A 43,764-nucleotide genomic window follows, 5' to 3' on the forward strand; every position below is an offset into this window, starting at 1 on the left:
ATAAACGGACGTGGAGAGGGTGTAAGACCTCATTTGGAGGCAACCTTCAGCGAAGCGTCAACCCCAATCAGCGACCACCCCGGCTAAAGGTGGCGTGGTGAGGAATCCCCCGCGCTCTTTAGCCGGGGGAGGATGTCAATGCCAGAAAAGTCCAATTGTTGCAGCGAAGCACGGGGTTAATCGTCGTGCCTTCACCTGGATTGTCAAACCTTATCGCGCCCTTGCGACACGGTTTGACCTCTATTCCTCTCCGGGTTGCTTCGCGCTCACCCAGAGTCTCACGAGATAAGCGATGAAAATGGAGAGCATCACTAACGGCATAGATATCTTTATCGCCGATATTCATCGCCACAATCTCCGACGATTTGATACAAGTCTTGCGACTTGACCAATACTGCTTCAATCTTCTCCTTATCCTTGGCATTGAGGGTCATGTTAAATACTCTGGCGTTATCTTCTATGTGTTCAGATATGCCTAACCTCGCACCAATAATCACACCCGCTACGGTTGGCTGATCGAGAATATACCGAACAGCTACGTTCGAGATACTCACCTTATATTGAGTTGCTATGTCCTGGAGTACGGTGAGCAATTCTTGAAATAAATTCCAACCGCCCCACGCATCAATCATGTTTTTATATTTTCTCAAGCTAGCCGTAGACAGTTCTGTTCCACCTGGTTCAGGTTTTCCTAAATATTTTTCTGATAACAAGCCACCGCAGACTGTGCCATAAGTGAAAAGTTTAATGTCATGATCTTGACAGAACTGCTCCATCTTGACTTGAGGACGGCGGTCAACTAGGGAATACTGAACTTGATTGGAGAGGATTTTGATCCCGGCGTCGATGATAATTTTTAGGTGTTCGGTATCAAAATTGGTTAACGCCAGGTGCTTGATTTTGCCTTCCGCTTGCAGTTGTGCCATCTGCTTGAGGGCGTCCAGATAGTTGCGATCGCGGTAGTCCCACCAGTGAAATTGTATCAAGTCTAGGCTTTCAACTTCCATCCGTTGGCGAGAGCGATCAATATTTTTCTCAACCCATTGTCGAGTCATTGAACCTGGGCGTGGCACCCATTTGGTAAAAGCTTGTATGTTCCCTAACGCCTCCTCACCGCGAGTCGCCACCAGTTGACGCCTAAATTCGCCAATAAAATCTTCAGCCGGTCCGTAATGATCTGCCAGATCCCAGGTGGTAAAGCCAGCATCTAGATAATCAAACATACTGGGAATGGCTTTTTTGGGATCAATGCGTCCATGAGCGCCAGATACTTGCCATAAGCCATTTAGGATGCGACATATGTTCAAATCTGGGGTCAATTGCAATCGGCTTGATTCAGGTAAAGTCATGGGGAGGGGGTAAAGTAAAAGAGTAGAAGGCTTCCTGCCGAATAACTAAGGCTATATAAACGCACTATACAGCCGAACCTGATATTACGTGCTACCGTCGCTTATTTTCCCAAAAAAAGAGGTCGCTGATCAAGTTTGACTTGGATACATGACCGTTTAGTTGAGGGGTCTGACCCCTATTTACGTTGCCGAACTTACCTATTAATCTTGAATAAGAGAAAAAAAGAGCCTATAAGTGGCTCTCTCGATTATCAGGGTGCATCTACTTAACACAGTATAGCATTTTGGGGGTGAGGGGTGTCACCCCCAATTCAAATGATTTTTCACCACCACCGTGGTCAAGCTCAGATAAAAAAGGAGAGCCCTATAGAATAGGCGACTCTCCCGATCATCAGGGTGCATCTACATAACACAGTATAGCATCTTGGGGGTGGGGGGTGTCACCCCCTATTTTATTTTCTCGGTAAAATCATTAAGAAGCCCGTGAACTCCTGTCGGAAATTCCAACTTCTATCAGTTGGATGTTTGGGTTGAGTTCAAAATCCCTAAGCAATACAGGTACTGTCCTGTTCCTTTTAATGATATTTGAGCGCCTTTTTCACCAAGTCGGGAATTTGGGAAGGATACTCAGCGACAGATATATTTGCCTGTTTGAACGCCGCCACCTTATGTTGAGCCGTTGTCGTATTCGCGATCGGTCCGGATAGCTGAGCGGCGATAATGGCACTGGTATCCCCGACTTGTTTATCTTCAGGGGTATATTGTCCCGCAACATAGGCAATCACGGGTTTTTCTATGGCTTGAGCAATAAACTCTGCTGTTTGATCTTCACTATCGCCCCCCGTCTGATCCACTAATACAATGGCTTCTGTACGTTTATCCTGGGCGAGAATTTCCAGCCACTGGCGAAATGAGGAGGCAATAATGGCTTCACTACCGAGATTCACGGCAATAGATTGTCCAAGTTTAGCTTCAGTTAACGCCAAAGCCACTTCATAAGAGAGAGTACCGACCCGGCTAATCACACCAATTGTACCAGGCTGATAAAATTCACACTCCTGAGTCCCCAGTAAAAGTTTTCCTGGCACAATAATCCCCGAACTACTCGGTCCAACAATCAGGGTTTCCCTGGCTTTAGCTTTGGCTAACAAGTGAATCATATCCAGAGGTGGAATCCCGCCCGTCACTAGAATAATTGGCGACAATCCAGCGTCTATCGCTTCTAACGCTGCATCCAAGGCGCTGTAGGATTCGGCAAAAATGATCGTGGCGTCGCAATATCCAGCAACGGATAACGCCTCTTCTACGAGGTCAAAGACGGGAATACCATGCAATGTCTGACCCCCTTGACCTGCACTAACCCCAGCCACTAGATTTGTGCCATAAGCTTTCATTCGGGCAGCATAATAGGAACCAATAGGTTGGGTGATGCCCTGAACCAGGATTTTCATGTCTGGTGTGAATTTCATAAGCACTGGATACGGCAATGTAGTAGATGCGATTAACAAGGTCAAGGTTTAGCGCAAGCGATTAACTATAGGATACCGATAAGTACTGGTTATTTGTCATTCGTCACTGGTTATTTGTCATTCGTCATACTCGCTTCTCTCCCAGCAAGTTAAGTCTTATGTCGCACAATGATCACATTCAAAACTCTATCGGGGCGGGTTTAGTCACATCGGGGCGGAAAAAAACGATAATAGTGAAACCCGCCCCTACACACTCACAACTATTTCATGACTTCGGAGCAGGTTATCTGGAGCCAATCCGCGTCTTCACGAAGTAAGGCGCGGTTCATGAACGTGCCAGAGAAATCGCTTGTGCCACTGCCTGATCCAAGTTACCCATCCAGTGTACAGGGAGTGCCGCTAAACGGTCTTGGGTAATGTCTAGTTTGCCGTTGGCTAAGCGAATCACCAAGTGAGGTAACTCTGTCTTAGATACAGATTTCGGTGTGAGATGGCGGCGGCGATAATTGCGTGAGTCACGGGAGCGCGAATTTCCTGTTGTTGGTCTTTCGCCTCGGTCTACTTCACTGACGTTAGGAATATTACCACTTTTTGATAGTAGATAATTGGCGATTACCTCAGCCACGGCTTCACTCGCCGCCGCGTTGCTCAAAATATTTACTAAGACAACTTGGATGTTTTGAGTGTCCGTCAATTGCTGCAAGGCATTTTGTAACTGTTGTATAGGAGATGCGGCGGACGGTACATCCCAACTGGCATAACCGTCTACAATTAAACAACTGGCTGGTTTGCCCTTGGCTTTGTACACTAAATCCAATGTGGCTGCGGCTAGACAAGGACTGTTACACAGAATACCAATATTCCCTTCACTATCCGTCCATTGTAGATCCGTGGGTTGGTCGGCGGGTTGGGGGGTGTGGGTGAGGCTTGATGACAGGTTTGCCAACTCAGATTGGCGTCCTAAAGCGTGATCGTTGACAGCAATTTTACCATCTAGCGCCATGACTTCACCGCTAGCACTGACGCCGAGGGGATTAATTTCCACTAAATCTAGGTCTTTTTGGATCAGAAGTTGATACATTTTCTGGACAATATCGCTGACTGATTCAATCAGGTGACCTTGAAGTCCCATTTTGAAGGCTAGACGCCGTGCGTAAAAGGGAGAAAAGTCTTCCTCTACTACCACTCGTTGCATCTGTGCCATTACCCCTTCGACATGGATACCACCTTGGCATGAACCCAACAGAACTGGACGTTTTAAGGCGTAGTCGAGGATCACCGCCAGATAAAATTCTTTTTCAGCATCATAGTGGGCTTCCGCTAGCAGCACCTTGGGGTACTTACCGAGAATGGATAGATTAAAAATAGCTCGTGCAGTTGCGATCGCGTCAATTGTATTTTCCACTGTCCGGATACCACCGGCTCTACCCCGCCCGCCTTTGGGGACTTGGGATTTGAGCACCACGGGATAGGGAATATCTAATTGTTTGAGATCCCTGGGATGATCCATGCATTGAGAGGGTAAGACGGGAATGCCGATCTCACGGAATAAGGCTTTGGCTTGGTACTCTAGTAAGTCCATAAATTTAGATGTTCAGCTAAGGTGGTCTTCTTAAAGGGTAAGAACTCTTAGCCTTTTACGTTACAAAAAGCTGACTCCAACAGCCACTCATTCACCCTGATGCAATCTCAATCTGCCGAACATGATTGAGATTGCCAATTAATATGATAAAGTGTTCCTATCAGTTTTGCTCAACAAATCCCCCTGTAGGGTATCGTAAAAATGAGCAGTCTGGCATCCTCTACGAAAAGGCAATTGGTATAATTTTACTCAAATACTGTTTTTTACGATTTTATAATTCATACTGTGTTCCCTATTAGTGATGATAATCCGACGCGCATTACTCCTTATGTAACCTACGCGCTCATTGGTGTTAATATTGCGGTTTTTATCCATCAATTACTCTTAACACCGCCCCAGCTTAATACATTTTTCCAACTGTATGCTGTCGTTCCTAAAGAGTTAAGCGCTAGCTTTGAGGGGATTTCGGTCAATCAACCGGTGCCAGAATGGTTTACCTTGATCAGCTCTCAGTTCCTCCATGGGGGTTTCTTGCATATTGGCGGCAATATGTTGTTTTTATGGATATTTGGTAACAATATTGAAGACCGTCTGGGTCATATCAAATACTTCATTTTTTACATTGCTTGTGGTATATTAGCCGCCTTGTCCCAGTGGTTTTTCTCGATGGAATCAGGGATTCCGTCTCTAGGGGCGAGTGGTGCGATCGCGGGAGTGATGGGCGCTTATATTCTCAAGTTTCCTACGGCTAAAATCAATACCTTAATCTTTTTAGGGTATTTCGTGACAACCATTCGATTACCTGCTGTTTTATACTTAGGCTTATGGTTTGTGCAACAAGCGTTTAGTGGTGTGGCGAGTGTCAGCGTGCCAACGGATGTGGGGACGGAAACGGGCGGAATTGCTTACTGGGCACATGCTGGCGGTTTTGTCTTTGGAGCCATCCTGGGTCCTTTATTTGGATTGTTGTCTGAAGATTAAATAATTGTTAATTATTAATAAGGAAAGAGAATTGTGGTTCCATTACGGGATGAAAATCCAGTCAAAATTATACCATACGTTACCTATATTTTAATTGCGGCAAATGTATTGATTTTTATCTATGAGCTAACATTAAGTCCTCAAGAATTGGATGGATTTTTTCACCTCTTCGCCGTTGTCCCTAAAGAACTAACCGCGAGTTTTAACGGCATTACTGTGAATCAGCCAATACCAGAACCGCTGACGTTAATCACTGCACAGTTCCTCCATGCGGGGTTTACCCATGTGGGATTCAATATGTTGTTTCTCTGGATTTTTGGCAATAATATTGAAGAAGAACTGGGTCGGTTCAAGTTTTTGATATTTTATCTGATTTGTGGTGTATTAGCCAGCTTAGCCCAGTGGTTTTTCTCCGCCCAGTCTGGGATTCCGTCTCTGGGTGCCAGTGGTGCGATCGCGGGCGTGATGGGTGCTTATATTCTTAAGTTTCCCAATGCTAAAGTCGTCACATTAATTCCCCTCGGCTTCTTTTTTACTACGTTAAGATTACCAGCTGTATTTTTCCTGGGATTTTGGTTTTTGCAGCAAGCCTTTAATGGGTTAGCTATGTTAGAAGCCCCAGCGAATGTGGGGATGGAAAATGGTGGTATCGCTTACTGGGCGCACGCTGGTGGGTTTATCTTTGGCGCTATCCTCGGTCCTTTGTTAGGATTATTCTCTGAGGATACAAAGCCATCGTTTTGGGACTCTCAGAATCTTTCTTGAACCCGAAGGTAACTAAAATTAGATCGAGGGGAGAGAACAGGGAACAGGGAAAACTCAATAACCGTGTCCACTCAATTTAATCGGATCGCCCTTTACTCACCCCCCCCCTGTTGTAGAACGTGTTTATTAAGAGTTATGTGCTTTCCTTGACATGCTCCCCATGGTATGGAAATAAGCATATTTTAGTGACTTATACTCGATTAATTGTTAAATCTAGATAAAAATTTGCTGGATAATAAAGATTTAAAAATTATAAAATCAGTAGTTTAAGAGGCAATCCGGCAAAGAAACCTCCGATAGTATAGGTGATGCAGTTGCCATCAACAAAGGGATGACATCGATGTCACTTAGTCACTTTTCAATTATAGAAACCACACTACGGGAAGGAGAACAATTTTGTGGGGCTAACTTTTCATCACAGGATAGAGTAGAAATTGCCAGGGCGCTTGACCAGTTTGGAGTTGAATATATTGAAGTCACCTCTCCTTGTGCTTCACCTCAATCTCGTCAAGATTGTCAGCATTTAGCTCAATTGGGTTTACATGCCAAAGTGCTGACCCATATTCGCTGTCATTTAGAAGATGCTAAAATAGCTCTAGAGACAGGCGTTAACGGGATTCATTTATTCTTTGGCACCTCCAGTTTTCTGCGCCAGTTTGGTCATGGAAAGAGTATAAATCAAATTGTTGATCGGGCAACGGAGGTTATTACCTTTATCCATAATCAAAGTCCTGAAACAGAAATACGCTTTTCTACAGAAGATTCATTTCGCAGTTTGCTTGGCGATTTACTCCAGGTTTATGGTGCTATCGATAAACTCGGCATGGTGAATCGTTTTGGTTTAGCGGATACTGTGGGTGTCGCGACTCCTAATCAAGTATTTAATCTAGTACAGACACTGCGCCAACATACAAGTACCGATATTGAATTCCATGGTCATAATGACACAGGTTGTGCGATCGCGAATAGCTACGCCGCCCTAGAAGCAGGTGCAACTCATATCGATACTACAGTATTGGGAATTGGGGAACGGAATGGAATCACCCCCCTGGCTGGATTAATCGCCCGTCTCTATACCGTTAATCCCGAACAATTGCAGTGGAAATATCGCCTACCCCAACTTGCAGCACTGCATCAACTTGTCGCCGATAAAGTGGGTATGGCAATTCCGGCAAACCATTATATTATCGGTTCAGCCGCATTTAACCATAAAGCGGGGGTTCATGCTAAAGCGATGTTAAATAATCCCCAAACTTATGAAGCCATTGATCCCAGCGACTTTGGACTATCCCGTTCCTTTTTAATTAATCATAAACTAACGGGTCGTCATGCTATTGCTAATCGCGCCAGTCAACTAGGATTAGACTTTGATCTATTCCAGATTCAGGCAATTACTCAGACAATTAAAGCATTAGCTGATCAACAACAACTCACTCTAGATACTGTCGATGAGATCTTGCGCTCTACTTTCCCACTTCAACCTATTGACACTCCCAGCCCTATAAATGCGGGGATTCTTCGTTCACAGATCCGGCTTGCTTTAACAGGATTTCTCCAATCAAAGTAGAGGTCGAATCTCCAGAAGCGTTCGGATTTAAAATCCAAGTTCCGACATGCCCTGCCGTACTTAAGGCTAATTTCAGAATATTAATGGCGGCGTTCCAATCCCGATCCAAAATACATCCACATCGACAGATATGAGTTCTGGTAGACAAGGATTTTTTAACTACCGTGCCACAATCGGAACATTCCTGGGAAGTGTAGGCAGGATTAACCGCGATGGTTATTTTGCCAAATTTTACCCCAAAATATTCCAGCCATTTTCTGAATTGATACCAACCTGCATCATTAATCGATTTGGCTAAACAATAATTTCTAACTAAATTTCTAACCCTCAAATCTTCATAAGCGACCAAATCATTAGATTGGATTACGCAACGCGCCACTCTTTTGGCGTGTTCTTCACGCTGCCTACTTATTTTGAGGTGAAATCGCCCTAATCGATTAATGGCTTTCTTTCGGTTGGTCGAGCCTTTCTCTTTGCGCGAAACTCGTCTTTGAAGAAATCTTAGACGTTTTTCACCTTCCCGGTAAAATCGGGGGTTGGGTTCAATGTAGCCATTGCTATCAGTATAGAACTCTTTGAGTCCTACATCTAAACCAATGGCTTTTCCTGTCGGCTGACTTTCTATTTTGTTTTCAGCGTTAACCAAAAATTGTACATAGTAGCCATCAGCGCGACGGACTAACCGCACCCGCTTTATCTGATCGAGTTGATAGAAGTTTAAGTCCCACGTCCCTTTGAGCTTAAGCTTGCCAATTCCCTTTTTGTCCGTGAAGGTTATTTGTTTGCGAGTTCCAGAAAGCTTCCAACCGCTAGTTTTGTATTCAACTGAGCGACAGTTTTTCTTAAACTTCGGATAACCCTTTTTTCCCGCAATAGCTTTTTTGCAGTTACTGTAAAACCGAGCAATTGACGAATAGGCTCTGTCTACAGCCGTTTGGCAAGCATGGCTATTTAAGTCCTTGACAAAAGAAAACTCAGCTCTTAGAGCCGTGTTATAGCGATACAAGTCTTTTTGTCCAACGCCTCGGTTATCCATCCAGTAACGGATGCATTTGTTGCGGACAAATTGAGCGGTTTGAATCGCTTCATCGATGGCTGAGTATTGAGTTGTCTTTCCTTTGGCTTTGAACTCAAAGACCAGCATTTGATGTGGAACAACTCGACATCAAAATTATAACACAGAAAAAGTCGTCCTGGAAGGACGAGGAGCCTGAACCCATTATTTCCGGTCATCCGAAGGTTTGGCACGCTTGACCAAAAATGCCACTAACCATGGGGCAATCATAATAATACCTAACATCCGAGTTAATTGCATGGCTAATACCAATCCAGTGTCACCCCCTAACTGCATTACAGTAGCAACCATTGCCTCAATTCCTCCGGGTGTGAATCCTAAAATAGCCGTTGACATATCCACATCGGTGATCAAATGAAATCCATAACCAATACCCAAACACATTAGGATTAACCCGATAACTAACCCGATTTCAATTAAGACGGCTTTGAAGAGTTTACGGGCGGTTTGCCAGTCAAACTGTACGCCAATGGATAATCCAATCAGCAATAATGCGCCAGCGAATACGGGTTGAGGCATTTGCATTTTATCTGGCAATCCCCAAAACGCAGCTAGCCCCACCAGAAAGGGACCGAAAAATCCAGGAGAAGGTAGACGAAATCGCTTTCCTGCCCAGAATCCCACGATACCACACCCCACTAGAATTAAAAGGTTCCACGCCATGGGTAAAGTTGTCACGTTACTGGTTGTGGCGACAGTAGCGGTGACTGATGTATCTGGGGTGGCGGGCACTAACAGAGTAGCAGCGCTAGGAATGATTAAAACAACGAGTAAGAGTCGGATATATTGGAGCAGGGCAACAGCGAGTGCATCCGCTCCCATCTCTTCGCTCATGACAACGATACTGGACGATGCACCTGGTATAAATCCTAGTAAACTTGTGGTGCGATCAATCCCAGCCCAACGACTTAAAAGATACCCATTAAATAAACTTAGACTCCCGGTGAGAAAAACACAGAGTAACAAGGGTAGGGCGTAGGTTGTTGCTACACTAATGGTTTCTGGAGAAAAGCGAGTGGCTGTAACTAAACCCACAACCACTTGTCCGATGAGTTTAAAGCTTGAAGGTAATGGTTGACGGCATCCTAAACTAATCGCATAGGCAATTCCCACCAGCATCGGACCGAGTAGCCAACCGACGGGGACATTTAGCCAACTAAAGAGTAAGCCGACGCCAATCGCGGTGATGATCTGCTGTGTAATTTTTTTGGTCTTAGGCAAATTTTCAACGAGTTTCTCTCTCCAACAGGAAAGACGGTTTTGATGGGGTATCGATGGGGATTCCGGTAATGAGGAGAGTTGCCAAACCACAAAGATTAATGGAGTATAAAAAACTTAACATTTCTATTCTATCATCTGTATTAATCAGGGTGCAGGGTATTTGCGGTAGAGTGTCGGGTGTCGAGTGTAGTGGCGTGACACACCTTATTTGATGAATTAGAATGGGAGCCCGGAAACCGTAGGGGCGCATGGCGTGCGCCCCTACCAAGGTGACAAAGGATAATTAGGGCTTGCTGAATAAGTTGTGGGTGAAGAGAGCGGGGAAGCAGGGGGAGCAGAGGGAGCAGAGGGAGCAGGGGAAGCAGGGGGAGCAGAGGGAGCAGGGGAAGCAGGGGGAGCAGGGGAAGCAGGGGGAGCAGAGGGAGCAGGGGAAGCAGGGGGAGCAATGATACATTTTCCCTGATAGCGGTGCAAGGGTATGAAAGGGTTTTACCCTATTTCCTTGAAGATGATCCAATGTCTATGCTACTCAAAGCCTTGATAGATAAGGGTTTTGCCGTTATGCAGCAAGCCCTAATTAAGACCTTGTCGCACCTGTCGGAATTGGCTCCTCTTGTTCTTCCAATTCTTCATCTTCAAAGGTATCTTCGTCTTCGTCTTCATACTCCAGTTCAATATCCTCCTCAACCTCGGTAGCGCTGACTGGAATCGACGTATCTGCACTGTTGATAATTGCGCCCAATAGGGGTGATGGTTCAGCTTCAGTTAATTCTTGAGCTGCCAGATTCAGGATTGATTTCTCGCTGTAACCCGGTCGGGTGACGAGTACCATCCCATCGGCTAGGGGTTCGAGTAACAGGGTATCATTGGACAGGGAGAGTGCCGGACTATCAATAACTACAAAGTCGAAGCGATTGCGAGCATCAGTGATAAGCTGTTGAAATTCCCGTGATTCTAGGATCGCGGCGGCTTGTTTTTGGGGTCCTGGACTGGGTACGATATAGAGATTCTCAATATTTGGGGCTAACTGAATGCAAGCACTCTTAGACCCGTAGTAAGGTAAGGGTTGGGTCTTCGCTTCCGGTTCAGGGGTGACTTGGTGGAAATGAGCTTGGGAGGATGAGCGCAAATCGGCTTCAATTAAAAGGGTACGCTTACCCGCATTAGCTGACGCGATCGCTAAATTATAGGCTGTGGTGGTTTTTCCTTCTCCGTTAACCGTGCTGGCGATTAATACCACTTTCAGGGATTTATTCTCCCCACTACAGAGCTTACTCCGGAACCGTTCGTACACCTCTAAATAAGGTGAACTTGACTTGAGTAAAATACCCGTTTGTCCCAAATCGGGGTCGATGCTCATCACCACAGGCAATTCTGCCAAGACAGGGACATCATGTTGTGCCAGCAGTTGCTGGATTTCTTTCGCCGCATAGAGTTTGCTATCCAAGATAGCCAGGATCAGAATCACACCGCTAGCCGCAATTAAGCCGACAAAAGTTCCCCCGGCGAGGATAACAATCGGATTGGTTGACTCTTTCCCACCTTTCTTCTGGACAGTAGGAGGCTGACCAACGCTGAGATAGCTCACGGTTTCTGCGTCGGCGGCTTTGGCATCAATGAGTGATGCCTGTAATCTGTTGTAGAAGTCTTGTTTGATCTGAAATTGCTGCGCCAAGCGTACCTGCTCTAGCTGCTTAGTGGGAATCTGTTGGTATTCCTGAAGCAGTTCCTGTCCAATTCTATCTGTGGTTTCCAGTTGGTCTTGCAGCGTATCGCGTTGAGTCGATAAGGATACCAATGTATCGGCTAATTGTTTCCGAGCTGGGTCAAGGCTGCTATCCGCTCGAATTTGCGGGGGGGTTAAAGCTTGACCCAAGCCGTTCCCTTGAACGATCTCAGCCGCTCGCTGTCCCAGCATTGCTTCATAAGTCCGTTGCTGTCGCTGTAACTCTTGGACATTGGGATGTTGGTCTCTATACCCTTGACTTGTGAGCAGTTTTATCTGGGTTTCAATTTGTTGCAGTTGTCCTCGTAAGCCAGCGATGGTGGGGTCAGCGCTGAGCGCTGAGTTGGTATAAGCTTGATCCGCCGTCAAACCTAACCGACTTTGCAAACTAGCCATCTGACTCTCAATTCCTTCGAGAGTCTGTTGCAGTTGGCGTTGCTGTTGTTTGTTGGCACTAATTTGTGCTAGCAAGCTGTTATCTTCAGCTAAGGCTAAGGCTGCGCCCTCAATCCGGTTAAAGGTTTCTAGTTCTTCTTGTGCTTGTTTTAATTCGTTTTCCGCCTCGGCTGAGCGTGTTTCAATTGAGTCAATAATCGCTTGCAGTCGCCCGCTATTAATTAAACGACTTTGCTCGATCATTTTCTGCATCAGCACTTCTACCGTTTTACCAGCTTGTTCGGGATCGTCATCCTTGTAGAATACTCCTATTATTGATGGAATCGCGGTTTCTTTGTCCCCTCCAGACGTGTTGAACTTCAAATCTACATTATCAATGATTTTTTTAGGATCAGAACCCACAGCTATTGCTGTGGCTTTAATCACATTTTCCTCTAAAAGATTCTCCTTTCCCAGTTGCAACCCCTGCTGCTGAATTTGGGTTCCGGTTTCCGAAAAGGTTCTCACCGGAGGCGTAACCGACAAAACTCCAACGGCTTCGTAAGAAATTGCACTGGGGGGAGAGGGCATAATTGCCACAATGCATGATCCGCCAGTAATTAGCGCAAAAACACCTATGCCAATGAATTTATAGCGATCAAGGGCGATTAAATAGCGTTTAATTAAGGGGATAGTCATAGTAATTTCACACTAACGAGTCGTGCAAGCGGAGTCTAGGAGGGGGTGAATGAATGGGGCTATATTAAATTGAGGCAACTTATATCAAAGGGTCTGTGCTTGTATTCTAGCTCAGCACCTCTACAGGATGATAGGGGAAAGGATGCGATCGCAGGCACAGTAATTCAACCCAACTCCCAAGCAACGGTTCGTCCTTATACCCAGTTGCGCCTCATTGATGTAGAAACAATGTACTCTGGCTCCCCCTGCTCCCCCTGCTCCCCCTGCTCCCCCTGCTCCCCCTGCTCCCTACCCTCTCCACCAGACTTATTCAGCAAGCCCTAATTATTATCATCCCCTGAGCCAAAAACATTCCCGACATTCTCAAAAAAGTTACGAAATCCGAGAAAATCGCTAAAGGGTCGAGTCACTAAACGCAAAGCATAGTTAACCTTGGCGATAAGGCTACGACCGATAACAATAACATCTTCATTCTGCAAGGGGACATTTTGCGCCAAATCACCCATGAGAACAGCTCTCCCATTAATGCGCTGTGTTACCACCTTACCCTGTTCGGGATCAAAACGCATTAAGGCAATTTCCCTTAAGTTCGCATCCTCCAAACTCGGCGCCAATGAGGTCAATGCATCAATAAAATTACTTCCATTGGGCAAATTCAGGTTGCCAATTCGACCATTGGGATAACTCAAGACTCGCAACGTAATTTGTGGTGTCGCTAGAGTCGAGCGAGAGGCGAGAGAGCGGTCATAATCGCTAATTGTACCAGTTTCTAATTCCAATACAACGACAGAATCCCCATCCCGCAGACGCACATCCGGTAAGGATGTAGCATTTTGCAGAGGCGTAAATAAGTCAATCTGTTGTTCAATAATCGAATTATTAACAGGAGAACGCCGACGCACGATGATAGTACGCAAGTCAGCTAGATTCGTTGTCCCGCCAGCCACTTGCAGAGCCGAAGTAAGCTGGGAACCGGGCGCTAGGGAGTAATAACCGGGTCGAGTTACTTCACCCGCAATCGTCACCGTGGCGGGACGCAATCCGGCTAGAACCACGGTAACATCTGGGTCAACTACAAATTCACTAAAGGCGGCGGCTAGTTTATTTTGGACTTGGTCGGGAGTAAGTCCGAGAACGTTAATTTTACCGACTAAGGGAACTAATATATTCCCTTGTAAATCAATTGTGCCGGAAAAATTGAGGTCAGGAAAGCGTTCCACTGTCACCGCGATGGAATCACCAATACCGAGAACATACTCATTAAATTGAGTAGTAGGTACTCTTTGAGGCGATTCTTCTGGGTAACCCAAGGGTGGCGGTGGGGCAAAGGGATTAGGAACATTAATATTTACTCCCTCTGTCGGACTATTGATTTCTGGTGGAGGTGGCAATGTGGGGATTTGAGCCTGTTCTCTTTGAGTCGTTGGTACTGAGGTTTCTGCTATTCTCAAAGACGTTGCCCAAGCGATTGAATTAATTTGCCCTAACCAGCCAATTGCTATTAATGTGCCGATAGCATACCAATTAACTTTATTCAAAATTATTCCCTCCACATCACTCAATTATCAGGACGGGTTTAGCCACAATTGTAGGGGCGGGTTTAGGGACTAAATTAGCTAGTCACCGATAACGGAACAACAAAACCCGCCCTTCCCACCGATAACGGAACAACAAAACCCGCCCTTCCCACCGATAACGGAACAACAAAACCCGCCCTCCTCACCGCTAAATGAACAACAAAACCCGCCCTTCCCACCGAATAATTGCTCAAAAAAACCTGCCCTTATTCATGTTAACCCTTGGTCGGGGCGGGTTTAGTCACATCTAGGTTAGGGAAGAGACGATAATGGTAAAACCCGCCCCTACACAAGCGCTATGCCTGACTAGCTCTCTCCACTCCCCCTGCTCCCCTGCTCCCCCTGCTTCCCCTGCTCTCCTATCCTTTTCAGTATTGGGGTCACACCTTAATCTTCTCCCGCCAGCGGTTCTGTCATCAATGCCTTTTGCACGGTTTTACTGAGAGATTCAGCTATCGGTTTGACCTCTGCCAAATCCCCTAACGGTTCCATCGGAATCTGGATAGAAACCGCTACCCATGGTACTCGCTGACGCTTTAACTGGGCAATTTGGTCAACCCAAAACCATTGACGGGTAGCTGGATGACCCCCTGTCGCCCAAGCGTACCACTGAACAACGGCGAAGGTTTGCTGTTGAGTCCAAGCGCGAAAGAGACGGGCATTAACTTGCGCCTGCTCGGATTTCGTTTCGACGGTAAAGTTTAAGCGTTGATGGGAATCTGTCTTCCATTGAAAGACACCATTAATATCCACCCATTCAACCTGAGGTTGATCAATCGGACCATTGGGAGGACGTAATAGTAGTAATACAGGTTTATCTAAGTCTCCCTTAATTTCCTGATAGGACCATTTATGCCCCCCTAAGGTTACAGTTTTTTGCTCTAGGGTTTCCCAGCCCGGAATTTCTAGCCCCTCAATTTGCAGCACTTTGATGCTACTGAAATTGGCAAATCTCGGTGGCTCAATCCACGACCAGTTGCCTGTCAAATAACTCGGTACTGCACCGATCGCGACAATGACTAACAATAACAGTAACACGATCGCGCGGTTGAATCCCAGGCGTTTAATCACCTGGCGCAGTCTTGAGGATTTCATCAGATTTGCCTTCATGGGCTTAGGGATTGGGGAGGGTTGATTATTGCGTTGTTTGGGTGAAGTCTGGGCGAAGCATTCGCGCTGGGAGTTGAGTAACAAACCGAGATATTTAGGCGCGAATGCTTCTCCCCTACGAATCTACGAATTTACAAACACCTGAATCCATTAATTGGTCACGTCTAGGATTGATGGGTTGGGGGTTCGGTGTGAACATAACCTTCAATAACTTTAAGTAAAACCACTAACATTCCTAACATTCCCGCCGAATATAGATCCCCGCCCCAACTTTCATGCAGCCAATGGAATGCTCCGTCCATGCCGGTGCCATGGAAAAATGTGAGTAGAGTATTGCGAATGATATTACCAATTACGCTAACCAACACCGCACCAATTAGTAATAATGTGGTCTTCTGTCGCGATGCCCACGCCCCACTCCAGTACAGCAGCATTAAACTTACATATAAACTGGTAAACAGCATCTTTAAGCCGGCGCAGTGGGGGGCGACTTCGACAATTCGTCCGCCGACAAATAAGTTAATGCCAACGACATTAACATCAATGCCAAATTGAATCAAAATAAATCCGGCAACTCCAGCAATAAAGCTCTGTAGGGGTAAGGCGTAGGGTTCGATTAGGTAAGGAAATGCAGTTGGTGTGGCGAGAATTACCAAAAGTAGAGGAAAGCTTTGTAAGCGTAAACCAGGAATGCCTTTAAACCATAAACAAAGTCCCGCTAAAACCGTGGGAAAGGAAATATTAACCAGTTCCGATTGACCCGACAGATAAAAGACACCACTAACTGCCAGTAATACTAACCCGACATAATTCGATTTATCCGGTATCGTTTGCCACTCCTGGCGGTGAGTCCAAGCGATATAGGCAGCAAAAGGCAGTCCGATTAAACCGTGGCTAAAGTATTCATGCTCAATACTAATACTTTTATTCAGCCAGCCATCGTACCAGTGGATTAATAGGGGCGCATAGAGGATAATCAATAACGCCGCGATCGCACCATCCCACAGGTGACGGTCAATAGCAATGGGAATCTTTCGTCCAAGTTCCATGAGCTTACCCCGAAATTACAGCCGCCGGATGCGGTTCAAACAAGCTATTTAGGCAATCAACTACTCGCTCTATTTGAGCGTTACTTATTCCAGGATACATAGGCAATGATAAAATTTCCTGGCATAGGGTTTCGGCATTGGGGAAATCACCCTCTTGATAGCCCAAATAGTGATAAGCGGGTTGCAGATGGCAAGGGAGGGGGTAGTGGATACCCGTTTGAATCCGGGCTGCATTGAGTTTATCTTGCACGATTTCACGGTCAAGGGAACAGGCGGCGGTAATCCGAATCACGTACAGATGATATACATGACCTGTACCGCTTTGGTTTTGGATGGGGATAATCCCTTTTTCGCCTAAGGGGGCTAATAATTGGTCATAGTAGTGGGCGGCGGCGTTGCGAGATTGGTTCCATTGGGGTAGGTGGGGTAACTTGGCGTTGAGAACCGCCGCTTGGATGGAATCTAATCGACTATTTTTGCCCAGTTCTGAGTGATAATATTTACGGGGAGCACCATAATTCCGCAGCGATCGCAAGGTCTGATAGATATCGGGATCACTCGTCAATATGATTCCGCCATCGCCAAAGCAGCCTAAATTCTTACTCGGATAAAAGCTAAAGCCGGCGCCAATACCCACCGAGCCCGCCCGATATCCGTCCCGTTGGGCTAAATGAGCTTGGGCGGCGTCTTCAAATAGTAACAGGTTGTGGGTATTGGTAAAGTCTAGTGACTGCTGAGGCGATACCATCTGACCATAGAGGTGAACCGGTATAATCGCCTTGGTTCTGGGGGTAATTGCCTTTTGCGCCGCATTCAGGTCAATCAGGGCGGTGTTTGGGTCACAATCAACTAAGACGGGTGTCGCCTTTGCCTGAAGTACACCAATGAGAGTGGCGATAAACGTATTGGCAGGAACAATAACTTCGTCACCGACACCAATCCCATTTGCCTGTAATCCTAGCGCGATCGCATCTGTCCCGGAAGCTACACCGACACCATAGTCTACACCAGACGCCGCCGCAAATGCTACTTCCAACTCCGCTAAGGCTTGACCTAAAACGAAATCGCCGCGCTGGATAACTGTCTGAATCCCTTGTTCAATGTCCGCTTGAATCGGCTGGTGTTGCAGCGTCAAATCAACAAAGGGAATGGTTTCTGGGGGTGGGGAATTCATGAATATACTACGAAAGAATAGGAGTTTGCTACAGTTAGGTTATTTTATCCCTTATTTAATTTATGCCCGATAAGTCGCTAATGCCTAGCCCAGAACTATCAAGTTTTGGTAAAGTTTCCGGTTAACCTGCGTTTGGTAGCAAAGCTGTAGGGTCGGGTTTTACCGATAAGATTTTGACATCAACCGATAACGTAACTAAACCCGCCCTTCTCTACCATGATGGCGCTGAAACGATGAATGCTGTTCACCAAAAAGCTACAATTGTAGCTAGGAGAGTAGCATCGGGAGAATCTCATGAATCGGCTACCACGTATGAACTTTAAGACCTTATTTGCCACTGCTCTTTGTTTGAGCCTAATTAACAGTGTAGACCTAGAGGTATCGCGCGATCGCATCAGCGCATCACTTGATATACGTCACGACGCCTACGCTAGAAGCAGTGGGGGACGCAGCGGTGGCGGTTCCTTTAGTCGCGGTTCATCTTCCCCTAGCCGTTCATCTTCCCCTCCATCATCGTCGAGAACTACTCCATCTCAATCTAATCCTACTAACAGAGGAACAACCGGGGGACGAGCTAGTGGCGGGACATTAGAGAAACCCACATCTCCAACTCCGACTCAAACCAAACCCCATCAACCGAGTCCCTCATCAACCCATCCCAGTCGCATCCCTTACCCGACTTATAGACAAGGTGGACATAGTTCGGTGGAACTGGAAATTGAAATTGAAAATGACGATGACGATTTCCCGAATTATCCGCCAACATCCTATCCAGGGACAACCTATTCAGCACCGCCTCCACAAAATCAAACCCTTCCCAATTCAGCACCCCCCGCACAACCCAATCAAAGCCTGACCAATCCGGGATCAACTAATAGTACAACTCCACCGCCAGCTACCGCGCCAGCAACAAATCCAACTCAAGCGGTGAACTCAACGAAATCAGCCAACTCTTTACCCGTCTTGATCATTTTACTCTTTTTTGGGGTCGGGATTTTCCTGGTGGTTTATCTGCTAATCAGGTTGATTTTGTCTCTCCTCAAACGCCGAAAAGCCGCCACCAATGAACTAGAAAATGATATTGTTACGGTGAGTAAATTACAGGTAGCCTTATTTGCTCACACCCCCAACTTGCAATCAGAGTTATCGGAACTCGCCTTAACTGTTGATACAACGACTCCCGAAGGCTTACTCGAACTGCTACAAGAATCGGCGTTAGTTTTGCTACGTCATTCAGATACCTGGAGTCATGTATTAAGCAGTTCACAAAGCGTTAATATCGAGGAAGCCCAAACACTATTTACAAAACTTTCGGTAGAAGAACGCAGCAAATTTAATGCCGAAACCCTCAGTAATGTTGGCGGAAGAGTGCGGCAAAAAGTTCCGGTAATGCCCGATGCTCAAGAAGATCCAGCGGCTTATATTGTCGTGACGCTATTAGTGGGAACAGCAGATGATCACCCGTTGTTTGGCGACATTCGTTCAGCCGAAACCCTGAATCAGGCATTAAAAAAAGTGGCGTCAGTACGTCCTGACTATTTGATGACAGTGGAACTGCTGTGGAGTCCTCAGAGTCAAGATGATAGTCTAACTTATGATGAATTGTTGACGGAATATACAGATATGATTCAAATCATTTAATTAACAAAAATGCCTCCTCAAGAGGAAATGTAGAGACGCGCCATGGCGCGTCTCTACTAACGCAGGGGAGCCTTATCAATGAGAAAAAAAACATGAAATTTATCAGTCCTAAAGTAGATTATGCATTTAAAAAAATATTTGGTTCTGACCAAAGCCAAGAAATACTGATTAGCTTTCTCAATGCCATTATTTATAGTAACAAAAACGTTATTCATTCTTTAACCATTCTCAATCCATACAATCCTGGTAAAATTCGAGAGTTAAAGGAAAGCTATTTGGACGTGAGAGCCATTTTGTATGACGGCTCGACTGTTATTATTGAAATGCAAGTATCCAGCACAAAAGCTTTTGATAAACGGGTCACGTATAACCTCGCTAAGACTTACGCAAATCAGTTAGGCATTGGCGAAGGTTACTGGCTGTTAAATCCAGTAATTGCTATAAATATTGCTGATTTTATCATGTTTCAACAAACCCCTAAAGTTGTGACAAAGTTTATTTTCAAAGAAGAGGAAGAGTCATTTAGGTATAAAGCCGTAGAATTACAACTCATTTTCCTAGAATTACCGAAATTCAATAAAACCTTGTCTGAGTTAAACAGTTTGACGGACAAGTGGATTTATTTTATTAAAGAAGCAGCAACCTGGGAAAGCATTCCAGCCCCTTTAGCGGAAGTATCTGCAATAGAGAAAGCGTTAAATATCGCGAATCAAGCGAATCTCACCCTAGAAGAATTGGAGGAGTTGGAGCGGCGAGCCATAATGTTACAAGATGAAACAGGGCGAATTATTCAAGCTAAAGATGAAGGAATTCTACAGGGAAAGCTAGGAGTAGTAGTAACTTTACTCCAGCAGCGTTTTGGCGAAATTCCTAAAAACATTAGCCGCAAAATCGAAGGCTTGTCTGGGAAAGATTTAGAACGCTTAATTCAGACAATTTTAAGCTTTAATAGTCTGGAGGATTTGTCAAGTTGGTTAGAACAAGATACATCGGCGGAATAAGTTGGGAGACTGATAGTTGTCCTAATTTTTAGCTCTAGCCAACCTAATTGAACGTTACGTGTTTTTGCTAACCTTTTCCTACCCTCATCTCCTCTCAACGTTGAGACCAAGGAATCTCAGACTTATCTGCCAAGAAACTCGCCACAGCCGCCGCACCATAGCGATTGAGATGACTCGGATCAGCAAAATACTGATTTTGATTTTTCCATTGCTCTGCTAAATCAACAAAAACAAACTCATTCTGAGCCGCCTTCTGCTGCATTCGCTGTCGAAACTGCCGTTCCCTCGTTAAACGCACCCCATCCAAATAATCATCACTCAAAGGCAAATTAACAATTACCAAAGGAATCTGCTGCTGCGCTAAAAATGCCTGAATTGAATTCAACGCCACCGCCTGGGGACCGGCAAAGCTAAAGGGTTGATAATCCGCATCATAGCGCCCCGCCACACGGGGATTTTGCTGATAGTAAGTTTTCGGGTCAAATTTACTATCCATCGGCAAAAAGCCATTGGCATCCATCGCGATCGCACTGTACCCTGTAGTATTACGTGCCAGTGCTAGTCTTTGCGGTTGGCTTCCCCCTAATTGAGTTAAAAGTAACCGAGTCTCTGGGGTAGAGACAGGATTGCTACTGGTTTCAAAGGAAACTCGGGTTAACCGCCAGCGTTGGGCCGTATCATTAGCAGGTATAGTATTTCCCGGTTGTGTGGATTTCTCTGAGTCGGGACTCTGGGTGATTGAAGCCGGAATCTCTTCACAAGTATTTGGGGTTTTGGTCGTCGATTCCGGTAGTTTGGGGCGATTTCCTGCCATTACCTGTTGATATCCAGCCGATGTTGCCAAACTATTATAAGTTTTATCCGTTCGCCCACTATTAAACGCCCGCACGCCATCTGCCCAAATAACCAGGCGCGGGAGTTGTTCCGGCTTTAAAAGTTGTCGCAGTTGAAAATCAACCACTTGAGCCGTCGCCCCATTTACGCCAAAGTTGAAAATTTTTAAACCCCCTTTACCGTAACGCGCCAGAACTTGTTGCAGTTGTTGCGGATCAACACCAACTAATGCCCGTGAACTGCCCACAATCAGGACATCTGGAGGACCTACGGCGGCGACATAAGAAAGATACAGCAGGAGTTGTTCTTCAAAGATGGGGTTATCAAAGCTGGCAAAGGGTAGAGGAGAGGTTTTTGTCGTTGCTTTTTGTTGGGCAACATCTAAGTTCCTCAGATATTCTGCCACCTTTTTCTGAGCAAACGCCCGTTTAGGACTATCCCCTGGTACCGATTGCATCGCCTCAATGGCTTGAATCCACCCTAAGACAACCAAATCCCAATCTTGGGGCGATTGGGCAGATTGGGCAAGATTCGCCGCCCCCGTGGCTTTGTCAATCGCTTTGGTAAAGGGATCAACTTGGGGCGGACAGGAGGGGGAATTTTCCACCGCGAGGATGGATTCAGTCTGAGAAGATAAATCCTGATCTGCAACCGTATCAGGGGGTGAATTGAAGGAACAGCCAGTTACCCCCATCAATAATGCAGCGAGGGCGGTATAGGAATGTTTCCAGTAAAAATTAGCCATAAGGCGATCGCACTCTCGATTGAAACCTTGTGCTGAGAACCACACTCAGCCGGAATTGATAGCCAGATCGTTTGATCCTTTCTTTATTATGCTCAAAATCGCGATCGCAAGAGATCAAACTTTCTCAATGTATCCACCAGTCCAGATTTTCTCCCTGCATCGCTACACACGGGCGGGTTTAATTCCATCGGGGTAAGGTCAGAAATGATAGTAGTCAAACCCGCCCCTACACAATCAAAACTCTATCCGCACCACGGGAACTACGGCAAAAATCGATCTAACGCCGTCTTCAATTGTTCAATTTCCGCCTCCATGTTACCTTCATCAGCCGCCCGACCGATACATTCAGTTAAATGCTCATCTAAAATAACTCGGGCAACTCGATTTAATGCGCCTCGAACCGCCGCAATTTGCACCAGCACATCTGGACAGGGGCGGCTTTCCTGTACCATCGTCTTAATCCCTCGGATATGTCCCTCAATTCGAGAAAGCCGATTGACAATTCGCCGCAGAGACTCCTCATCGTGAACATGAGTGTGGCTAGATGCAGCATGATCATGATCGCCATGGCTGGTGTGGCAGGATTGATTCAGTGACTGTAAGTCTGACTCTGAGCGAGTATAGGTTTCATTAATCAATGGCTTAGCTCCAGTTCGGGATTGGCAACATTTATGGGTTGGTTCTTCTGTTCATCGTAATCCAGAGTCGAGATGTTTGGGAGCAATGTTTTCCAATGGAGGGGAACCGCTTATCGCTGAAACACTTTTGGCTCAAAGAACGTCCTGGATTAACCAGCCAATGTTAAGCAATTGTGACAATCATTTTGATAGATGATCATAGATACATATAACTGAACTCAAGAATAAGGCTATGCGATTGACAACGTTGTTCCCTCGGTTACGCCAAATCAGCGCTTATCTGATTGCGATCGCAACAGGTGTTCTGTTGACGGTTGGGTTTTATAATGTCTCACCCTCTCACGCTGAACCGGTCTTGACAAATGAACCCGAATCCCCAATAGTTCTCGCCCAACGGCAGCCTGCGGCTAATATCGGCGGCAGTTTTGTCACGGCGGCGGTGAATCAAGTCGGACCTGCGGTGGTACGAATTGACACGGAACGCACAGTGACACGCCGCCTTGATCCATTTTTCGATGATCCGTTCTTCCGACGGTTTTTCGGGGAGGATGCGCTTCCCCAAATGCCCCAAGAACGGCGTCTGCGGGGTCAAGGTTCTGGCTTTATTATTGACCCGAGTGGTGTGGTTGTCACCAATGCCCATGTGGTGGACCGGGCTGATAAAGTAACGGTGATTCTCAAAGACGGACGTCAATTTGAAGGAAATGTGCAGGGTGTCGATGAAATCACGGATTTGGCGGTGGTCAAAATTGATGGCAACAATTTGCCTGTTGTCACATTGGGAGACTCCACTAATGTGCAAGTCGGGGATTGGGCGATCGCAGTGGGCAATCCCTTGGGGCTAGATAATACTGTAACTTTAGGGATTATCAGTACTCTCCAGCGATCGAGTGCAGAAGCCGGGATTCCCGAAAAACGACTCGATTTCATTCAAACCGATGCGGCGATTAACCCCGGTAACTCTGGGGGACCACTGTTAAACCAACAGGGACAAGTGATTGGTATCAATACCGCCATTCGTGCGGATGCGATGGGAATTGGTTTTGCCATTCCCATCAATAAAGCCAAAGAAATTACTGCCAAATTGATGCGGGGTGAAAAAGTTGTCCACCCGTTCATCGGCATTCGCATGACCACTTTAACCCCTCAATTGGCGCAAGAAAATAATCGCGATCCGAATTCCTCATTCATGGTACCGGAAGTGAATGGGGTTTTAGTCGTGCAAGTTGTGCCAGACTCTCCAGCGGCGGCGGCGGGTATGCGTCGCGGGGATGTCGTCACGGCGATTAATGGACAATCTGTCACTAGTGCACAACAGTTACAACGTTTGGTGGAGAATAGTGGCGTGAATCAAGTTCTTCAAGTCAAAGTGGTGCGGGGTAATCAGACGAAAACTTTATCAGTACGCACAGGCGAAATGCAAGAAACGACTTAGTGCCCAGAGGTACAGTAGCTAATGTAGAGACGTGCCATGGCACGTCTCTGAACAAGATGGACTTTATGTTGTTCTTTTTCCAGAAACTCGATAGTATAGAAACCTACAATAGGAATGACTTTAGGGGTTGACAATAAAGAATTTTAATGCACTAAAGTGCTTACTACAAACAGGTCTATTCAGGAAATTTTTGCTCAGATGAGGCTATGGCTTTAATCGTCTCGATTCCCCATTCGGCTAAAGGGTGATTTAGGGTGACTAAATAGTCCCATCCTTGGCGATACATGAGCAGTAATTCAGCCAGGTTTTGCTTTTCTTTGTCATCCCCAGCCGCTTGTCGGATAATTTCTGCTAATAATTCTGGTGAATTTAAGTTTAATGTAGTATCCTTGAGGTTAACTCCACTCAGGTTAGCACCACTGAAATTAGCCTCCTGCAAATTAGCACTATTCATATCTGCTCCAGTCAAATTAGCGCCGACTAAACGCCCATGACTTAAGTCTGCTTCACTCAAATTCGCCTCGCTTAAATTCGTCATACTCAACTCACTCCAACTGAAATTGGCTTTATATAAATTGGTCTGACTCAAATCAGCGTTAATCAAAGTGGCATTGCTCAGATTTGCTCCGACTATTGTAATGCCAGTTAATTGAGCGCTGATTAATTGAGCGCCGATGAGTTTTGCACCGCTGAGATTGGCGTTAATTAAGTTGGCTTCTATCAGGATGGCATCGGTTAAATTCGTGGCAACTAAGATAGCGCCACTAAGGTTAGTATTCAAGAATATGGTTTGACTCAAGTTTGAGCCAAATAAAACTGTGTTGCTCAAGTCAGCATGACTGAAGTTCGCGTCTTGGAGTCTTTCCGCGATTAGTGTTGCACCCTGTAAGTTTATGCCGGAAAAGTTTCGTTGATTTTGGCTATATTGCTGAAGCAGTTGATTTTCTGTGTCCATTTTTAGTAATGAGTTATGACTTATAAGCTCTCACCAGAAGCCCCTCTCCATCCCCCCTAGCCCCCCTTTGAAAGGGGGGGATGGAGAGGGGGGGAAAAAGGGGGGAATGAAGGGAGAGGGGAGCAAGAGAGGTTAATCCATCAAATTAGGTGTGCCATGGGACTTCTGTTTAGGCAATTTGCAAGGCGATTTTTCCAGTGGTTGATCCTGATTCTATAGCGTGATGAGCGCTAACGGCGTCGGGGAGGGGAATGGTTTGAGAGAGGTGAATGTTTAGTTTGCCTTCATCTATCCATTGGGCGCATTGTTCGAGAATCTCGGTTTGGTGTTCCTGGGCTGCAACTAATCCTTGGAGTGCTGGTGTTAACATGAGTTCTAGGCTAATCCGCAGATTTCGCGATCGCGCCGTTTTCAATTTCCCAATATTATAGTCAGGTTCGAGGATGGTAACCAAATCCCCGTACACTTTCACGGCGGGAACGGTATCGTAAAAGGTTTGACCCCCCACAGTATCAAAGGCTACATCTACACCTCTTCCCTCTGTCCAATCTAATGCAGCTTGGGCAAAGTCGGTTTGTTTGTAAAGGATGGGTTCGTCTGCGCCGAATTGACGCACTAATCGGGCTTTTTCTTGGGAACTTACCGTGGCACACACATTAGCCCCTTTGATTTTGGCAAGCTGAATGGCAACATGTCCCACACCACCCGCACCGCCATGAATCAGCGCCGTTTGTCCGGCTTCTAAGCGCCCTCGGTCATATAAGGCTTCCCAGGCGGTAATTAGGACTAAAGGCGCGGCGGCGGCTTCTGTAAAGGATAAGGATTTGGGTTTTCGGGCAACCCAGCGTTCATCCACAACCGTGAGTTCGGCATAATTTCCCGTACCCGATTTTCCTAATCCACCGGCACAGAAATACACCTCATCACCAACCTGAAATCGGCTGACAGCAGACCCCACGGCTTCCACGACACCCGCCCCATCACAGCCTAAAATCGCAGGCATTTCGTCGGGATAGAATGTGCCACGGCTTCGCAGTTTGGTATCGATGGGGTTAACGCCTGCGGCGTGGAGTCGCACTAATATGTCTCTATCGGTTTGCAGTTTCGGTTCGGGTACATCCTGCAATTGCAGCACCTCTGGCTTACCCGGAGTAGTCATGACTACGGCTTTCATTTCTTTGTCCTTTGTCATTCGTCCTTTGTCAGTTGTCCTTTGTCAGTTGTCCTTTGTCAAGGAATAGGGAATTTTTTCCAAAAACGGTAACATAAAGATACAAAATATTTCCTCTGATGCCTGATAACTTATCTGACTTTTCACGGGAAGTCTAGAAACTATTGTAGAGACGCGCCATGGCGCGTCTGGGCGGGCGCGAGTTACATCAGGTTGCAACCGAAAAGATAGTGGTGAAACCCGCCCCTACAGAGGCACCACATACCCTGAAAAGTCAGGATAACTGGTGACTTTAGCCTAGCATTACTCGCTATTTATACTTAATTCGCGGGTCAACTAGCGCATAGGAAATATCAACAACAAGATTAACCAAGACAAAGATAATCGAGACAACAACAACGCCGCCTTGAACAATGGGATAGTCTCGTGCCAAAATTCCTTCGTAAATCCAGGAACCAATTCCGGGCCACGAGAAGATAGTTTCGGTTAAAATAGCACCGCCTAAGAGCGTACCAAACTGCAACCCAATAATTGTTACTACTGGCAATAGAGCATTTTTTAGACCATGGCGAAGAATTACCCAATGTTCGGGAATACCTTTTGCCCTAGCTGTGCGAATATAGTCCTGGGAGAGAACCTCTAACAGAGAAGAACGAGTAATTCGAGCTAAAATGGCTAAGGGAATTGTGCCGAGGGTTAGAGCGGGTAAAATGAGGTGAGCGAGAACATCTTGTAATAGGTTGATGTCTAGTTTTAGAATCGCATCTAAGATGTAAAATCCCGTAATCGGTTGAAAATTTAATCCCGCTTCAATACTAATCCGTCCACTGGGGGGAAACCAGTTCAAAGTAATAGCAAACAGATAAATTAAAAGCAATCCCAGCCAATACACAGGCATGGAAACCCCTAGCAATGAGCCAATCATGGTTATGTTATCGGCGGGACGATTCTTATAAACAGCCGCTAAAACGCCAGCCGGGATTCCCAGAATGACGGCGACTATCATGGCGGCTAGGGATAATTCAAATGTGGCGGGAAAACGGGTTCTAATTTCATCAATAATCGGAATACCGCTGATAATACTTGTGCCGAAGTCGAGATGGAGTAGATTGTTGATAAAAGTGAGATATTGCAGGGGTAGGGGTTGATTTAAACCCAGTTGTGCCCGTAAAGCTTCTACCTGTTCGGGAGTCGCTCGTTCTCCTAACATAACCGTTGCTGGGTCACCGGGGATTAGGTGAAGGAAGAGGAAGACTAACAGGGTAATACCGAGGAGAACAGGTAACAGGTTGAGTAGACGCTTGATGATATAGTAAGTCATCTTCGGGTTTAAAGTTTTTCACCTCAAGTCTTTATCCTATAATGGTTTTTACGGTTAAAATGGGCGCACGTCGGTGCGCCCCTACAATGGTAATTCATCAATTCAGGTGTGCCATGCCACTACATCCTTTGTAACTTGTAGGTTGGGTTTCGACTTCGCTCAACCCAACGGAATCTAGTAGGGTGGGCACTGCCCACCAAGCCTTAAGTCGAATGTCGCTGACTTAAGCTGGTTTTGTAGTAGGCACTTTAGTGCCATAAGCGCTAAAGCGCTGACTACAAACTCTAAAGTTAGTACCCTTGGAATTCGGCTTGATTTCGATTTTTATAGATGGCGTGAAAAGTAAGTTAGAACTGCGGCATTTTCGACTGACGATTCTGATAGTGTTTTTCACATAACCAAAGGTAGTCTCCGGTATAGGTTGGAAGTCGCTTAAGTCCCAACCGTTGATAATGGGGGTCTTCCTCATTTAAGAAAGAATGTAACGCCAAAATTCCCGAACGTTCCGCTTGAGTGAGTAAGCCATCTCGCATCCCGACGGTTCCATCAATCAGGAGTTTGTCATCGCTGAGAATCGTATTGGTTAACTCCTTCATTATCTCCAATTGAGATTGAATATTACTAACTTTCATGAAGTCTTCGCCAAAAAACATATTCGCGGCGGGTGCGGTAATCGGGGTTAAGGTTTTTAACACCCCCGCAATTAAATTAGCGTAGGGAGCGACTTTTTCCACCCACTCACGCGGCGATTTAAACTCATAAACTCCCTTATCGATATCATGGACAGGATGCTGACAATTCGGTTCCTCACACCACAAATGCAGCCGATACTTTTTACTTTGAGTACCACTCCCATTTGGTCAAAGTCTTGCGCGGTTTCAGCAATGATTTGGAAGTCTTGACAAAAACACAGATGACACAGAAGGAATGATGCAGACAGAAGCCTGAATAGTGAGGGACACAGATTGACACAGAGAACTAAGTAATTTCCTCAAAATTTTAATTATCTTTTCATGCTTTCGTTCAAGTCAACCTACAATAGTGATATGGATTGACTTAATGAAGGGTTTATCGTCAACGCTCTGCTTTTAATGGCGAAGACAGCGTAACTACAAACTTTTGCTTATTGTTTCAAAGGGTTCTGAACCTAGGGGACTGGGTGTCCACCCGGTAATGGTTTTGCGTTTTGCTAATAAGGGTTGGGAGTGAACGATGGGTAATCGGACGGCTTCTTGGGCTAAAATTTTATCGATTTGGGCATATATTTGAGTCCGTTCAGCTTGATCAGTTGTCGCCCTTCCCTGTTCTAAAAGCTGGAGAACTTGCTCATTTTTCCAGCCGCCTAAATCCTCGGTTGCGCCGGGACCAAAGTGTGCATAGTAAAAGTTATCGGGATCACCATAATCTCCTGTCCATCCCAACATAAAAGCTTGAAATCCTGGCGGTTTTCGGCGATCCTCTAAATAAGCTGCCCAATCTTTAGTTTGTAAGTTGACGTTAATGCCAATAGCACTTAATTCGGCGGCGATGGCTTCCGCGATGGGTTTGGGTGTGGGAAAATAGGGACGACTGACGGGCATATACCATAAATCTAGGTCAAAGCCATTGGGATACCCTGCATCTGCGAGAATTTGTTTGGCTTGTTGGGGATTGTAGGGATAATTGATAATTTGCTCAGACTGATACTCCGACAGAGATGGCGGGGTAAAATGGTTATCATGTTCACCCAATTCTCCCCAGAAGGCGGGGACAATTTCTGAGGTATTAATAGCTTGCGCGATCGCACGACGCACCTCTACCTTAGAAAGGGGTTCATAGCTGGGATTTAGCGCCAAATAGCCGACATTAAACGAGGGACGAAATACGGCGTCTAGGTTGGCATCATTTTCGATTTCTGGGAGTTGATCCGGGGATAAATCTACCGTAAAATTAATCGTACCCGCCCGTAATTGAGCTAACCGTGCCGAGGGATCAGTAATGAAGCGAATCACCAACTGATTAGACTTCGGTAACTCAGGTTTCCAATAGTTCGGATTCTTGTCCAGAACAATGCGATCGCCAGTCCGCCATTCTTTAAATATAAACGGTCCCGTACCCACTGCCAAGGATGCAGGCGTACCATAATCCGCCCCCGCTTGTTGAATCGCATCGGGACTCGCCATCCCAAAATAACTCGAAGATATCGCCGCCCCAAATGCGGCAAAGGGTTGCTGAAGAACAAACTCAATGGTATTATCATCCACAACAACAATATCTTGTAAAATCGAGTCCGGACTTCCCTTATACCCGCCAAACAAATTCGCCCAAATCTCATAATTTTTCCCTGCATCCCGATAGCCAAACTCACTGTCTGGATTCCACCAGCGCTCTACATTAAACCTTACCGCTTCGGCATTAAAATCGCTACCATCGTGAAATTTAACATCATCGCGCAACTTAAACGTCCACCTCTTACCATCCTCAGATACCATCCACTCCGTCGCCAACCCCGGTTCTAACTCAGTGGTTCCCGGCTTAATACTCAACAGCATATTGTAGATTTGATGCTGTACAACAAGAGAATTGCCGTCAGTAATATTTCCCGGTTCCAGATTCACCGGTTGTCCACCCGAACCATAAACCAGCGTATCAGCCGGAATCGCGGAACTCTCGCTAATTTGGGGAGAAGGACTATCACAATTCGCCAGCCCTAAAGCCAAAGCCAAGCCAACAATAACCAACAGAATAAACCGAATCAGCGATCGCAGATTAGATGCGTTCATACTTTGCATTACACAGGACACAACAAAACCCTTAAACTCTCATCAACTCTTACCTTAAGTTCGTAGTCAGGGCTTTAGCCTTAAAATTACAACCCATTGCCATAAACCACTAACTCCCTCTGCGTTCTCTGCGTAAACCTCTGCGTTCTCTGCGTTAAAAAAATATACAGACTTAATCCTACAGCCTTTCTGGGCACACGCCCCGTGCGCCCCTACATATCTTGAACCAACTCAGCCGATGGATTCACCCCCGTATTCCGGTCTTTTCTCGCCTTTCGTACCTCCCCCAAAGCCTCCTTAATCACAACAGCAGTGGGTACAGCCACAATCACGCCCAATAATCCCCCCACCCTTACCCCAATTAACAGAGAAATAAACACCCAGAACGGATTTAACCCCGTAACACGACCAAAAACTCTCGGCGCTAATAAATTTTCCACAAGTTGCTGAAAAACCACCGCCACCGCCAATACCTGAACCCCCAAACCAATATCCCGCAATGCTACAAGTAACGTCACTAAAGCTATACCCACAGAACCGCCAAAGGGAACAAGTGCCATAACTCCAATCGTAAACCCAAATAGCAGACCAAAAGGAACTTTAAGCAAGACAAATAGCGAAATTAACCCCGACGCCATACAGGTAGCAATAATTAGCTGACCAATAAAGTAGTTTTGAAAACTTAAACGTAGGGTATTTGACGCCGATTTCTGCAGTTTCTTAGGTAACCAATCAATCAAACTACGCCAGACTTCGTGACCATGCTGAAGTAAATAAAATGTGGAAATAATGGTTAATAATACATCCAAAACCTTAGTTACGGTAAACACCGCTAAATTTAGAGTCAGATTCAAAGATTTAGAGGCAATGATTTGCAATTGTCCCTTCAGTCGGTCATTAATTTGAATAATTAAACCATCCAAACTAATCGGCAAACCTAAATCTTCAATCCTCTGATCCAGCATGATAAGCTGACGCCGCCCGGAATCGAACCATTCGGGTAAACGACTCACCAGTTGTTGGGCTTGAGTAATAACCAGGGGAAACAGCGTTACGCCAATTGCGAACAACAGCAACAGCGCGACTAGAAATACGAATAACGCGGCTAATCCTCGCTTAATTCCCAGGCTTTCCAACCAGCCCACTGAATAGTTCAACAGGAATGCCAACAGAGAAGCCACTAATACCGTGACAAGTAGGGATTCAAAATAAGCGAAAATTTCCGAAAATGCCCATGCATTTAACACCGCCAAGGGTGCAGCCAGGGCGATGACTAATAACCGTGATTGGGGAGTTAGGGACTCCCACCAGCGCATTAACTTGTTTTTGGGTGTGGATGACCCGGAATTAACCATCTATTTCCACGAAGCGTGCTCCTAACTAAAAATTATAGGTTGGCAGTGGCTCAAAATTTGCTGTAGATTAACCACATCACCAATAACCGCGATCGCAGGCGCTTCAAAGCCAGTTGCTTCCACTTGCTGCACAATGGTTTCCAGGGTGCAAATTAGGTGTTCTTGCTGTGGTGTGGTTCCCCAGCGAATTAGAGCCACGGGGGTGGCTGGAGAACGTCCGGCGGCGGTAAGTTGTGCCACGATATTGCCCAGATTATGCACCCCCATATAGATTACAATCGTTTCACTTCCCTGTGCGATCGCCTGCCAATTAACTTCAGGGCGATATTTACCTACGGCTTCGTGACCGGTGACAAAGGTGACGGATGAACTATACTGGCGATGGGTCAAGGGAATCCCCACATAAGCAGGTGCTGCAATCCCCGACGTGATACCTGGAACCACTTCTACCGACACACCCGCCCGAATTAAATCCTCCATTTCTTCCCCACCGCGCCCAAATACAAAGGGATCACCCCCCTTGAGGCGCACCACAACGGCATTCGTTTTGGCTTTTTCAATTAGTAACTGTGTGGTTTGTTCCTGGGGTAATGAATGACGCCCGCGCCGTTTTCCGCCATTAATCTTTTCCGCCTTCGGGTTAATCATTGCCAAAATAGGCGCACTGACTAAAGCGTCGTAAACCACCACATCGGCATGTTCTAACAAGGTTTTACCTTTGAGGGTAAATAATCCGGGATCTCCAGGACCTGCGCCGACTAAATAGACTTTACCGAGATAGTTGGGTTGATTCATGATCATTCAATAAAATTGTCAATTTCAATTAATCTATATTCTCTACCCTCATAAGTTACATTCATTGAAATTGATGAATGGCACTAATTTAAGGGTAATATCGCGCTCATCCTATAGCCAGGAAATAAATTTCTGGAACCAATCTATAATCTATAGGGCATGCCCAATTCATCTAGTTACTTAAGATACATAATACTAGCGAAAATGACGTTTTTGCATGTAAGCTATGCGAGTTGAACATTTCTCACCTGATGTGGTGCTTATAAATCAGTCAGTAATCTCGCTTTTCTGAGAATGAAGGTCAAAACCGTTTCTTCTGTGGTAATAATATCGGCTCTCCCTTCCATACCCGATTGAATCGGACAATTTTGCCCAGTAGAATTCAACTGTAAACGTTCGGGCTGAATGGTTACGTCGTAAGCCGGATTCGCTGTAGTTGTAGTCGTATTAACACCATTCTGTTGGGGTGAAATGGCGTCTGGAGAAATGGTGCTAACTGTCCCGGGAAGCGTACCGTAGTCGGGATAGGAACAGGCAGAGACGCGCATTTGCACCCGTTGACCTGTTTTTACTTTACCGATATCCTGAGAGGGTACTAGGGCTTTAATCACTAAGGGCGCTTCACTGGGAGCAATTTGTGCGATCGCCTCTGCTGAATTGACGACTTGTTCTCGGTTGCGGAGATTCAGTTGTTGGATAATCCCAGAAGCTGAAGCACGAATCACAGTACCCGTGAGTTCAGTTTCCACCTGTTTGAGTTCATTCCTATCTCGGTTAAGTTGGTTCTGGAGTTCCACCCGACGCTGGATTAGTTGTGAGTGTTCTTGGTTTAATCGGGATAGACTGGCTTCGCCTGTGGCGCGTTCTTGGGCGATTTTCTCTAGGGCTATGGCGACGTTAGCATTACTGGGATTCAGGTGGACCAATGCCCCTGCTAGTCTAGCTTGGGCTGCATCAATGGCGGCGGCGAATCGTTCGATGTCTTGTTTTTGGGCTTCAACGGTGGCTTTTTGGGCTTCCAGGGCTTGTTCTTGTTGCGTCACGGAGAGTTGGGCTTCCTGGAATTGATCCTCAGACAGGGCGCCCAATTCAGCAATGGGTTTATAGCGATCGCGTCTAGCTTTGGCGGCGTTTAAGGCGGCTTCGGTGGATTTTAAATTCGCCTGGGCTGATTTTAGCTGTGCTTGTTGTCGTTGTAAATCTTCTTTGGCTTGGTTTAGATTGGCTTCGGCTTCTTGAACTGAGGTTTGGGTAGTGATTTGTCTATCTCGATAATCCCGTTGGGTGTGGTTGAGTTCAGCTTTGGCGGAAGCGATGGTGCGTTGGGTGCGATCGCGTTCTGCTGTAATCTGTTTATCGAGGGCAATAATCTGGGCGTCGATTTGCCTAACTTGTTGTTGATTTTGTTTCAGATTACTTTGTAGCTGGCTTTTTTGAGTTTGTAGGCGGGAGTCGTCAATGGTAGCAATAATATCCCCTTGTTTAACAGGTTGGTTTTCTTTTACCTGGATACTTTTCACGGTTCCTTGGGTGGCGGCTTGTACCAGACGCAATTCACCCGCTGGACGAATTGTGGCAGGGGCTTTTACGGTAATATTGTATTTGGTGAAAGCGGCAAGGGCTACAGCGATGCCACAGGTGCCTACTAGAAACAGTCCGCCTAGGGTTGTCCATCGACTGATGGGCGGGAGAAAGTCATCGATTTGAATTGGGCGGATAATGTTAGGGTTTGATTCACTGTGCATTATAGAATTAAGCAAGTTTTTTATTAGTGAGGCAGTGCGTTTTTAGTTGTTCAGTTATTGGTGAGGCAGGGCGGGTTTTGTTGTTCAGTTATAGGTGAGGCAGGGCGGGTTTTGTTGTTCAGTTAGTTCTGACTAGCTAAGTTGATTCCCTAAACCCGCCCCTACAATTGTGCCTAAACCCGCCCCTACAATTGTGCCTAAACCCGCCCCTACAATTGTGCCTAAACCCGCCCCTACAATTGTGCCTAAACCCGCCCCTACAATTGACTTATAACTTCTTTCCGTTTCCGCTCCAGTCAGGCTGTAAAACTTAGATAGACATGAACCAAAAACAATGAATCCCGAACACCTAGAATTAACCATTGGCTGGCTATACCCGACCCTGATGAGTACCTACGGCGATCGCGGCAATGTGATCTGCTTGCAAAAACGCGCTCAATGGCGGGGGATTCGGGTGAATGTCCTACCCCTCGATCAGCAAACCTCGGCTGACCAATTCCACCAGGTCGATGTGTTTATGGGGGGTGGCGCCCAAGACCGACAGCAGGAAATTGTCATGCGGGACTTGCGAGGGGCAAAGGCGGATGCCTTGCGGGAGAAACTAGAAACCGGGACGCCTGGAGTATTTACCTGCGGTTCCCCGCAACTGTTGGGTCACTATTACGAACCCGCCTTGGGTCAACGGATTGAAGGATTAGGGTTATTGGATTTTGTCAGTAAGCATCCCGGACTTGATGCGCGTCGCTGTATTGGCAATGTCGTCTTTGAGTTAACCGCCTCTCCCCTTGCCCAAGACTTAGAACAGATGCTGGGACACAAGCCGATTGTGATTGGCTTTGAAAACCATGGCGGGCGTACCTATTTGGGGAACGTCTCCCCCCTGGGTAAGGTGGTGAAAGGTTACGGGAATAACGGCGAGGATGGCATGGAAGGAGCATTTTATCGAAACGCGATCGCAACCTATTCCCATGGTCCGCTGTTGCCCAAAAATCCTTTTATCGCCGATTGGCTGATCCAAACCGGATTAAAACAAAAGTACCAAACCCCTATCACATTGACGCCCCTAGATGATACCTTAGCTAAGCAAGCACGGGCAGCGATGTTAAAACGCCTCTCGCTGACCAACCTGGCTCAAGAACCCGTAAACTGTTGAAATAGGCACCATGCCAATCAACGGCTAAGCCGAGCTAAGGTTTGGCTGTCAGTCACGGGAATGCCATCGTTACCGTAATTCAATTCGCTTAAGCTTAAGAGAAAATTGCAAGCAGGGATATGACAGGAAAAGTAATTGATAGCAGTACTACAGGAATTCTGATTCTCCTACTCCCAATCGCGTTTGCATTCGTCCTGTTGTTTAAAACGTGGCCCTATCTGCTTGCGCTTTTGGTTGTGATTATTCTGTTGAAAATTTGGCAGCAGTATCGGTGGCTGCAATGGAGTAAGCAAGTCAATCCCTTCTTCAATCAGTTAATCAAAGACAATCAGGGTTGCTTGACGCCGCTAGACTTGTCGATGAAAGCGAATATCTCTGGAGCAGCCGCACAGCGATACTTGGATAGAAAGGCAGAAGAATTTGGGGCGAAGCGTCGAGACTATGAGGATAAAGGCATCGTTTATTACTTTCTGACTGCCAATGCACTGGGAAGTATCTTTGAAAGTAGTGAACCGCTACCGGAACAAGAGTATGAATCCTTAACCAATCAAGCCCCAAAGCTGGTTCAATGGCTGATGGAGGATGAGATGGATGAGGAGTCGAGTCCTTCGGAGTCTGAGACTGAGGCAGAAGACATCCAGGAAAAACCCGAATCTCCTCAACAGAAGCCATCACCTCAAGCCAATGATCAGGATACAGAGACTCAGGCTTTGATTCAGGCAGAATTAGCCAAGCGACTCGATGTGCATTCGAGTACTATCGGCAAGCGCAAATCTGACCCAGATTTTGCCCAATGGAGTCAAAGTAAAGATCCAGAAGGAGTCGCTTGGGAATATTCACCGGAGACAAAGGAGTTTTTGCCTGTGGAGGAAGATTATTAGTCGTCATTTGTCATTCGTCATTTGAGAAATAGGAGTAAGGATTAAAGACGCGAGTTTATTTAAGGAGCAGCTCTCAACCCAACCGAAGAATAGGCGATCGCGAACCGACAGTGTACAATAATCCATTTGGGCTTCATACCATAAAATTATTGCCATGAAGATTGTTCAACGCCTAATTGTGTCTACCCTAGCGCTGTTTTCAGTGACCACACTTCAGATTGCCGCAACAGCTAGACCCCTGAACGAATCGGAGCAAGAAGTCGAAGCTCAGATTCGAGCGGTTATTGAAGCCCAAGACAAGGAGGGCTATCAATTGGTATTTCCGCGAACGGTAGCTAGACTCTCTAGAGGAGCGCAAGCACCAAAGACAGTATTTCTATCGCCCAATCGAGAGTACAGTTTCGTTGCCGTTTGCGATAAGAGTTGCGAGGATATCGATTTGATTGTAGAAGATATGCAAGGCAATGTAGTCGCATCTGATCTGACCGATTATGCCGTCGCTGTTGTCCCTTTTGTTCCCCCCGCAGAGGATAGATATGAGATTAATGTAAAAATGAGTAAATGCTCGTCTAGGAACAGAAGTTGTGATTTTGGTTTAGGCGTCTTTGCCAAGTCGGAAGAGTGAACTATAGCACTTGTCGATTGGTTGCCATACACAGGGGTAGAGGCAGGGTGTGGGGTGTGGGGTGTAGGGTGTAGTATACTCAAACCTTTGGCAAGGGCGGGTTTATCAATATCTGGGTTTCTTACATCCGATAATCGTAAAACCCGCCCCTACATCTGTCAAATATCCCCGTTCCCTTTAACGACAAGCAAACAATTTCTGCATGGCGGTGGTATAAGGCTGAACGATTGATTTTTGCTGAGTGTCTAGGCGGATGATAATCTTTTCTACCAGCAATCCAACCATTTTTTCCACTAATTCCCAACTTACGTTCACACTGGGATAAACCATTTCACATAAGGGATAAAGTTCCTTTTCCATCGCTGCCATATTCTGTTCCAAAACACAAACCCAAAGGTAGGCTTGAAACATCTCGACATCGCGGATACTTGAGGCTTTTACTTCTGGAGCATCCAGTTTCCCGCGACGGCTGCGATAATTGGGATAGAGTTCCAATGCTTTGCGATAAACTCGTGCGGCAATTTCCTGACTTTTGGGTATGAGTTGCTCGACTAAGGCTAATATAGGAGAATTAAGGGTATGTTGACCCGCCGCCGCGCATACCCGTTGCCAAGGAATACAAACTTGCTCTTCAATAAATTTGAAGTAGGGAGAGAGTAATAACTGTTCGGGTAGGCTTAAGCGATTTAGTAAAACCTTTGAGCTGAGATGAAACTGGGTACTCATAAATCCCAGAGTCTTCTGATTACTGGCTGATAAATGTTGCGTCTGAAATTGCATTAATTCTGGGGTGAGAATGGTGACGAGGGATGATATTTCGGGTAGCTCTAATTTGGGCATGACTGAGACTTTATATAAATCGGTCGAGATATCAACGGCTTCCACCTGAGATAAGGCAGTGATTAAGCCGGAATTCGGTGACTGTTTTTGATAGACGGATAAAACCTTCTGATAAACCTGTGCTGAGGATGTGGCAATACCCTGGGATTCGGTTAAGTTCACAACGTTGGGAATGTAGGAGAAGAGAATACTCGTGCGGATACCTGCACATTTGCAGTGAATTTCTATCAGTTGAGAGAGTTTACTTGCGGTTTTCTCTCGCCCTTGGCGAGAGGCGGCTTCCATTAACTCAGTTGTTGTGCATTTGTGGCTGGTTAATGAAAGCGTGGATAAGTCAGGGACATAGCGGGAAGCCCAAATATTAAGCAGGCGTTTAACCGTGAGACTTTTTTCTAATGGGGTTGTTACCAGCATGAAATACTCCTAGTCTGTGGTGAGGATATTCAACAAATCGGATGTTGACATCCGTTGAGCCTATTGTTGGCTGGTAGATTCCTTTGGCAAATTCATACCCGTAGGCATTTTTACCTGGCTCTCCCTGCTTTCTGAACGGGTGGGAAAATTTTGCCCTGAATGTCTATGCTTGCGTTAATGTAACAGTCTTAATGTTTAGTATAAACGCAAATATATGAATTTCTGTAAACCTTTTTTAAAGAAATACTTTGCCGTCGCCCAGAGGAATTAAATCCTCAATCGCATTCGTCACCAAGAGGGGAGTTATCGCTGGCTGGCGTGGAAACTTGTCCCTGGGGATATTACACCGTTGAAACAGGCAGAAGCGGAAATTCTTAAAGCCTATAAAAGATCCCCATCCCATGGCTTACCCCTTTTTCAGGGGCACGGAAGAAGGAGCTAAAAGCCAAAACAGTAACATAAGCTACAAAATAATTCCTGGGATAACTTATTACTTATGACAATCGCATTTCAGGGGAATTCTGCGCTATACTGCTCAAGATTTCGCTAGTAAGTACCCAGGAAAATAATGGATCAAATGTCTCTCACTGTCACTCAAGTCATTCAAGCCATCCTTGCACCCGCCGTGATGATTTCATCCAGTGGTTTGTTCTTTTTAGGATTAAATGCGAGACAGTCTTCTTTATTAAATCGTATCCGGTTATTGAACAACGAGAGAAGAATCATTGCGAAAGAGTTAATGCACCAAGGACAGTTCGATTCGGGAGAAGATATTCGCTTTTTAAGTTTAGAACATCAACTGAATAATCTGTTACGCCGCGCCTGGTATGTGCGGAATTCAACCCTTTGCGACACATTGGCGGTTGTTTTTTTTGTGTTGACATCATTTGCCATTGCCCTCCATTTTTTTATGGGGATAACCTTCCTGGCACAACTCCCCATTTTTTTGTTTATTACTGGGATGTTTTTGGTGTTAGTGGGGGTGATTTGTTTAGCGATTGATGAAGTAATCGCCTATTCGGTGATTTTACTGGAGGTTCAAGATAAACAAGCCGTTGGGTTCAATTTATTCGGCAGGTTGAGTGAACCGAACCAGGGAGAGCAGAGTAAAATGTAAAAAGAGAAAAGAAGCGAAGACAGCGCTTACTACAATCTCGGTTTAGGATAGACGGATTAGGTTGATTGAACAGGCTGATAACTGATGAGTGATAACTGATGACTGATAACGTTGAGTCGTTTAGGCGGTTCGCTTTTGGCTTGTTCCAGGCTCAAAGACTCATTCACCACACATAATGACTCATTCACCACGCCCAGAGACTCGTCTACCACGCCCAGAGACTCATTCACCACACATAGAGACTCATTCACCACACATAGAGACTCATTCACCACACATAATGACTCATTCACCACACATAGAGACTCATTCACCACACATAGAGACTCATTCACCACACATAATGACTCGCCAGCCACACTCAAATACTGTTGAGTCAGGTTCAAAGCATGGACACTACCTGTCAGGGAACCTGACTTTTCACAGTATGTGGCGTTGCTTATGGGTATCCTGCAAATGAAACCCGATTCCCGCGATCGCGAATTTACTTAATTCTTCTTGATATCTACGATGTCTTTAGCATACAATACAATCAAGTCACTACTGGCGTGGCACACCTAAAATGGTGGATTAGTATTGTAGGGGCGCAAGGTGTGCGCCCAATTTCACCGTCAAATCTATTCCACAATTTTAGCTGTGTCAGTCCACTACAACCCTGGATTTGGGTAAAATCATTACCTCCTCTATTGTGGGAAAGGGCGGGTTTTGATACAAACGTTATTGGTTACACCGCTATTAAAATCCCATTACCCGCCCCTACACCCCGGATTTTGATCAAATCATTACCCTTCCATCTCATCCACCAACTTGGGTACCGCAGCGGTTAACACCTCATTCCCCGACTCGGTAACCAAAACATCATCCTCAATCCTGACACCAATCCCGCGCCAACGTTGGGGAATCTCCGGTTGACCTTCTACCGGTTTAATATCTAAGCCAATATACAATCCCGGTTCCACCGTCACCACTTGACCCGGTTCAAAGGTTTGCCAGGTTTCTTCCCCATTCTTATATACCCCAGAATCATGAACATCTAACCCTAACCAATGTCCAGTCCGATGCATATAGAAGGGTTTATATTTCTCCTCCTTAATAATTTCCTCGATATCTCCCACCAGTAAACCCAAATCCATTAATCCTTCCACCAACACCCGCACGGCGGTATCGTGAAATAGATTATAAGGCTTTCCCGGTTGCACCTGTGCGATCGCGTCTTGCTGCGCCTTCAATACCAACTCATAAATAATCCGCTGTTCTTCGCTAAATTTACCCCCAATCGGAAACGTGCGGGTAATATCGGCATTGTAATACTGATACGCACAGCCCGCATCAATCAACAGCAAATCCCCAGCTTCCATCTGGCGGGTATTTTCCACGTAATGCAGAATACAACTATTCACCCCCGACGCCACAATCGACGGATACGCAGGACCCAACGCCCCCCGTTGACGAAAAATATGTTCGATTTCCGCCTGAATTTGGTACTCATAACATCCCGCTTGGGCAAATTTTCGGGCATAATTATGAGCATCTACAGAAATCCCCACAGCTTGGCGCATCATCTCCAACTCAGTTGGACTCTTCACCAAGCGCATCTTCTGGAGAAGCGGATTTGTGGACTCAATCGCCATTGGACCCGTTCCCCGCTTGGGATAGGTCCGCATCAAGGTTTGCCAATGATTGAGGATGGTTTGATTAAACTCGCGATCGCGCCCTAACTGATAATAAATCCGATCTGCCTTCTCTAAATACTGAGGTAACTTCTCATCCAGTTCCGTAATCGGATACGCCTCATCTGCGCCATAGCGTTCTTTCGCCCCATCAACCCCCGTTCGATACCCCGTCCAAACTTCCTTTTCTGGATCTTTGGGTTGGACAAACAGAACAAAGCGGTGTTCAGCATGGTGCGGCGCTAACACCGCCACAGCTTCAGCTTCATTAAACCCCGTCAGATAAAAGAAATCACTATCCTGACGAAAATTATATTCCACATCATTATGCATCACCGCAACCGGGGCGCTGCGGAAGATAGCCGTCCCCTTACCAATCTGACTCATCAACTGTTCGCGGCGTTGGCGATACTCGGTTTGTGAAATCATCATTACGCTTTGCTAGCTTTTGGGTAGACAATTAACATGATTCGCGGAATTCCCCATCCGTCAATGGGCGTGGGGATGAATAGCGAGTTAAAAGGGAGGGTTCGATGCCTTCCCTTTTGACATCCTACCGCCGGATTGCTTATGGATATACTTTTTCACAATTTCATCGTATTGTTAGCATTTTGGGACAATTCAAGTAGATGATCCGATTACTGGACTGGTGTTCTAGAGTTATTAGAGTTCAGGACTTAACCTAGTCCGCGCAGGCGGACGAAAGGGCCAGTGTAGCAGCGATTTCAATCGCCGTTGCAAAAGGGGATAATAAAGACGGATTTGGTATTAGTCTCAAAATTTGATCGGGGCGGGTTTAGTCACATCTGGGTTAGGTGAGAAACGATAGGAGTAAAACCCGCCCCTACACATTCAAATCAATTAATGTCGGTGATTATTACTATAATGAAATCTCGCCCCAGCCCACTGTAGTTTTTCTCGTAAGGTTTTGTAGTAGGAATTATTTTCGCGGAGAATGATAAACTTGGCATAGCAATCTGCCTTACGCACATCCACCCGTTGTCCGGGCCAAATCGGTGTTGCCATTACCCCATCCATCCACAGTTTAGTGTTGAGTTCATAATCGCCGAGGGGCCAAATGCTGACAATAGAACCCGCAGGTAGGACTAAGGGACGACTGGATAGACTTAAGGGACAAATTGGTGTTACCGCGATCGCTTCCATGCCATCATGGAGAATCGGACCGTTGGCAGATAAGGTATAGCAGGTGGAACCCGTGGGTGTGGAGACAATCAATCCATCCCCTTGGTACTGATCGACGACTTCTCCGTCAATTTCCATTTCCAGAATCGAGGTAATCATGCGATCGGCTGAGGCGGGTTTGACGCACATTTCATTCAGCGCTAAGTAGCGATCGCTCACGGGTTCGAGATTGATACCTGTGGCAAAGCTATCCTGGCGGGAATCCCCTTCAAATAGAAGGGCTTCGATCATCATGCGTCGCTGCACAGCATAGCGATCTTCGATAATCCGATCCCATATCTGTTCACTCTCCTTGAACGCCTCAAAGGGTTCTGTCAGAAATCCCAGATGTCCGCCAATGTTGATCGCCAAAATCGGGATACCTGCGGGGGCTAGGTGTCGTGCGGCGGCTAAGGCGGCGCCATCCCCTCCCAGCACCACCGCCAGATCGATGTTCTGCATCACGGATGCCAAAAACACAGGATAGGGATTATCCTTGGCACTACTTGGTCCAATTAGGACATGACAACCGCGTTTTTCTAATTGCCGAGCGCATTTTTCCGCCCAAGCTTGACCTTGGGAGTCTCTGGCTTTGTGGACGATAATCACTTGTTTTAGCTGCACGGTGACCTCATTACTGACGTTGGAGAGATGTCCTCGATGAGAAAGCGATCGCACGGGTGGTTAATCCGTCTCAATTATCCATCCTTATTGTCCGGTTGTCAGAACCGGGGAATTGAATGTACGGGCTCTCGCATTTGCGGAGTTTAGTGAGCGGTTTGTTGCATAACTATAGAGCGCAAATGCGAGAGCCCCTACTGATTACTTTAATGGCGCGTTCTTGACAGTTTAGCTTGACAAATATCACGAGATAGAGTAATAGCTGTAATTTCTGGCTGGGGACGTTCAAAAACGGGATGATTTTTTAGGCGATCGCACGCCACTTGCAACCCCGTTTGCCAATCCTGCGATTCTGGTAATATCCTCACATCCCACAAGCGTACCGTTTTATCCTCACTACCACTGGCAAGTCTTTCACCATCTGGACTAAACCTCAGCGATCGCACAGCACCTTGATGTCCCCGTAACGGTTCACCCTGTAACTGACCCTGAGCATTCCATAAGCGAATTGTACCATTACCACTACCACTGGCGATGGTTTCCCCATCTGGACTAAACGCCACCGCAAAAACCACTCCCTGATGTCCTCGCCAAGGTTCACCCATTAACTCACCTTGACGATTCCATAAGCGTACTGTCCCATCTCGTCCCCCACTGACAATCCTCTCACCATTGGGACTAAACCCTAGGTCAAACACCACTGCAAAATATTAATAAACTGACCAAAGCCAGCATCCAAGGTATGTTTTCCTAGCATCCCTTTCGCCCAAGTCTTGAAGTTAAGATCTTCAACAAATACCATTCCGGCATTTTGGACTAGGTGATGAGCTAGTTGAAAATGAAAGTCTTTTCGACTGTCGTGAATTCCTTGGTGTAATCTAGCAATCTTTTGGTTAAGTTTGCGCCAATTTTTAGACCCTTTCTTCTTGTGCTTCAATCGGCGTTGTAGCAATTTAAGCTTACGGTGCAATGAATTCAACCTTTAGATCCCCCATGGAACCAAAAGCTCTCGCATCCTCTGGCTTCCCCCGTGCAAAAAAAGCTCTCGCATCCTCTGGTCTCCCCCGTGCAAAAAAAGCTCTCGCATCCCCTGGTCTCCCCCGTGCAAAAAAAAGCGAAGCATCCGCTGGTCTCCCCCTTTTTA

Annotated in this window: 40 protein-coding genes and 1 pseudogene; 12 read left to right on the forward strand and 29 right to left on the reverse strand. The window is 46.1% G+C overall.

Features of this window, described 5'->3' with window-relative positions:
• Positions 1–329: 329 nt before the first annotated feature.
• From RIM23_RS09700 to RIM23_RS09710, 3 genes are all read right to left on the reverse strand, one after another.
• Positions 330–1,349: an aldo/keto reductase gene (locus RIM23_RS09700; protein WP_446366540.1), complete on the reverse strand. Its 1,020-nt coding sequence runs from the start codon at positions 1,347–1,349 to the stop codon at positions 330–332.
• Between the two features lie 575 nt (positions 1,350–1,924).
• Positions 1,925–2,818, reverse strand: a complete 894-nt coding sequence (locus tag RIM23_RS09705; RefSeq protein WP_446366542.1) for a succinate--CoA ligase subunit alpha — start codon at positions 2,816–2,818, stop codon at positions 1,925–1,927.
• A gap of 325 nt (positions 2,819–3,143) precedes the next feature.
• Entirely contained in the window at positions 3,144–4,400 is a 1,257-nt protein-coding gene (locus RIM23_RS09710; protein WP_446366544.1) for an ATP-grasp domain-containing protein, read from the reverse strand.
• Between the two features lie 285 nt (positions 4,401–4,685).
• On the opposite strand from RIM23_RS09710, the gene RIM23_RS09715 reads away from it, so the two are divergent.
• The 3 genes from RIM23_RS09715 to lysS all read left to right on the forward strand — a co-directional run bounded on the left by RIM23_RS09715 (position 4,686) and on the right by lysS (position 7,713).
• Complete coding sequence (locus RIM23_RS09715; protein ID WP_446366546.1) at positions 4,686–5,381, forward strand: rhomboid family intramembrane serine protease; 696 nt, start codon at positions 4,686–4,688, stop codon at positions 5,379–5,381.
• Positions 5,382–5,414: 33 nt separating this feature from the next.
• A complete protein-coding gene (locus RIM23_RS09720) occupies positions 5,415–6,146 on the forward strand; it encodes a rhomboid family intramembrane serine protease (RefSeq protein ID WP_446366548.1) in 732 nt (243 codons plus the stop codon).
• 340 nt (positions 6,147–6,486) lie between these two features.
• Positions 6,487–7,713: a homocitrate synthase gene (gene lysS / locus RIM23_RS09725; RefSeq protein ID WP_446366550.1), complete on the forward strand. Its 1,227-nt coding sequence runs from the start codon at positions 6,487–6,489 to the stop codon at positions 7,711–7,713.
• Here lysS and RIM23_RS09730 read toward each other — a convergent pair.
• The gene (locus RIM23_RS09730) at positions 7,646–8,857 is read right to left on the reverse strand and encodes an RNA-guided endonuclease InsQ/TnpB family protein (protein WP_446360644.1); all 1,212 of its coding nucleotides are present in this window, start codon (positions 8,855–8,857) and stop codon (positions 7,646–7,648) included. The genes lysS and RIM23_RS09730 overlap by 68 nt on opposite strands.
• A gap of 75 nt (positions 8,858–8,932) precedes the next feature.
• Positions 8,933–10,099, reverse strand: a complete 1,167-nt coding sequence (locus tag RIM23_RS09735; protein WP_446366552.1) for an AbrB family transcriptional regulator — start codon at positions 10,097–10,099, stop codon at positions 8,933–8,935.
• Positions 10,100–10,313: 214 nt separating this feature from the next.
• On the opposite strand from RIM23_RS09735, the gene RIM23_RS09740 reads away from it, so the two are divergent.
• A complete protein-coding gene (locus RIM23_RS09740) occupies positions 10,314–10,472 on the forward strand; it encodes a hypothetical protein (protein WP_446366554.1) in 159 nt (52 codons plus the stop codon).
• A 114-nt stretch (positions 10,473–10,586) separates the two neighbouring features.
• Here RIM23_RS09740 and RIM23_RS09745 read toward each other — a convergent pair whose 3' ends face one another.
• The 6 genes from RIM23_RS09745 to RIM23_RS09770 all read right to left on the reverse strand — a co-directional run bounded on the left by RIM23_RS09745 (position 10,587) and on the right by RIM23_RS09770 (position 17,719).
• Positions 10,587–12,809 carry a GumC family protein gene (locus RIM23_RS09745; RefSeq protein WP_446366556.1) on the reverse strand — a complete coding sequence of 741 codons (2,223 nt, stop codon included), beginning with the start codon at positions 12,807–12,809 and terminating at the stop codon, positions 10,587–10,589.
• 320 nt (positions 12,810–13,129) lie between these two features.
• Positions 13,130–14,347 (reverse strand): polysaccharide biosynthesis/export family protein, encoded by a 1,218-nt coding sequence (locus RIM23_RS09750; protein WP_446366558.1) that lies wholly within the window; start codon positions 14,345–14,347, stop codon positions 13,130–13,132.
• A gap of 74 nt (positions 14,348–14,421) precedes the next feature.
• Positions 14,422–14,580: a hypothetical protein gene (locus RIM23_RS09755; RefSeq protein ID WP_446366560.1), complete on the reverse strand. Its 159-nt coding sequence runs from the start codon at positions 14,578–14,580 to the stop codon at positions 14,422–14,424.
• Positions 14,581–14,773: 193 nt separating this feature from the next.
• The gene (locus tag RIM23_RS09760; protein ID WP_446366562.1) at positions 14,774–15,481 is read right to left on the reverse strand and encodes a cyanoexosortase B system-associated protein; all 708 of its coding nucleotides are present in this window, start codon (positions 15,479–15,481) and stop codon (positions 14,774–14,776) included.
• Between the two features lie 179 nt (positions 15,482–15,660).
• Complete coding sequence (gene crtB, locus RIM23_RS09765) at positions 15,661–16,545, reverse strand: cyanoexosortase B (protein WP_446366564.1); 885 nt, start codon at positions 16,543–16,545, stop codon at positions 15,661–15,663.
• 4 nt (positions 16,546–16,549) lie between these two features.
• The gene (locus tag RIM23_RS09770) at positions 16,550–17,719 is read right to left on the reverse strand and encodes a DegT/DnrJ/EryC1/StrS family aminotransferase (RefSeq protein WP_446366566.1); all 1,170 of its coding nucleotides are present in this window, start codon (positions 17,717–17,719) and stop codon (positions 16,550–16,552) included.
• 173 nt (positions 17,720–17,892) lie between these two features.
• Here RIM23_RS09770 and RIM23_RS09775 point away from each other — a divergent pair, with 173 nt between their 5' ends.
• The 3 genes from RIM23_RS09775 to RIM23_RS09785 all read left to right on the forward strand — a co-directional run bounded on the left by RIM23_RS09775 (position 17,893) and on the right by RIM23_RS09785 (position 20,361).
• Complete coding sequence (locus RIM23_RS09775) at positions 17,893–18,042, forward strand: hypothetical protein (protein ID WP_446366568.1); 150 nt, start codon at positions 17,893–17,895, stop codon at positions 18,040–18,042.
• Complete coding sequence (locus tag RIM23_RS09780; RefSeq protein ID WP_446366570.1) at positions 18,032–19,360, forward strand: DUF1517 domain-containing protein; 1,329 nt, start codon at positions 18,032–18,034, stop codon at positions 19,358–19,360. The genes RIM23_RS09775 and RIM23_RS09780 overlap by 11 nt, the downstream gene beginning before the upstream one ends.
• Positions 19,361–19,452: 92 nt before the next feature.
• Complete coding sequence (locus RIM23_RS09785) at positions 19,453–20,361, forward strand: Rpn family recombination-promoting nuclease/putative transposase (protein WP_446366572.1); 909 nt, start codon at positions 19,453–19,455, stop codon at positions 20,359–20,361.
• A gap of 94 nt (positions 20,362–20,455) precedes the next feature.
• Here RIM23_RS09785 and RIM23_RS09790 read toward each other — a convergent pair whose 3' ends face one another.
• Positions 20,456–21,940 (reverse strand): hypothetical protein, encoded by a 1,485-nt coding sequence (locus tag RIM23_RS09790; protein ID WP_446366574.1) that lies wholly within the window; start codon positions 21,938–21,940, stop codon positions 20,456–20,458.
• A gap of 260 nt (positions 21,941–22,200) precedes the next feature.
• Positions 22,201–22,533: a metal-sensing transcriptional repressor gene (locus tag RIM23_RS09795; protein WP_446366608.1), complete on the reverse strand. Its 333-nt coding sequence runs from the start codon at positions 22,531–22,533 to the stop codon at positions 22,201–22,203.
• A 277-nt stretch (positions 22,534–22,810) separates the two neighbouring features.
• Between RIM23_RS09795 and RIM23_RS09800 the strand changes: the two genes are divergently transcribed.
• Positions 22,811–24,013 (forward strand): HhoA/HhoB/HtrA family serine endopeptidase, encoded by a 1,203-nt coding sequence (locus RIM23_RS09800; protein ID WP_446366576.1) that lies wholly within the window; start codon positions 22,811–22,813, stop codon positions 24,011–24,013.
• 175 nt (positions 24,014–24,188) lie between these two features.
• Here the strand turns inward: RIM23_RS09800 and RIM23_RS09805 are convergent, their stop codons facing one another.
• From RIM23_RS09805 to RIM23_RS09845, 9 genes are all read right to left on the reverse strand, one after another.
• On the reverse strand, positions 24,189–24,968 hold the full coding sequence (locus tag RIM23_RS09805) for a pentapeptide repeat-containing protein (protein WP_446366578.1): 780 nt from the start codon (positions 24,966–24,968) through the stop codon (positions 24,189–24,191).
• A 169-nt stretch (positions 24,969–25,137) separates the two neighbouring features.
• A complete protein-coding gene (locus RIM23_RS09810; protein WP_446366610.1) occupies positions 25,138–26,142 on the reverse strand; it encodes a zinc-dependent alcohol dehydrogenase family protein in 1,005 nt (334 codons plus the stop codon).
• A 307-nt stretch (positions 26,143–26,449) separates the two neighbouring features.
• Positions 26,450–27,460 carry an ABC transporter permease gene (locus RIM23_RS09815; RefSeq protein ID WP_446366580.1) on the reverse strand — a complete coding sequence of 337 codons (1,011 nt, stop codon included), beginning with the start codon at positions 27,458–27,460 and terminating at the stop codon, positions 26,450–26,452.
• A gap of 347 nt (positions 27,461–27,807) precedes the next feature.
• On the reverse strand, positions 27,808–28,278 hold the full coding sequence (locus RIM23_RS09820) for a hypothetical protein (protein ID WP_446366582.1): 471 nt from the start codon (positions 28,276–28,278) through the stop codon (positions 27,808–27,810).
• Positions 28,279–28,569: 291 nt separating this feature from the next.
• A complete protein-coding gene (locus tag RIM23_RS09825) occupies positions 28,570–30,222 on the reverse strand; it encodes an ABC transporter substrate-binding protein (protein ID WP_446366584.1) in 1,653 nt (550 codons plus the stop codon).
• Between the two features lie 212 nt (positions 30,223–30,434).
• Positions 30,435–31,577, reverse strand: coding sequence for an AI-2E family transporter (locus tag RIM23_RS09830; protein ID WP_446366586.1), 1,143 nt, complete (start codon positions 31,575–31,577; stop codon positions 30,435–30,437).
• 21 nt (positions 31,578–31,598) lie between these two features.
• The gene (gene cobA / locus RIM23_RS09835) at positions 31,599–32,372 is read right to left on the reverse strand and encodes a uroporphyrinogen-III C-methyltransferase (RefSeq protein ID WP_446366588.1); all 774 of its coding nucleotides are present in this window, start codon (positions 32,370–32,372) and stop codon (positions 31,599–31,601) included.
• Between the two features lie 260 nt (positions 32,373–32,632).
• On the reverse strand, positions 32,633–34,117 hold the full coding sequence (locus tag RIM23_RS09840) for an HlyD family efflux transporter periplasmic adaptor subunit (protein ID WP_446366590.1): 1,485 nt from the start codon (positions 34,115–34,117) through the stop codon (positions 32,633–32,635).
• A 132-nt stretch (positions 34,118–34,249) separates the two neighbouring features.
• Positions 34,250–34,480, reverse strand: a complete 231-nt coding sequence (locus RIM23_RS09845; RefSeq protein ID WP_446366592.1) for a hypothetical protein — start codon at positions 34,478–34,480, stop codon at positions 34,250–34,252.
• Between RIM23_RS09845 and RIM23_RS09850 the strand changes: the two genes are divergently transcribed.
• Together RIM23_RS09850 and RIM23_RS09855 are read left to right on the forward strand one after the other, a co-directional pair.
• Positions 34,452–35,270 carry a type 1 glutamine amidotransferase gene (locus RIM23_RS09850; protein ID WP_446366594.1) on the forward strand — a complete coding sequence of 273 codons (819 nt, stop codon included), beginning with the start codon at positions 34,452–34,454 and terminating at the stop codon, positions 35,268–35,270. The two genes, RIM23_RS09845 and RIM23_RS09850, sit on opposite strands and share 29 nt — an antisense overlap.
• A 119-nt stretch (positions 35,271–35,389) precedes the next feature.
• Positions 35,390–36,151 carry a hypothetical protein gene (locus RIM23_RS09855; protein WP_446366596.1) on the forward strand — a complete coding sequence of 254 codons (762 nt, stop codon included), beginning with the start codon at positions 35,390–35,392 and terminating at the stop codon, positions 36,149–36,151.
• Positions 36,152–36,154: 3 nt separating this feature from the next.
• On the opposite strand, the gene RIM23_RS09860 is transcribed toward RIM23_RS09855, so the two are convergent.
• A complete protein-coding gene (locus RIM23_RS09860; protein WP_446355404.1) occupies positions 36,155–36,307 on the reverse strand; it encodes a hypothetical protein in 153 nt (50 codons plus the stop codon).
• Between RIM23_RS09860 and RIM23_RS09865 the strand changes: the two genes are divergently transcribed.
• Positions 36,306–36,776 (forward strand): hypothetical protein, encoded by a 471-nt coding sequence (locus tag RIM23_RS09865; protein ID WP_446366598.1) that lies wholly within the window; start codon positions 36,306–36,308, stop codon positions 36,774–36,776. The two genes, RIM23_RS09860 and RIM23_RS09865, sit on opposite strands and share 2 nt — an antisense overlap.
• A 177-nt stretch (positions 36,777–36,953) precedes the next feature.
• Here the strand turns inward: RIM23_RS09865 and RIM23_RS09870 are convergent, their stop codons facing one another.
• Positions 36,954–38,030 (reverse strand): hypothetical protein, encoded by a 1,077-nt coding sequence (locus tag RIM23_RS09870; RefSeq protein WP_446366600.1) that lies wholly within the window; start codon positions 38,028–38,030, stop codon positions 36,954–36,956.
• A 568-nt stretch (positions 38,031–38,598) separates the two neighbouring features.
• Between RIM23_RS09870 and RIM23_RS09875 the strand changes: the two genes are divergently transcribed.
• Entirely contained in the window at positions 38,599–39,147 is a 549-nt protein-coding gene (locus RIM23_RS09875; protein ID WP_446366602.1) for a DUF2721 domain-containing protein, read from the forward strand.
• Positions 39,148–39,203: 56 nt separating this feature from the next.
• Here RIM23_RS09875 and RIM23_RS09880 read toward each other — a convergent pair whose 3' ends face one another.
• From RIM23_RS09880 to RIM23_RS09900, 5 genes and pseudogenes are all read right to left on the reverse strand, one after another.
• A complete protein-coding gene (locus tag RIM23_RS09880) occupies positions 39,204–39,533 on the reverse strand; it encodes a hypothetical protein (RefSeq protein WP_446366604.1) in 330 nt (109 codons plus the stop codon).
• 396 nt (positions 39,534–39,929) lie between these two features.
• Entirely contained in the window at positions 39,930–41,246 is a 1,317-nt protein-coding gene (locus RIM23_RS09885; protein WP_446366612.1) for an aminopeptidase P N-terminal domain-containing protein, read from the reverse strand.
• Between the two features lie 432 nt (positions 41,247–41,678).
• Positions 41,679–42,623 carry an NAD(+) kinase gene (locus RIM23_RS09890; RefSeq protein WP_446366606.1) on the reverse strand — a complete coding sequence of 315 codons (945 nt, stop codon included), beginning with the start codon at positions 42,621–42,623 and terminating at the stop codon, positions 41,679–41,681.
• 203 nt (positions 42,624–42,826) lie between these two features.
• On the reverse strand, positions 42,827–43,318 hold the full coding sequence (locus tag RIM23_RS09895) for a WD40 repeat domain-containing protein (RefSeq protein WP_446366614.1): 492 nt from the start codon (positions 43,316–43,318) through the stop codon (positions 42,827–42,829).
• Positions 43,318–43,596: pseudogene (locus tag RIM23_RS09900) on the reverse strand (transposase); the annotation flags it as partial. The gene RIM23_RS09895 and the pseudogene RIM23_RS09900, both read right to left, overlap by 1 nt.
• Positions 43,597–43,764: the final 168 nt, after the last annotated feature.

It is taken from the genome of Coleofasciculus sp. G3-WIS-01 (assembly GCF_040223135.1).
Lineage (GTDB): Bacteria > Cyanobacteriota > Cyanobacteriia > Cyanobacteriales > Coleofasciculaceae > Coleofasciculus.

Excerpts from the sequence above, each read along its gene's own strand:
- RIM23_RS09785 (WP_446366572.1), top strand. The coding sequence starts at position 19,453 with ATGAAATTTATCAGTCCTAAAGTAGATTATGCATTTAAAAAAATATTT.
- RIM23_RS09850 (WP_446366594.1), top strand. The coding sequence starts at position 34,452 with ATGAATCCCGAACACCTAGAATTAACCATTGGCTGGCTATACCCGACC.
- RIM23_RS09730 (WP_446360644.1), bottom strand. The coding sequence starts at position 8,857 with ATGCTGGTCTTTGAGTTCAAAGCCAAAGGAAAGACAACTCAATACTCA.
- RIM23_RS09815 (WP_446366580.1), bottom strand. The coding sequence starts at position 27,460 with ATGACTTACTATATCATCAAGCGTCTACTCAACCTGTTACCTGTTCTC.
- RIM23_RS09865 (WP_446366598.1), top strand. The coding sequence starts at position 36,306 with ATGAAGATTGTTCAACGCCTAATTGTGTCTACCCTAGCGCTGTTTTCA.
- cobA (WP_446366588.1), bottom strand. The coding sequence starts at position 32,372 with ATGAATCAACCCAACTATCTCGGTAAAGTCTATTTAGTCGGCGCAGGT.
- RIM23_RS09840 (WP_446366590.1), bottom strand. The coding sequence starts at position 34,117 with ATGCACAGTGAATCAAACCCTAACATTATCCGCCCAATTCAAATCGAT.
- RIM23_RS09780 (WP_446366570.1), top strand. The coding sequence starts at position 18,032 with ATGAACTTTAAGACCTTATTTGCCACTGCTCTTTGTTTGAGCCTAATT.
- RIM23_RS09770 (WP_446366566.1), bottom strand. The coding sequence starts at position 17,719 with ATGAATTCCCCACCCCCAGAAACCATTCCCTTTGTTGATTTGACGCTG.
- RIM23_RS09700 (WP_446366540.1), bottom strand. The coding sequence starts at position 1,349 with ATGACTTTACCTGAATCAAGCCGATTGCAATTGACCCCAGATTTGAAC.
- RIM23_RS09805 (WP_446366578.1), bottom strand. The coding sequence starts at position 24,968 with ATGGACACAGAAAATCAACTGCTTCAGCAATATAGCCAAAATCAACGA.
- RIM23_RS09790 (WP_446366574.1), bottom strand. The coding sequence starts at position 21,940 with ATGGCTAATTTTTACTGGAAACATTCCTATACCGCCCTCGCTGCATTA.
- RIM23_RS09825 (WP_446366584.1), bottom strand. The coding sequence starts at position 30,222 with ATGAACGCATCTAATCTGCGATCGCTGATTCGGTTTATTCTGTTGGTT.
- RIM23_RS09875 (WP_446366602.1), top strand. The coding sequence starts at position 38,599 with ATGGATCAAATGTCTCTCACTGTCACTCAAGTCATTCAAGCCATCCTT.
- RIM23_RS09760 (WP_446366562.1), bottom strand. The coding sequence starts at position 15,481 with ATGAAATCCTCAAGACTGCGCCAGGTGATTAAACGCCTGGGATTCAAC.
- lysS (WP_446366550.1), top strand. The coding sequence starts at position 6,487 with ATGTCACTTAGTCACTTTTCAATTATAGAAACCACACTACGGGAAGGA.
- RIM23_RS09845 (WP_446366592.1), bottom strand. The coding sequence starts at position 34,480 with ATGGTTAATTCTAGGTGTTCGGGATTCATTGTTTTTGGTTCATGTCTA.
- RIM23_RS09810 (WP_446366610.1), bottom strand. The coding sequence starts at position 26,142 with ATGAAAGCCGTAGTCATGACTACTCCGGGTAAGCCAGAGGTGCTGCAA.
- crtB (WP_446366564.1), bottom strand. The coding sequence starts at position 16,545 with ATGGAACTTGGACGAAAGATTCCCATTGCTATTGACCGTCACCTGTGG.
- RIM23_RS09885 (WP_446366612.1), bottom strand. The coding sequence starts at position 41,246 with ATGATTTCACAAACCGAGTATCGCCAACGCCGCGAACAGTTGATGAGT.
- RIM23_RS09860 (WP_446355404.1), bottom strand. The coding sequence starts at position 36,307 with ATGGCAATAATTTTATGGTATGAAGCCCAAATGGATTATTGTACACTG.
- RIM23_RS09870 (WP_446366600.1), bottom strand. The coding sequence starts at position 38,030 with ATGCTGGTAACAACCCCATTAGAAAAAAGTCTCACGGTTAAACGCCTG.
- RIM23_RS09855 (WP_446366596.1), top strand. The coding sequence starts at position 35,390 with ATGACAGGAAAAGTAATTGATAGCAGTACTACAGGAATTCTGATTCTC.
- RIM23_RS09710 (WP_446366544.1), bottom strand. The coding sequence starts at position 4,400 with ATGGACTTACTAGAGTACCAAGCCAAAGCCTTATTCCGTGAGATCGGC.
- RIM23_RS09800 (WP_446366576.1), top strand. The coding sequence starts at position 22,811 with ATGCGATTGACAACGTTGTTCCCTCGGTTACGCCAAATCAGCGCTTAT.
- RIM23_RS09830 (WP_446366586.1), bottom strand. The coding sequence starts at position 31,577 with ATGGTTAATTCCGGGTCATCCACACCCAAAAACAAGTTAATGCGCTGG.
- RIM23_RS09705 (WP_446366542.1), bottom strand. The coding sequence starts at position 2,818 with ATGAAATTCACACCAGACATGAAAATCCTGGTTCAGGGCATCACCCAA.
- RIM23_RS09745 (WP_446366556.1), bottom strand. The coding sequence starts at position 12,809 with ATGACTATCCCCTTAATTAAACGCTATTTAATCGCCCTTGATCGCTAT.